Consider the following 56,488-nt stretch of genomic DNA (forward strand, 5'->3'; position numbering starts at 1 on the left):
CTGCCCTCCGGCGGCATGGCGGCGCGGGTGATCACCTTCTTCGGGCTGGACGGCACCACCACCCCGCCGCCGGACCCGGCTCCCGGGGCGTGCCGCGTGGCCTACACGACCAGCTCCTGGAACACCGGCCTCACCGCCACCGTCGCCCTCACCAACACCGGGAGCGCGCCGCTCACCTCCTGGTCGCTCGTCTTCACCCTGCCCGCCGGCCAGACCATCACCTCCGGCTGGGGCGCGACCTACAGCCCGGCCGGTGGCACCGTGACCGCGACGAACGCCCCCTACAACGCCACGATCCCGGCCGGGGCGAGCGTCCAGCTCGGCTTCCAGGCCCGCCACACCGGCGACACCGGCCGGCCGGCCGCCTTCGCACTGAACGGCGCCACCTGCTCCACCGCCTGACCGGTCCCCGGGCTGTCCGAGCCGTCCGGGCCGACGACAAGAGGCCGTAGCGGATCTCTCCGCTACGGCCTCCGGCTCGCGTTTCCGCAAGTCGGGACGACAGGATTTGAACCTGCGACCCCTTGACCCCCAGTCAAGTGCGCTACCAAGCTGCGCCACGTCCCGATGCGCGGGCGCCTCGGCTGCCGCCGGGGTGAACGCGCAGGGAAAAGATTACCTCACTCCGGGGCGGGGTCCGTGTCGCGGGTGAGGCGGGCCCGGTCGGCGAGGGCGCGGGCTGCGAGGGCGTCGGCGCCGCAGGCGGCGGCCAGGCCGGAGGCGCGGGTGAGGTCCTCGGGGCGGCCAACGGCCAGGGCGTACTGGTGCAGGGCCTGTGCGTGTTCGTACGCGGAAGGGGAGGCCGCCAGGTGGCGGACCGCCTGGGCGAGGAGCGGGACGGCCTCCTCGGGGCGGGCGAACAGGGCGGCGCAGCGGAGGGCTTCGCCGATGGCCGTGTCGGTGCCGAGGCGCTCGGCCCGGACCCTGGCGCGGGTGGCGAGCCGGGCCGCGCGGGCGGGGTCGTCCTCGGCCAGGGCGCGTGCGAGGTCGAAGGCCCAGGGCGCCCACAGGCCGTTGTGCCGGTCGCGGGCCTCGAAGGCCCGGCCGGCGTCCTCCAGCTCGGCGACCGCCTCCCCCGTACGGCCTTCGGCGAGAAGCAGGCGGGCGTGGACGCAGCGGGCGTCCGGCAGGATCATGGCGCTCGGCCACGGCGGACCGAAACGGTGGCGGGTGGCGACGTCGCGCGCCTCGGCGACCCGGCCCCGGGCGAGCAGGGTGTCGACGAGCAGGCAGACGGCGTCCCACTGGACCGGGAGGCCGCTGCCGACGCGGCCGGCGAGGCGGAGGCCCTCGCGCAGGAAGCCCTCGGCCTCGACGAGCGCGCCGCGGCGGCGGTGGGCCAGGCCGACGAGGGTGTGCGCGAAGGCGAGGTGGGCGCCCCTCCAGCCGGAGATCTCGTAGGCGCGTACGGCTTCCTCGAACAGGTCCAGGGCCCGGTCGGGGCGGTCGGTGAAGGCGTAGGCGACGCCGACCACGGCGGGGGTCTCGAATCCCCACTCGGTGTCGGTCCAGCCCAGACCGCGCGCCGGGCGGCCGCCGACGAGGGCGCGGTCGCACAGCCGGAGGACGTGTTCCGCGTCCTCGCCGCGCAGCATGGCGTCGAAGGCCCGCAGGGACAGCAGGGCTCGCTCGGCGTTGTCGGCGCCGGGCAGGTGGTCGGCGAGCTCGGCGAGCCGGCGGGAGCGGCCGGCTCCGTCCTCCTCGGTGGCCCGGAAAGCCTCGTACATGAAGTGGGCCGCCCGCAGGCGCGTGCGCGCGGGTCCCTCGGGGGCGCGGGCGGCCTCGGCGGCGACGGAGTGGGCGGCCTCGCGCAGCTGGTCGTTGTGGGCGAGGGCCTGGGCGAGGCGACAGGTGGCGTCGGTGCGCAGCTCGCCGTCGAGGCCGGGGAGGGCGAGCGCGGAGCGGAGGTGGCGCACGGTGGCGGCCGGCGAGGTCAGGAGGGCGGCGCAGCCGAGTTCGTACAGCACCCGCGCGTACAGGTGGGGCGGCGGGGGCTCCTGGAGGGCGCGTTCCAGGCAGCGGCGGGCGGCCTCCGGGGCGCCGACGGCGAGGTGCTCGCGGGCGGCCTCGCGCAGTTGGGCGACGACTTCCTCGTCGTCGTCCGGGTGGACCTCCAGCAGGTGGCGGGAGGCGGCCGCGGCTCCGAGGCCCGCGCCGGCGACGGCCCAGGCGGCCCGGCCGTGCAGGGCGGTGCGGGTGGCGGGCGGGATGGAGCGGTATACGGCGGAGGCGATGAGCGGGTGGGCGAACTCCAGCGGTTCGGAGCCGGTGACGATACGGGCCCGGCGCAGCCGTTCGGCGCAGTCGGCGGCCTCGGCGGTGGTCATCCCGGCCAGGGAGGCGGCCAGGCCGGGCGTGATGCCGGTGCCCAGCACGGCGGCTGCCCAGGCGAGCCGGGTGGGGCCGGTGCCGAGGCGCTCCAGCCGGCTGACGAGGCCGCTGCCGCGGGAGGAGGTGCCGAGGTCGCGCAGCAGGCCCGCCGACCGCTCGACGGGGTCGAGCATGCGGTCCTGGACCCTGGCGAGCAGCTCGACCGTTTCGTACGGGTTGCCGCCGGTCACCGCCCACACCTCGCGGCAGAACGGGTCGTCCGCCCGGTCGCCGAGCGTGGCGCGGGCCAGTTCGGCGGTCGCTCCGGGGCTGAGGGGGTGCAGGGTCACCCGCAGCCGGGCGGCTTCACCGAGCCGGTCGAGCAGGCGGGCGGAGGCGGGCGGCGGATCGGCGCGGTGAGCGAGGACGACGAGCAGCGGCAGGCCGGGCAGGCTCACCGCCAGCGAGGCGAGCCACCCCAGAGACTCTCTGTCCGCCCAGTGCGCGTCGTCGACGAGCAGGACGAGGGGCCGGGTCCGGTGGCGTTCGGCGAGCCGCGCGGCGAACCGGTCCAGTCCGTCGCGCACGCCCTGGGGGTCGGCCGCCCGCGCTCCGGGGGCGGTGAGGCCGAGGGCGGGCGCGGCGACCTCGTACCAGTCGCCGAGCAGGCGCCGCACCCGGTCGTCGGTGAGGCCGGCCAGCACGGGGCGCAGCAGTTGCCGTACGAGGTGGAAGGGCACGGAGGTGACGGTCTCCCCGCCGCACCCTCCGCTGACCGTGCACCGGTCCCCGGCGATCCGGCGGACCGCCGCGAGCAGGGCCGTGCGTCCGATGCCGGCCTCGCCCCGGTAGACCAGCAGGCCGCCGGTGGCGGCCGGGCCGCACAGCGCCTCCACGGCACGGGCGGCCGCGGCGAGCTCGGGCTCACGCTCCAACAGCGTTACGGCGAACCGGTGTTCCGGCCGGGACGGCGGCATCGCCTTCCCTCCCCACGCGTACCCGTCGAGTCCCCACACTCCGTGTCAAGCCGAGGGTAGCCCGGTCCCCCGGTCGGCGGACACGGTGAGGACGCCACCCGCCGGACGGGTGACAATCGGGGCGTGGACAGCACACGGAGGGACCGGGACGAGGAGGGGCGGGCGCGCAACGCGCGCCCCCGGGACGGGCTGGGGCGCCCCCTGCCGTACGGCGCGGAGGGGGTGGAGCGGCAGCCCGAGGGCGTGGTGCGCACGCCGGACGAATCCGTACGGGAGGCGCAGCGGTTGCTGGACTCCGGGATGCCCTTCCACGCCCACGAGGTCCTGGAGGACGCCTGGAAGTCCGCCCCCGGGGAGGAGCGGGAGTTGTGGCGGGGCCTGGCCCAGTTGGCGGTCGGCCTGACGCACGCGGCCCGGGGCAACACGGCCGGCGGGGCCCGGCTGCTGCTCCGGGGCGCGGACCGGATCGCGGCGTACGCCCACCGGCCGCACGGCATCGACGTGGCGGGCCTGGTGGCCTGGGCGCGGTCGCTGGCCGAGGGGCTGGACGGGCCGGTGGACCCGTCGGCGCGGGCGCCGAGGCTCCTCGGCTGAGAGCCGGGCGTGGCGGTGGCGGTGGCGGTGGCCGTGCGGCAGGGGGCGGGGCGGGCAGGTGCGGTGACGGTGGCGGCCCCTGCCGCCCTGGTGGCGCTGTACTCGGGCATTCACCGCCCGGACGGCCGACGAGGCCGGTGTCGCGCTCGGCAAGCGGGTCGCCGCGCACACGCTCCGCCGCGCGGAGCGGCTGGTCGGCGCGCTCCGAGCCGTCAGGGGTCCCGTTGCCCGTGCGGCGGGGCCGGAAGGCCGCTCACGCCGGTGCGTCCCAGGTGACGTGGAGGGTCTCGGGCGAGCGGTGTATCAGGGTGGGGCGCATCACCACGTCGTACCCCTCGGCGAGCCGCAGGCCCGGCAGGCGCCGGCGGAACAGCTCGATGGTGAGCCGGAGTTGGGCGCGGGCGAGCTGGGAGCCCGGGCAGCCGTGCGTGCCGTGGCCGAAGGCGACGTGACGGAGGTGGGGGTGGGTGAGCGGCCGGGTGATGTCGAAGGTGCCGGCGCGTTCGTAGCGGGTCTCGTCGCGGTTGGCGGAGCCGTACGCGACGAACAGCGCGGCCCCGGCGGGCAGCCGGGTGCCGGCGAGGGTGACGGGGCGGGTGGTGGTGCGGCGGAAGCCCTGCACGGGGGTGTCGTAGCGGGCCGCCTCCTCCACGGCGGCCGGTATCAGGTCCGGCCGGGTGCGGACGAGGTCCCACTGGCCGGGGTGGTCGAGGAGGTGGAGGAGGGTGGTGCCGATGAGCGCGGTGGTGGTCAGGTGCCCGGCGATGAGGAAGTTCTGCATCGTGGCGACCAGTTCGTGGCGCTGGTCGGGGGTGAGCGGGGCGGTGCCGGGGGCGAGCGCGGCGACGAGCGCGGAGCAGAGGTCGTCGCGGGGCCGGGCGCGGCGGTCGCGTACGAGGTCGTCCAGGAGGTGCTGGAGGGCGACCACGTCCTCGGCGGCGGCGACCTGTTCGTCCTCGGTCAGGGGCCGGAACAGGAGCTGCTCGGCGCGGCGTCCGCCGTGCACGGCGGCCGGGACGTCGGCGGGGTCGAGGCCGAGCAGCCGCCCCACGACCGCGCCGGGGAGCTTCTTCGCGTAGGCCGCCATCAGCTCGGTCCGGCCGTCGGCGGCGAAGCCGTCGACCAGTTCGCCGGCGACCCGGGCCGCGTACGGCAGGAGCGCGGCGACGCGGGGCGCCGACAGGCCGCTGTTGAGGGGGGCGCGGTGGCGCCGGTGGGCGGCCCCGTCGGTGGTGACGACGGTGGGGCGGTTGCCGAGGCCGCGGGCGAGGACGGCGAGCGCGGCGGGACCGGGCCGGACGTCGGGGCGCAGGGACCCGGCGGAGGAGAAGTCCCCGGGGCGCAGCAGCACCTCGCGGACGCCCGCGTCGCGGGCCACGAGCCAGGCGTCGAGTTCGGGTACGTGGACGAGGCCCGCGGTGCGCCGGGCCCGCGCGTACAGCGGGTACGGGTCGCGCTGGAGCGCCTCGAGCGCGCCGACCGGCGCGGACGGGACGGCGGCTGCACCGGAAGCGGTGGGAGCCGGTGGCCGGGCCCCCGGGGCGGCGGGGACCACGGGGGCGGGTGGCCGGGGGGTGGGGCCCGCGGGGGTGGTGGGGTCCATGCGGCGCCTCCTGACGGAAGGGGTGCGGGCACGGTGCGGTCCGCCCATGGTGCCCGAGGGGCGCGGCGCCGGGAAGACGGCGCGGTGGCCGTCAGGTGTCCGAAGGGCCGATGCCGAGCGCCGGGAGGATCACCGCGTCGACGTACGCCGGCAGGGCGTCCTCCTGGCCGAAGCGGTCCTCGAAGAGCCGCTCGACACGCAGCAGGCCCAGGAGGCCGGGCGCGACGAAGGTGATGGCCGGGTTGTCGGCGGCGACCTCGCCGCGTTCGACACCGCGCCGGAGCATCGCGTCGAGAGCGGCGACCTCGGGGTTGATGACCGTCTCGCGCAGCGCCCGGCGCAGGTCAGGGTGCTGGAGGTAGGCCTGACCGACGGCTTCCATCAGTTCGGTGTCGTGGCCCCGGCGTCCCGCGGCGGCGAGGGCGGCCGCACGCAGGTCTCCCGCCAGGGAGCCGGTGTCGATGCCGGTGAACAGACTGCACCGGCTCTTGGCGAGGGCGGCGGTCACCAGCTGGGACTTGGTCTTCCACTGGCGGTAGAGGGTGGCTTTACCGCACTTCGTGCGGGCGGCGACACCCTCCATGGTCACGGCGTCGTAGCCCCGCTCCCGCAGCAGGTCGAGCACGGCCCCGTACAGCTCCAGCTCGCGCTCCGGGCCGATCTTGCTGCGGCGCGTGCCGGTCCGGGCGGCCGTGGCGGCCTGCGTGGACATCGGTTCCTCCACGGAAGGGGCGAGGGTGCCTGCTTGCACGTACGAGATTACGGGGTGCCCAATCGAGACGCAAACGTATCGATACGCTTGCGTCTCGATAAAATCGGATCTACGCTTTCACTCGTTTGCTTCCGTTTTGATCTGCGAATGAGGCCGGGAAATGGCTGCCGGGACCGCCGGGACACGTCATGCCGAGCCGGAGACGACCGACGCCCCACGGCCGCCCCTGGTACGCGAACTGGTGCTGGTGACAGCGCTGTTCCTCGTCTACAAACTGGGCCGGTCGCTGGCGAACGGCCACGAGGCCCGGGCCTTCGGCAACGCGGACCGCGTCTGGGACCTGGAGCGGGCCGTCCACCTGCCGGGCGAGGGCTGGGCGCAGGACCTGATCATGAACGGCGGCACCCTCGTGCACGCCGCCAACGCGTACTACGCCTGGGTCCACTTCCCCGCCACCATCGCCTTCCTGGGCTGGCTCTACTGGCGCCGCCCCGGCCACTACGTGTGGGCGCGGCGCGCGCTGGCGCTGCTGACCGCCGCCGGTCTCGCACTCCACCTGCTGATGCCCCTGGCCCCGCCGCGGATGCTGGCCGAGGCGGGGCTCGTCGACACCGCGCGGGTCTACGGACCGTCGGTGTACGGCGCCACGCCGGCGACGGACGGCATGGCCAACCAGTTCGCGGCGATGCCGTCGCTCCACTTCGGGTGGGCGCTGATGGTCGCGATCGGGCTGATCGCCGCCACGCGCGGCCGGTGGCGGGCCCTGTGGCTGCTCCACCCGCTGGTCACCCTGCTGGTGATCGTCGGCACCGCCAACCACTACTGGCTGGACGCCCTGGTGGCCGGCCTGCTGCTGGGTGCCGCCCTCGCGCTGGTGCGGCTGCCGGAGGCCGTCCGGCGCCCGACGCCGGCCCGGATGTGGGCGGTGCCGCGATGAGGGCCACGCTGTTCGCCCTGCTGCTCTCACTGGCCTCCGCGGCCGGGTACGCCCTGGCGGCGGTCGCCCAGTCGCGGCTGGCCTCGGGGGGCGAGGGCACCCGCACGCTGCTCACCCGGCCGCTGTGGTGGTGGGCGGTCGGGCTGAACGCGGCGGGTGCGCTCACCCATGTCGCGGCGCTGCACTACGGGCCGCTCACCCTGGTCCAGCCGCTGGGCGCGCTGACTCTGGTGGCCGCGCTGCCGGTCGGGGCGTACTACGAGCGGCGGCGGGTGACCCGGGTGGAGTGGCGCGGCGCGCTGTGGACGCTGGGCGGGCTGGTGGGGCTGGTCGCGGTGGTGGGCCCGGCGACGCCGGGTGACGCGCTGTCGCTGCCCGAGGCCCTGGCGGTGGCCGCGGTGACGGCGGCGGGCATCTCCGTGCTGGTACGGCGCGCGGGCCGCGGCCTGGGTCTGGCGACCGCCTCCGGGGCGGCGTCGGGCGTGGCGTCGGCGCTGACGCAGACGGTCACCGCGTCGCTGGCGCGGGAGCTGCCGGGGGGGCCGATGACCTGGTGGCAGACGGCGCTGCTGGCGGTGCTGGTGTCGGTGTTCGCCACGGGCGGGCTGCTGCTGTCGCAGGCGGCGTTCCGCGGCGGGCTGGCGGCGCCGCTCGCGGTGGTGAACCTCGCGAACCCGGCGGTGGCGGCCGTCATCGGCGTGGCGCTGCTGGGCGAGACGTTCCGGGCCGGCCCGGTCGGGTGGCTGGTGGCGGCGGCCTCGGGGGCGGTGGCGGCGCGCGGGGTGCTCCTGCTGACGGCCGGCCACCCGGCGCCGGTGCCCGCGCCCCGGGCCGCGGAGGCCGAGCCTCGTCCGGTCACCCCGTGAGCAGTTCCAGGAGCACGGCCGCGTGGCTGCGGTCGGGCTCCTTGGAGGCGGTGAGCAGCGTGAGCCGCCCCTCGCGGGCGCGTTCGCGCAGCCGGGCGAGCGCCTCGGCGGCCTCGGGCCCGGCGAGTTCGGCCTCGTAACGCCGCCGGAACTCCTCGTACGCGTCGCCCTCCGCGGCGTGGTACCAGCGCCGCAGCCCGGTGGACGGGGTGAGGGACTTGGGCCATTCGTCGATGTGCGCGTCCGCCTTGGACAGGCCGCGCGGCCACAGGCGGTCGACGAGGACCCGTAGCCCGTCGCCGGGTCCGGGCGGGTCGTAGACGCGGCGGACCCGCGGGCGGGAAGCGGCTCGTGTCATGGCTCCAGGCCGGCTCTCGTGGTCGGGGTGGGTTCGGGACCGGCTCCGGGCGGGCTCGGGACCGGTTCGCGGCTGTTTCCCCGTGCGCGGACGCGGGCTCGGGCGCGGATGCCTGCCGGGATACGGGCGCGGGAGGGTGCGGGCGCGGGTGCCCGGCCGCCGGTGGCGGACCGCCGGGGCCCGCCGGCGAGGTCCGGCGCGCGGTGGGGCGCCGGGGTGGCGCGGGGCGGGGGCCCGGTCCGTACGGCCGGACCGCGCCCCCGCCCGCCGCCGCTCCGGTCAGACGCGCTGCCACAGCCCGGCGGCGCCCGAGGGGTGCCGGCCCGGCTGGGCCTGGTGCGGCTGGAGGCACCGGTAGGAGACTCCGTCGTACGTGACCTGGTCGCCCACGCGGTAGACCTTGCCGGCCGCCCAGGTGGCGACCGTCTTGCCGGCGTCGCCCGGGTCGGCGGCGCCGGTCTTCAGCGTCAGCCCGTAATCCTGGAGCAGCTGGTTGATCGGCTGGTAGAAGGTGGTCCCGCCGTCCTTGCAGTTGCCCGAGCCGCCGGAGGTGACGCCCTGGGCCTGCGTGCCGGAGATGTACGGACCGCCCGAGTCGCCCGGCTCGGCGCAGACCGTGGTGCGGGTCAGGCCCTTCACGGTGCCCTGGAGGTACGACACGCTGGTGTCGTGCTGCTCGACGGTGCCGCAGTGCCAGCCGGTGGTGGAGCCGGACCGGCAGATCGAGGCGCCGACCAGGGCCTCGGTGGAGCCGGCGACCTCCACGTTCTGGTCGCCCTGGCCCTTGATCTGGGCGGTCGCCGTCCACTCGGCGTTGGCGGCCACCCAGGCCATGTCCTTGCCGGGGAAGGTCGACGCCTTGAAGACGCCCTGGGCGACCTTGTTGTGCCCGAGGGTCGCGGCGCCGGCCTGGCCGCAGTGCCCGGCCGTCGCGAAGCCCTCCTGGGTGCCGGAGACCACCGCGAACCCCACGGAGCAGCGGCTGGTGCCGATGTAGTAGGCGTCACCGCCCCGGATGTCGTGCGCCAGCGGGCGCGGCCGTTCGGTCGTCGCCTTGACGTGTACGAGGGAGCGGTCGACTCCGGTGGCGGTGAGGAACACGTCGGCGGCGGCGTTCTCGGCGGCCTCCAGGGTCACGCTGTTGGTGCGGAGGTCGACGTACCAGACGGGGGCGTCGGTGGTCTTGGTCCGCAACGAGCCCTTGTCCAGCTTGGCCTTGGCGGCCTCCAGCCGCTTCAGTCCGTGCCGGACCACCTTGGCCTCGGCCCCGCCCGCCTTGATGGCGGCGGTGTCGGCGGTGTCGGTGGTGGCGACGGTCAGGGTGGCGGAGACCGGCCCGCTGACCCACGCCCCCGCGAACCGGTCGCCCAGGGTGTTGCGCAGGAGACCGGCCCGGGCGCCCGCCTCCGCCTCGTTCCTCAGCCGGGTCTCGGCCTGTTCCCGGGTCAGGCCGAGGTCGCGCTGCATGGCGTCGAGGAGGGCCGGGGAAGGCTTGTCGACGCCGGGCGAGCCGGTCACCGAGGGGGTCGACGGCGGCGCGGGCGCCTCGCCGGCGACCGCGCCGGGCGAGCCGGCCAGCACGAGCGCGCCGACGGCGGTGAGGGTGGCGCACGCGGCTGTGGCGTGTCTGTGGAGCATCGGGTGTCACCTCTGTTCGGGGGGTCTCTTCCGGGGAAGACGTGCCGAACCACAGGTGTTTCCGAAAGGGCGTCCGACGATGTCGAATTAACGTTTCTTCGGCTTTACGGGAGACAGCGGCGCCCGCCATGCGGAGTAACGCCCGCCCAGGTCACCGTTTCCGCGCCGGCTCCCTCAGCTGGTGCCACAGCGCCAGCTCCGCGTCGCTCGGCGGGAGGTCCGGCCGCACCCGCTCGGGGTGCCCGTGCGGCGGGGGCCGCAGCTCCGGCCGGGGTTCCGGCGGTGGCGGCATCGGCAGGCCGAGCCAGAGCCACCCGGCGGCGGCCAGGGCGTCGTAGCAGCCGCGCAGGAACCGTACCGCCACCCTCATGAGCGAAGGGCGGGCGCCGGTTCGCGCCGCCCCGCCGCCCCGGCCCCCGCGGACGGGGCGGCGTCCTCCTCGTCGCTCCACGTCCACAGCCGTGACACGGCGTCCATGTCGAGGTCGTGGCCCTCGGTCCAGATCCGCGCCGCGGCGGACAGCACCGACTGGCGGTCGGCCTCCGCCGTGCCGCCGCGGGCGGGCAGCAGCGGACAGACCGCGCTCGCGCCGAGCCGGACCGCCCGGTGCCTGCGGGCGAACGCGGTGAGCGTCTGGCGCGGCCCCGCCTCGACGAGCAGGACGTCCTCGATGGCGACCAACTCCTCCAGCGCCGGGCGGAAGTGGACGGTGTCGGTGATCTGGCGGGCCCAGAACCGGGGGCTCAGCGCCTCCTCGGGCCGCATCAGCGCGCCGGTGTAGCCGGAGTACAGGGGCAGGGCGGGCTCCCGGAACGCGATGCCCCGGTAGTCGGCCTCCACCGCGTCGGACGCGGGGGCCATGGCCGGTGAGTGGAAGGGGCTCGTCGCGGGCACCGTGACCACCGTGAAGCCGTCGGCCCGCAGCCGCGCCTCGGTGGCGGCCAGCGGCCCGGCCGATCCGGCGAGCATCACCTGCTGGGCGGCGTTGACGGCGGCGACGGCCACGTCCGCGTTCACGTACGGCCGCATCTGCGTCTCGCTCGCGGCGACGGCCAGCATCCCGCCGGCCGGGATGCGCACCGCCTCCCGGACCCGGGTCATCACCATGGCGACCGCGTCGGGCAGCGACACGACACCGGCGATGACCGCCGCGACCAGCTCCCCGGCGCTGTGCCCGAGGAGGGCGGCGGGGCGTACGCCCCATCCGATGACCATCCGGCCGAGCGCGTAGTCGACCGCGAACAGCAGCGGCTGGGCACGGCGCACGTCGTCGACCGGGACGCGCGGCTCACCGGTCGTGAGCCAGTCCTCCCGGATCCGCGCGCCCTCCTCCCCCATGTGGGAGAGGACCGCGTCGACGGCCGCGGTGAACACCGGCTCGCGGCGGTACAGCCCGCGGGCCATGCCGGTGTGCTGGGAGCCCTGTCCCGGGAAGAGCAGGGCGACCGGCCGGGGCCGGTCGGCGCGCACCGCCTTGGCCTTGTGGACGGTGCCGGCGGCGAGCGCGGCGACGGCGACGGCCGCCCCGCGCACCGGCCCGGGCGGCGTGCCGCAGGGCACGGCGGTGGGGAGGGCGGGGAACGCCTCGCTGTGCAGGCCGCTCAGCAGCGGCAGCAGTTCGCCGCGCACCCGGGCCTCGTCGTCCTCGTCCCGGCCCGACCAGAGCAGCAGCCGGTGGCGCTCGGGCGCGGTGGCGCGGTGGCCGTGGTACAGCGGGCGCAGCGGCGGGACGGCGTCCTCGTCGGCGCCGGTGACGTCCAGTACCCCGAGGACACGGTCGGCGTCGGCGACCGCCTCGGCGGCACGCTTGAGCGCGTACACGGTGATGGTGTGCGGGTCCGGTTCGCCGAACCCGGCGACCATGGCGAAGTCGGCGCGCCCTTCGGCGAGTTCGCGGTGCGCCTGGCGCAGCGCGCGGCCGGGGGTGAGCGCGGTGCGGACGGTGAACCCCTCGTGCTCGGGCCCGAGGTCCGGGTCGAGTGCCGCCGCTCCGATGTGGACGACCGTGCGCACCGGGAGGTCCCCGGGTGGCCGGCCGAAGGCGCGGAGCACGGCGGAGACGGCGGCGGCGGAGGCCACGGACTGGGCCCGCTGCTCGTGCGCGGGGCCGGGGCTGACGACGAGTCGCCGGACGACCGCGCTGTACGACGTGAGAGACATGCTTCCTCCTCGTGGGGCCGCGGCTCCGGCCGCTGACGGAGTGCTGGTGGGAGGCGGCCGCCCCGCCACGGGGGATGTCGGCAGGGCGGCCGCGTTCGGGGACCGGGTCAGGCCGCGGTGCCCTGACCGGCGTTGATGAGGGCGAGGAGCGCCCCCGGGGTCTCGGCGTCGACGACGGCGTCGTCGGGGATCGCGATGCCGTACTCGCGCTGGATCTGGCCTATGACCTGGAGCAGGGCGAGGGAGTCGTAGCCGAGGTCCATGAAGGGGGTGTCGATGACGTCGCCGTCCAGGTCGATGCCCTCCTCCTCACCGGCGCTCTCGCGGAGCATGCGGGTCAGGTCGGCCAGGGTGACGGTGGTGGTCGTCGTGGTCATGGTCGGTGCCGTCCTCTCGTAGAACTACTCGGGTGGTGCCTGTCGGACCCCAGCCGGTTCCTGAACGTGCGTCCGGCGGGAGCTGTGCCGTGGGGGGTGTGTCGTGGGGGTGTCTCGGTGGCTCGCGCGAGGCACCGGGGAGGTGCCTCGCGGGCGGTGCCCATGAGGCGCCTCGCGGGCGGTGCCCATCCGCGGGGCCCGCGCGGGCCCCGCGGGAGTTCCGCGGGAGTTCCGCGGGGGTCCCGTTGCGGGTGGCCGCCGGGCCCGTCATCCGGCGGGGCACGCCGGCCCTCCGCGGGGCGTACGACGCCGGAAGCCGGCCGGCCCGGTGTCGTGCGCCCGGTGTCAGGCGGCGCGCCGTACGACGAGCGCCGCGTTGAAGCCGCCGTGCCCGCGGGCGAGGACCAGCGCGTTGCGCAGCCGCGCCTCCCGGGCCTGGCCGGTGACGAGGTCGACGCGGTACTCCGGGGCGGCCTCGGTCACGTGCGCGGTCGGCGGGATCACCCCGTCGCGCAGGGCGAGCAGGGCCGTCGCCACGTCCAGCGCCGCGCCTCCGGCGAGCAGCCGCCCGGTCATGGTCTTGGGCGCGGTCACCGGTACGCCGTGGGCCCCGAAGATCCCGGTGAGGGCCTCGGCCTCGATCCGGTCCGCCGCGGGCGTACCGGCGGCGTCGGCGAAGACGACGTCGATGTCGCCCGGGGTGAGACCGGCGTCCGCGATGGCGTACTCGGCGGCCCGGCGCAGCCCCGGCGGGCGGCCGGAGCCGGGGACCGGGTCGAGGGTCGCCGCGTACCCGGCGACCTCCCCGTACACCTGGGTGGCGCCGCGCTCCCGCGCCGACCGCTCGTCCTCGACGATGAGGATCGCGCCGCCCTCGCCCGGCACGTATCCGCCGGCGTCGGCCGCGAAGGGCAGGTACGCCCGCTCGGGGTCGTTCACCGTGCTCATCAGCCCGGAGGCGATCTGCGGGACCCAGCCCCAGGGGCAGATGGCCGCGTCCACGCCGCCGGAGATGACCGCCGGGAAGCCCTTGCGGACGTGGCGGCGGGCCTGGCCGATGGCGTCGATGCCGCCGGCCTGCTCGGTGAGGAGCACCCCGCTGGGGCCGCGCAGCTTGTGGCGGATGGAGATCTGACCGGTGTTGACGGCGTAGAACCAGGCGAAGGACTGGTACGCGCTGACGTACTCCTTGCCCTTGCTCCAGAGGTTCTCCAGCTCGCGCTGGCCGAACTCGACGGCCCCTCCGGACGCCGAGGTCACCACGCCGATGCCGAACTCGGGCATCTTCTCCGGGTCGATGCCGGCGTCGGCCAGGGCCCAGTCCGCCGCCGTGAGGGCGAGGCGCGTCATGTGGTCGGTCTGCGGCATCAGCCGGCTCGGGATGTGCTCCTCGGCCACGTAGTCGGACACCTCGCCCGCGACGCGCGACGGGTACTGTCCGGCGTCGAAGCGGGTGACCGGGCCCAGGCCGGACTCGCCCGCGAGGGTGGCCTTCCAGAAGTGCTCGGTCCCGAGCCCGTTGGGTGCGGTGACACCGAGGCCGGTCACCACGGTTGCCGTGGTCATGCGGTTCTCCTCTCCGGGCGGGCCAGCACCATGGCGCTCTGGAAACCGCCGAAGCCGCTGCCCACGCTGAGCACCACGTCGGTCTTCTTCTCGCGGGCGGTCAGGGGGATGTAGTCGAGGTCCAGCTCGGGGTCGGGCTCGTGGAGGTTGGCGGTGGGCGGCAGCACACCGTGCTCCATGGCCAGGGCGCAGGCGGCGATCTCCAGGGAGCCGATCGCGCCGAGGGAGTGCCCGATCATCGACTTGATGGAGCTGATCGGGGTCTCGTACGCGTGGGCGCCGAGGCTGCGCTTGAAGGCGCCGGTCTCGTGGCGGTCGTTCATCTTGGTGCCGGAGCCGTGGGCGTTGATGTAGTCCACCGAGTCCGGGGCGAGGGCCGCCTCGCCGAGGGCGACGTCGATGGCCTCGGCCATCTCTCGGCCGTCGGGCTTGAGACCGGTCATGTGGTACGCGTTGCAACGGGAGGCGAATCCCGCGATCTCCGCGTAGATGTGGGCGCCCCGGCGGCGGGCGCTCTCCAGCTCCTCCAGGACGAGGATCGCCGCGCCCTCTCCGAGCACGAGGCCGCTGCGGGTCCGGTCGAAGGGCCGGCAGGCGCTCTCGGGGGTGTCGTTGCGGGGGGTGGTGGCGTGGATCGCGTCGAAGCAGGCCGAGGTGATCGGGGAGATCGGGGCCTCGGTGGCGCCGGCGATCATGACGTCGGCGGTGCCCTCCCGGATCAGGTCCACGGCGTGACCGAGCGAGTCCAGGCCCGAGGTGCAGCCGGTGGAGACGACGGCGGCCGGTCCCTCGGCGCCCGCCGCGCGGCCCACTTCGGCCGCCATCGAGCTGGGCACGAAGTGCCGGTACAGCTCGGGGACGGCGTACTCGTGGTCGACGTTCCACTTGCGGCCGCCGTCGCTGACCACCACGTACTCGCGCTCCAGGCTGGTGGTGCAGCCGACCGCGCTGCCCAGCGAGGTGCCGACGCGGCCCGGGTCGAGGGCGGCGATGTCGAGGCCGCTGTCGGTGAGGGCCTCGCGGGTGGAGACGACCGCGAACTGCGCGGCCCGGTCGAGCCTGCGGATCTCCTGAGGGGTGAGCCCCGCGGCCGCCGGGTCGAAGTCGCACTCGGCGGCGACCTGCGAGCGGAACGGGGAGGGGTCGTAGAAGGAGATGCGGCGGGTGGCGGTACGCCCCGCCGTGAGGAGGTTCCAGTACTCCTTCACCCCGACCCCGCCGGGGGCCACGACGCCCAGTCCGGTGATGGCGACTCTGCGCATGCCGCTACCTCGCCTTCGACGGGGCCGAATGCCCCCACGGGCACCTGCCGGATGGAACTGTGCGGGCCACTGTCGATCCCTTCGTCCGTGTCACTGCTGAAGCCGTTTCGGTGCGGGACGGCGCCGGCGCGGAGGCCGGGCCACTACGGCGGCCGGGGCTGTTCGGGGTGGGAACGCCCCGGCCGGCCGGACCGGACGGGCGCCCGCTCGTGACGTGCCGCCGTTTCCGGTGACGCCATGGAACGTCCGTCGGCTCGATCGGCGCTCGCGCCCCCATGGACCAGCCGCGCCGGGCCGTCATGTGGGGACGTTGCCGTGCTTGCGAGCAGGCACTTCCGCCTTCTTGGCCCGCAGCATGGCGAGCGAGCGGATCAGTGTGCGGCGGGTCTCGGCCGGCTCGATGACGTCGTCGACGAGCCCGCGCTCGGCCGCGTAGTAGGGGTGCATCAGCTCGGACTTGTACTCCTGGATGCGCTGTGCCCGCAGCGCCTCGGGGTCGTCCGAGGCGGCGATCTCCCGGCGGAAGATGACGTTCGCCGCGCCCTCGGCGCCCATGACGGCGATCTCGTTGGTGGGCCAGGCGAACGACAGGTCGGCCCCGATGGAGCGGGAGTCCATGACGATGTACGCGCCGCCGTACGCCTTGCGCAGCACCAGGGAGATGCGGGGCACGGTGGCGTTGCAGTACGCGTACAGCAGCTTCGCCCCGTGCCGGATGATGCCGTTGTGTTCCTGGTCGACGCCCGGGAGGAAGCCGGGGACGTCGACGAGGGTCACCAGCGGGATGTTGAAGGCGTCGCAGGTCGACACGAACCGGGCGGCCTTCTCGCTGGCGTGGATGTCCAGGACTCCCGCGAGGGAGGCCGGCTGGTTGGCGACGATGCCGACCGTGTGCCCGTCGAGGCGGGCGAGCGCGCACACCACGTTGCGCGCCCAGCCCTCGTGGACCTCGAAGATCTCGCCGTCGTCGACGATCTCCTCGATCACGCCCCGGATGTCGTAGCTGCGTCCGGGATCGGCCGGCACCAGGTCGGCGAGGGCCTCGGTGCGGCGGTCCGGCGAGTCGTCGCCCCGTGCCGGTGGCGGCAGTTCGCGGTTGTTCGAGGGCAGCAGCGACAGGAGGAACCGTACGTCCTCCAGGCATTCGGCCTCGTCGTCGTACGCGAAGTGGCAGACGCCGGAGGCGGTGGCGTGGACGTCGGCGCCGCCCAGGCCGTTGTGGGTGATCTTCTCGCCGGTCACCGCCTGCACCACGTCGGGTCCGGTGATGAACATCTGGGCCGTCTCCCGCACCATGAACACGAAGTCGGTGAGGGCCGGGGAGTACGCGGCGCCGCCGGCGCAGGGCCCGAGCATCACGCTGATCTGCGGGATGACCCCGGACGCCGCGACGTTGCGCCGGAAGATGCCGCCGTAGCCGGCCAGCGCGGTGACGCCCTCCTGAATGCGGGCGCCGGCCCCGTCGTTGAGGCTGACCAGCGGGGCCCCGGCGGCCTCGGCCAGGTCCATGACCTTGTGCACCTTGGCGGCGTGGGCCTCTCCGAGCGCTCCCGCGAAGACGCGGAAGTCGTGCGCGTAGGCGAAGACGGTACGGCCGTGGACCAGCCCCCAGCCGATCACGACGCCGTCCCCGTGCGGTTTCCTGTCCTCCAGGCCGAAGCCGACGGCCCGGTGCCGCCGGAGCGGCTCGATCTCGGTGAACGTGTCCGGGTCGAAGAGCAGCTCGAGGCGTTCGTGGGCGGTGAGCTTGTTCTTGGCGTGCTGCCGCCGGGTGGCCTCGGGGTCGGGCCCGCGGCTCACCTCCTCCTTGAGGCGGCGCAGCTCATCGGCGGCTCGTCGCAGGTCAGGGGCAGCCTGGGTGACCGTCAGGTCGTCGAGGATCGTCATCGGCCGAACGTAGGCAGCTCGGCTCGAGACGTACTGGAGCAGATGTCAGCCCGTAGTCGACAGCGGCAGCTCCAGCGCCGGGTCGGCGGAGAGCACCGCGTGGTGCAGCCGCTGCAACCGGGGCGAGGGCTCCAGGCCGAGCTCGTCGATGAGCGTGCCGCGCAGCCGCTGGTACGCCTCCAGGGCCCGCCAGGCCGCGCCGGCGCGGTGCAGCGCGGTCATCAGCTGGGCGCAGAAGTTCTCGTGCATGGGGTGCTTGGCGACCAGGACGCGCAGTTCGGGAACGATCTCCGTGTGGCGGCCGAGCCACAGGTCGGCGTCGATCCGCCGTTCGAGGGCGGCCATCCGGTCCTCCTCCAGCCGCAGCACCTCCAGTTCCAGGACGGGGCCGACGCGGACGTCCACCAGGGCGGGTCCCTGCCACATCCGCAGGGCGCCGCCGAGCAGTTCGGAGGCGGCGTAGTGGTCGCCCGCCTCGTGCGCGGCGCGTCCCGACGCGGCCAGCCGGCCGAACTCCTGCACGTCGATCTGGCCGGGCTGGACCTGGAGGAGGTAGCCCCCGTGCTGGGTGACCAGGACGTCCTTGGCCTGGCGGGTGGGGTCGCCGTCCAGCGCGGCGGTGAGCTTGCGGCGCAGCTGGAGGATGTACGTCTGCAGGGTGGTGGCCGCGCTGCGGGGGATGTCCTCGCCCCAGATCTCCGCCATCAGCGTCGGGACGGTCACCACGCGGTCGGCCTGCAGGGCGAGCAGGGACAGTATCTGTCGCGGCTTGGCGGCGGTCGGCACGATGGACACCCCGTTCTCACGGGCTGCCAGCGGTCCGAGGACCTTGATCTCCATGTGTATGCCCTCCTCTTCCCGTTTCCGCGGCCGTTCCCGGTACGGGACGGCCGCCGGCCCCGGAGCCCAGCTCTGGAGCCTGGAGCGAGCCTGGCATCAGCGGTGTTGGAGCCCCAGTGAGAGGGTCACGAGGGCGGGCATGAAAATGTCATACCGCGGTGGTGACTCCCACACTGTGCCGCCGGACTCACCGGGCAGCAGAATCCGTGGCCTCGGCACGTCGAACACACCACGTTCGTTCGACCGACTCATGAGGGGGATTCTCGTGAACACCACCATGACCACCGCCCGTACGGAGGCGGACAGACCCAGCGCGGCGACCATCCCTGGCGGATCCACCGGCGTCCTTCCTGCCGATCACCGATCCGCCCTGCTCACGGCCCTCGCGGGGCTGGAGCCGAAGATGGCGCAGCGGTACATGACGGACCCGGCCTCGGTGCTCGCGGAGTTCGGGCCGGCGGCGGAGCCGGTGTACGGGGGCGGGGACTTCGTCCGGGAACTGGTGATCGAGGACCTGGACCGGCCGGGGGTCGCGGACGGCCTCGCGGGCTGCCGCTGCTACGTTCCGCTGGCGCGGGAAGCCGGGATGGTGCGTGCATGACGACTCCGGGCCTTGCCGGCACGGAGTTGCCGGTCGGTTTCAAGAGGCACCTGCGAGTCGAGGCGATCGCCGGCGACGCCGTCTACCTGTTGTCCGAGCAGGGCACCACCGCTCTGCAGGGGCAGGACGTGCAGACTCTGGTGACGCTGCTCGACGGGACCCGGACCCTGCCGGACGTGCTGCGCGAGGCGTCGGCCGTGCTGGGTCCCGCCAAAGCGGCCCGGATGATCGCGGAACTGGTGAAGGCCGACCTCATCGGCTACCGCGACCCGGCGGCGGACGCGTCGACCGACGCCTACTGGGAGTTCGCCGGCCTCAGTGGGCCCGACGCCTCCGCGTCGCTCCAGCGCACGCAGGTCGAGCTGCTGACGCTGGGGCGGGTGGACAGCGACCTCGCCCGCGCCGAGTGCCTGGCGGCCGGGCTGCGGGTCGCCGATCCGGGCCAGGGGGGCCCGGCGGCGCTCACCCTCGTCCTGTGCGACGACTACCTCGACCCCCGGCTGGCCGGGGTCGGCACACGCCACCGGGCCGCCGGCCGGCCGTGGCTGCTGGCCAAGCCCTGCGGCGCGGAGACCTGGGTGGGTCCGGTGTTCGGCGGGGCGGCCGAGGGGCCCTGCTGGGAGTGCCTGGCACACCGGCTGCGTGGGCACCGGGCCTCCCGCACCCCGGTTCTGCACGCCCTCGGGCTCGCGGGAACGGTCCCGGTGCCCGAGGCGTCGCTGGCCACCGTGCGGGCGCTGGGACTGCACACCGCGGTGCTGGAGGCGGCCAAGTGGGCGGCGGGGATGCGCTACGAGGGCCAGAACGCCGTCCGTACCCTGGACACCCGTACGCTGCGCACCCGCCAGCACCCGGTGACACGGCGGCCACAGTGCGCCACCTGCGGTGATCCCGGCCTGGTGGCGGCCCGGGTACGACGTCCCCTCGTGCCGGTGTCGCGGCCGAAGGCGGAGGCCGAGGGCAGCAACGACCGGGCGTACGACGCCCGGACCGTGCTGGCGCGCTACCGGCACCTGGCCGATCCCGTCACCGGCGTCGTCGCCGAGGTGCGGCCGGCGCCCGACGCTCCGGAGGGGCTCAACCGGTACGTGGCCGGCCGCAACCTGGCGTTCACCGGGGGCCGTTCGCTGGCGGGGCTCCGCGGGGGCCTGCGCGGGCAGAGCGGGGGGAAGGGAACGACCCCGCTGGAGGCCGAGGTGGGGGCGTTGTGCGAGGCGGTGGAACGTTACTGCGGGACCCGTCAGGGCGACGAGCCCACCGTGCGGGACACCCTGCGGGGGCTCGGGGACGCCGCCCTGCACCCCAACGACTGCCAGCTGTACGACGAACGGCAGTTCGCCCACCGCGAGCGGTGGAACGCGGTGCACTCGCCCTTCCAGTACGTACCGCGGCGCTTCGACCCGCTCGCGCCCACGGACTGGACCCCGGTGTGGTCCCTCACCGCCGGCACGCACCGGTTCCTGCCCACGTCGATGCTCTACTTCGACGCGCACACCGACGCCGTCTCCGGCGGTCCGTTCGCCGACTCCAACGGCAACGCGGCGGGCAGCAGCCTGGAGGACGCCGTCGTGCAGGGCTTCCTGGAGCTGGTCGAGCGGGACGCCGTGGCCCTGTGGTGGTACAACCGCACCCGCCATCCCGAGGTGGACCTCGACGCCTTCGACGAACCGTGGCTCGCCGGAACGCGCGCGGCGTACGGACGGCTGCGCCGGGAGATGTGGGTGCTCGACCTGACCGCCGACTTCGGGATACCGGTGATGGCGGCCGTCTCCCGGCGCGGGGACACGGCCGCCGAACACATCGCCCTGGGTTTCGGGGCCCATTTCGACCCGCGACTGGCCCTGCGCCGTGCGGTCACCGAGATGACTCAACTGCTGCCGCCCGCTCCGGACACGCGCAACTTCCACACGCTCGACGGCGACACGCGCACCTGGCTGCTCAAAGCGACCGTCAGGAATCAGCCATACCTGATACCGGATCACGCCGAGACGCCCCGAGTGCCGGGTGATTACACCTATCTCCGGCGGGGCGACCTGAGGGACGACATCACGGCCGCCGAGGCTCTGGTGCACGCCCGGGGCATGGAACTGCTGGTGCTCGATCAGACCCGCCCTGACGTGGGGCTTCCGGTGGCGAAAGTGGTGATCCCGGGGATGCGGCACTTCTGGGCCAGATTCGCCCCGGGCCGGCTGTTCGACGTACCGGTCGGTCTCGGACGGCTCACCAGCCCCACCAAGTACGCCGATCTCAACCCCATTCCGCTGTTCGTCTGATTTCGGATGCGGGTCGCTAGCAGTGGCCCGGGGGCAACGGAAAGTCATAGCATGCGGCTCGCCATCACAGTCCGGGGCGAGGAGGGGCGATGCCGGAGTGGAGCGAGCGCGTGGAACGGCCCTGGTCATGGCACACCGCGAGGCGAACACGCGGGGACCGCGGCCCGCATCCGGAGGAGATCGGTACGGAACAGCCCCCGCCCGTCCTGCGACCGCACGTCCCCGCACCACGGCTGGCACGGGCGATCATCACCGCGGCTCTCCTGTGCTACAGCACGATCACCGTGCTCAACGTCATCAGGATGAGGCCCGGAACCAGCCAACTGGTGCTGTGCCTGGCCCTCGTGGTCGTGGTGTTCTCGGTCCAGTTCGTCATCTCCGCCCCCAAGGCGCGCCGCTGGCCGGTGCGCAGGAAACTGACCGTCCTGTCCCTGCAGGCACTGCTGACGTTCCTGCCGCTCGTCTGGTTCGGCAACAACTGGGGCAGCATGGAGGGGCCGCTCGCCGCCTCGCTGCTCCTGTTGTTGCCGCCCAGGTTCGGCTGGGTCTGCTACGGGTTGCTCATCTGCTACATCCCGGTCTACAACTGGCTGGTCGGCGCGTCGGTCGACCTGATCCTGTACTTCACCCTCGCCGGCATCCTGTCCGGTCTGGTCATCTACGGTCTGACCCGGCTCGCCGACCTCGTCCACGAGGTGCACGCCACCCGTGAGCAGATGGCCAGGATGGCCGTCACGCAGGAGCGGCTGCGGTTCGCGCGGGACCTGCACGACCTGCTCGGGTACAGCCTTTCGGCCATCGCGCTGAAGGGGGAGCTGATCCAGCGGCTGGTGCCCGTCCGGCCGGAGCAGGCCGCCGAGGAGACCGCCGACCTGCTGCGGGTGGCCCGTCAGGCGCTCTCCGACGTACGCCTGGTGTCCAGCGGGTACCGCGACATGTCCCTGTGCGACGAGGCGGAATCGGCGGGGGCCGTGCTCGCGGCGGCCGACGTGCGGGCGGAGGTCCAGGTCGAGTGCGGGCGCCTCCACCCGGCCGTCGACACCGTCCTCGCCACCGCGCTGCGCGAGGGCGTGACGAACATTCTCCGCCACAGTGGCGTACAAGTATGTAGCATCAAGGCACTTGTCGAAGGGGAAACGGTCCGGCTGACGCTGGTCAACGACCGCCCGCACGAGGAACCGGACCATGTCTCGCCGATCGTCCGGCGCGGCGGAAGCGGCCTGGACAACCTCCGGACGCGCTTCGCCTCCATCGGCGGCGGCCTGAGCGCGGGCGTGCGGGAGGACGGACGTTTCCACCTCGAAGCCTGGGCACCGCTCCGCCCGCGGACCGACGGAGCGGGAGCCCCGGACGCGGTCCGGGAGAGAGCCGCGGCCTGAAACGGACGCCGATGACGGGGGTTTTTGATGCTGTCCGTGAAAATCCTCCTCGCCGAGGACGTGCACATGGTCCGGGGGGCGCTGATCGCGCTGCTGGAACTCGAACCGGACCTCCAGGTGGTCGCGGCCGTCGACCGCGGTGACACCATCGTGCAGGCCGCCCTGCGGTCCCGGCCCGACGTGGCCGTGATCGACGTCGACCTGCCGGGGATCGACGGACTGACGGCGGCGGCCGAGCTGCACGAGCAACTGCCCAGCTGCCGCACCCTCATCCTCACCAGCCTGGGCCGCCCGGGAACCCTGCGGCGCGCCCTGTCGGCGCACGTGTCCGGCTTCCTCCTCAAGGACTCGCCGTCGGACCAGCTGGCGCTCGCCGTCCGGTCCGTGGCGGCCGGCCGGCGGGTGGTCGACCCGCAACTGGCCCTGGCCGCCTGGGACTCACCGGAGAACCCCCTGTCACCGAGGGAGCTGGAGGTGCTACGCCTGGCCGCCCGCGGGGCCGACGCCGCCGAGATCGCCGGATGCCTCTACCTGTCCAAGGGAACGGTCCGCAACTACCTGACGGCCATCGTCAGCAAGCTGGGCGCCCGCAACCGGATCGACGCCATCCGCCTCGCCGAGGAGGCCGGCTGGATCCCCTGACCCGGGGCGGGGCGCCGCCAGCAGCGCGTCGAACAGCCCCTCGTCCAGGGTGGTGTCCACGGCGACGTCCACCGGCTCGCCGAACCCCGCGTCGAACACCGCGGCGCTCACCACGTACCGGCCACCCGCCGGGAACGTGCCGAACGTCCACGAACCGCCCGCCGGTGTGCCGTCCGGCCGCACCAGCCAGGCGCCCGTGTCGTCCAGCGCGAAGCCGAACTCGGTGAACCGGAACCGCAGCCCCTGGCCGAGGGCCTTGCTGTAGGCCTCCTTGAGGGTCCACAGCCGCACCATGGTGTCGTTGCGTCTCTCCTCGCCGCCCGCGTCGAGCCGCCGCTTCTCGTAGGGGGTGCACGCCTGGGTCTCCGACCCGGTGTGCGCCAGGCGGCGGTCGGCGCGCTCCACGTCGACCCCGACGCGTCCCATGCGGGTGATCCCGACGACCATCATCTCCTCGGTGTGGCTGAGGCTGACGTCGATCTGGTCGCAACCGCGCACGTAGGGGCGGCCGCCCGGCTGGTACGACAGGTCCACCAGGTGCGGCGCGGTCCGCAGGATCGCCGCGGCCGCGTGCCGCAGCAGCAGTCGGGAGGCGGTGAACCGTTCGCGCAGCCGGGGCTGGGTGAACGTCTGGTAGCGGTGCCAGTCCCGGCCCAGCAGCCTCGGCAGCTCGGCCTCGGTGCCCTCGGGGGGCAGCCAGTCCGGCATCGTCCCGTACACCAGCACGGTGCCCGCGTGGGCCAGCTCGTCGCGCACCGGCTGCCAGGGTCCCCGCGGTCCCCGCACGGACAGGGGCCGTCCGATCCGTACCGTCACCTCACGCCCCGGCCAGTGCGGCGGCCAGCGGTCCGGCGTCGAGTACGGAGATCACACCGGCCAGGTCCACGGCGTCGCTCTCCGGACCCTGGCACACGGGCAGGCAGACGGGGCCCCGGGCACCGCCCAGCCGGCGCAGGTACGGGGTGAGCACCGCCCGGGGGCCGATCTCCACGACATGGGTCGGCGCCTGCTGGGCCAGCAGGGCGCGCGCGGCGTCGGCGAACCGGACGGGCGCGGTCAGCTGCTCGGTCCAGTACGAGGCGTAGAGCGGTTCGGTGGTGAGTCTGCCGTACACCGTGGAGTAGAAGGGCACCGAGGCCGCGCCGCCGGGGACCCTGCGGACCACCGCCTCGAACTTGGGGACCACGGGCGCCATCAGCGGTGAGTGGAAGGCGTGCGTGACCGTGAGGTGGCGGCACCGCACCCCCCGCTCGGCGAGCTTGCTCTCGATCCGCTCCAGGCCGCCGCGGTCGCCGGACAGGACCGTCGACTTGGCGGCGTTGATGGCGCTGATGCCGACGCCCGGCTCGCACGCGATCAGCTCGGTGGCCTCGTACGGCGTGATGCACGCGGCCATCATGCCGCCGCCGGAGGGCAGGTACTGCATGAAGGCGCCGCGCAGGGCGACCAGCTTGGCGGCGTCCGGCAGGGTGAGGGCGCCCGCGACGGCGGCGGCGGCGAACTCGCCGATGCCGTGGCCCAGGACCGACACCGGGCGGACACCGGCCTCCTCCAGGGTCTTGGCCAGGGCGTACTCGACCGCGAACAGCGCGGGCTGGGTGAAGGCCGTCTGGTGGATGCGCGGGTCCTTGCCCAGGATCATCTCCACCACCGACAGCCCGGTGTAGGGCTGGAGCACCGTCCCGGCCTCGTCCAGGAAGCGGCGGTAGACGGTGGAGTTCCGGTAGAGCCCCGCGGTCATGCCGGGGTGCTGCGAGCCCTGGCCGGTGAAGACGAAGGCCGCCCGGATCCGGCTGCCGCCGGATCCCGCGCCCCGCTCGGCCATGTGGCGGGCGAGTTCGCGCACGGTGGGGTACGCCCAGATGTCGGCGGGCTCGACCAGCGGACCGAACTCCTCCTCGATGTCGCCGTACAGGCTCAGCCCCGCCACCGAGTCGAGGTACTCATGCACGGAGTCGGTCTCCCGCACCGGCCGGCCCAGGTAGTGGGCGAGCCGGTCCAGCAGCCATTCACGGTAGGCCGTCTCGAAGTCGTCGTCCCGCTGCTGTTCTCGCATGATGTGCTCCTTCTCGGCGGTCGTCAGGCAAGGGGTGAGTCGTACAGGTCGTAGCTGCGCCGGCCGTGCAGCCGGGCCAGCACCTCGGCGAGCACCCTCCGCTCACAGGCGGTGGGGCGGTCCGGCAGCGGCAGGCCCAGCCGGCGGCACAGCCGGTACAGCGCGGCGGTGGGCCAGGCGGCGTCGGCGAGGAAGGTGCCGGCCGCGCCCGCGGCGGTGCGCCGGCCCCGCCACACGCCCAGGCACGCGGCGGCGGCCAGCACCAGCGTGTACCGGTCCGCGAGCCCGAAGTTGTGCGGGCTGGCCAGCGCGGAGCGGTCGCTCAGCGGCACCTCGGCGAACGCCTTGCGCAGGTCGCCCAGCTCGGTGGTGAGGGAGCGGGCGAGGAAGCGCAGGACGGCCCGGCCCTCCTCCTCCAGCCCGTCGGGCGGCGCGGTGTCCTCCAGCAGGTCGGTGGAGGACACCAGGGTCGCGGCCAGCGGGTCGCCGTCGCCCAGCAGCGCGGGCCGGGTCAGGTCCAGCGGCGGCAGGTCGTCGTCCGGCGCGAACAGCGCGGCGGGCGCCTCGGGGTCGGCGAACCAGGCGTGCCGGGCGAAGTACGGCAGCTGCGGCAGCAGGCTGACCTGCCGGCCGGCGCTGCCCGCGTGGCCGAGCGAGGTGACCGGCAGGTCGCGCAGCTGCTTCTGGAACATGCCGTACATGCCGTCCTCGGCGAACGTCGCCTCGCCGAGGACCGCCGACATCTCGTCCATGCTCTCCGAGACCAGCTTGGGCGCCAGGTAGGCCGCGGCGGCGGCGTAGGCGCTCATCTGCTTGGGCAGCAGGTGCAGTCCCCGGGTGGCGACCAGGGCCAGGCAGTCGATCAGCAGCAGGTCGAGGAAGCCCCCGGTGAGGACGTCCCGCACGTGCTGGACGTCGAGCGACGAGCGGCCGTCGTCACGCCGGCGGGCGGCGAACCGGGCCGTGGTGCGCAGCGCGGTGTCGGCGCCGGCCAGCACGATGGACGGGATGAGGCCGCGGATGACGAGCGAGGAGCGCAGCGACAGCTCGTAGCCGTCGCCCGGTTCGCCGAGCACGGCGCTCTCCGGGACGGGGCACCGCGTGATGCGCAGCCCGCCGAACTCCGCGCTGCGCATCCCCGTGGTGGTCCGCCGTGCCAGGTTCTCCACCCGGTCCGGGGGCAGTTCGCGGCGGTCCAGCAGCAGGACCGAGCGGCTCCGGCTGCCGGTGACGCCCGGGGTCCGGGCGAAGATGACCAGGCCGTCGGCGCGGGAGGCGTTGGCGATCGCCGACTTGCTGCCGTCGAGCACCAGTGCGCCGTCGGCGGGCCGCACGGTGAACTCGTCGCTGACGAAGTCGTTCCCGTGGGCCACCTCGTGGCGTGCGACGGCCATCCGGCGGCCCTCCAGCAGGATCCGGGCGGCGAGCCGTCGCTGGGCGGCGTCCCCGGCGGTCCACACGGGGGTGGCGGCGAAGAAGCAGTTGAGCCCGTACCCGAACCCGAGGGAGGCGTCACGGCGGAACACGGGCCGCAGCAGCCGGCCGAGGACGTCCATCCGCTCCAGCCTGCCCCCGAGCGCGGCGGGCACGAACTCGGCGTTCAGCCCGTACGCGTCGAGGACCCGCTCGGCCTCGGGCAGGACCGCGCCCGCCGCGTCGGCGGCGAGCAGCGCGGCGCCGCCGAGCGGGTTGGCCGGGTCGTCGAGCGGCCCGAAGGCCCGCTCCAGGGCGTCGATGCGCTCCGCCGCCCCGGCACGGCCCAGCCCGTCCGCGCCCGCGCCGGCGTCGTCCACGGCCGCCGGGCGGGCCTGGGGGCCGGGGGTGCCGGGCGTCGCGGTCACCGCCGCCTCCCCGAGGCGACGAGGCGCTGGACCTCGGGGTCGACGCGCTGGTGCAGGGCGGTGACCTCGCCGCGCAGGAACAACCGGCGCATGGCCGCCCGTTCGACCTTGCCGCTGGTGGTCCGGCGCACGGTTCCCGGGCGGACGAGGAGCACTCCCCCGGTCGTCACCTCGTACTCCTCCCGCAGCTGCTGCTGGACGGCGGTGACCAGTCCGGCGAGGTCCGTGTCGTACCGGCTGCCCGCCCGCAGCTCCTGGAGGATCACGATGCGCTCGCGCGCGCCGGGGACGGCGAACGCGGTGGCCGGTCCGAACAGCGCGCTGACGCGCTGCGCGGTGCGCTCCAGGTCCTGCGGGTACAGGTTCCGCCCGGCGACCACGATGGTGTCCTTGAGGCGCCCGTTGACGTGCAGGAGGCCGTCGGCGAGGGCGCCGAGGTCCCCGGTGCGCAGGTAGGGCTCGGAATCCTCGCCGATCCGGCCGTCGAACACCGCCGCGGTCTCGGCGGGGCGCGCCCAGTAGCCGGGGCCGACGCCGTCCGCCCGGACCCAGATCTCGCCCGTGCGGCCGTCCGGCAGTTCCTCGTGGGTCTCCGGGTCGACGATGCGTATGTCGGCGGAGGCGGGCGGGCCGCAGTGGGTGGTTCTCCCGGTTCCGGTGAGGTCCGCCGGGGCGGTGGCGGCGCCGGACACCAGCAGCGTCGCCTCGGCCAGCCCGTAGCACGGGATGAGTGCCTCGGGGCGCAGGCCGGCCGGGGCGAACCGCTCCGCGAAGGCGCGCAGGGTCGCCGGGTCGACCGGCTCGCCGCCGGAGACGGCGATGTCCCAGCCGGAGAGGTCGAGCCCGGCGATCTGGGCGTCGTTGACCCGGCGTACGCACAGGTCGTACGCGAAGTCGGGCGCGCCGCTGGCGGACAGCCCGTACCGGGAGATGGTCTCCAGCCAGTGCGCGGGCCGCTTGACGAAGGCGGTCGGGGACAGCAGAACGGCGGTGCCGCCCAGCCACAGGGCGTGCAGCAGCTGGCCGACGAGCCCCATGTCGTGGTGGAGGGGCAGCCAGCCGCCGATCCGCGCTCCGCGGCGGGTGCCCAGCGCCCGGCCGATGGCCTCCTGGTTGGCGAGGAGGCTGCGGTGGGTGACCACCACCCCGCGCGGGTCCCGGGTGGAGCCGGAGGTGTACTGGAGGAAGGCGACCGCGTCCGGGTCGGAGGGGGCCGGTACGGGCTCCGGAGCCCCGGCACCCGGCCGGACGCCGGCCGCGGGGCCGGCCCCGGTGCCGCCGGTCTCCGTGCCCGCGGTGCCGTCGGCCGGGGCGCCGGGCGCGGTGGGCGGGGCGTCGGTCAGGACGCAGGTGACGTGTCCGTAGCCGGTGCGGGCGAGCAGCTGGGAGACGTCGGCGGCCTCGGTGGAGGCGGTGAGCGCGCAGGAGGCCGAGGCGTCCTTGACGATCCCGGCGATGCGTTCGTCGTGGTGCGGGCGGCCACCGGGCGGGGCCACCGGGACGGCGACGGCGCCCGCGTACAGGCAGGCCAGCAGGCCGGTGGCGAACAGCTCCCGGGAGCTGTGGGTGAGCAGCACCCGGTCGCCGGGGGCGATGTGCCGCCGCAGGCGGGCGGCGAGCCTGCGGGCCGCCCGGTCGAGCTCCCCGTAGGTGATGGTGCGGGGCTCCAGGATTCCGGACCTCTCGGTCAGGATGATGAGGGCCTCCCGTTCGGGCGACTCCGCGGCCTGGGCCTGGATGAGTTCGGTGAAGGTCCGGTGACCGGTCACGCCCTCCCCCTTGCTTGTCGTGCGGCCGTACCTCCCGGTGCGGTCGCGGCTGTCCCTGGCGATCGTGTGGTGGGTGCGGTCACGGACCGGGCCGGGCCATCGGCGGCCGGTAGTCGCCCGTCTTGACGGTCCATCCCGCGTACGCGGCCTTCTCCGCCTCGCCCGGCTCGCCCCCGCGGCGCGCCAGGGCCAGCAGCACGGCGGTCACCGCGGCGAGTTCGGCCGCGTCGGGCTGACCGCGGAGCACAGTGATGCGCGTTGGTTTCACCATGGGAACAGCCTGCGCCCGGCCGCTCGAAGCGGGCTCGCGCGGCGAACGCGCCAAGAGCCGAGGACCCGTGGTCCTCGGCTCTTGGGCCGGTGGAGCCGTCCGGGCCTCAGCCGATCACGCGCTCGTACGCCACGTGCCGGGTCCGGTCCACCTCGATGTCCGCGCGCCGGCCGAGGGCGTGCCGCAGGGCGCGGTACTCCGCGCTGCCCAGGGCACGGTCGCAGTCCGCCGTGTTCCGCCACCACTGGAGACCGGTGTACCTGCCGGGGACCAGGGTCGAGCGGAGCAGGTCGCTCCCCCCGAAGCCGCCGAGCGTGGCGAAGTGCTCGTTCATCTCGGCGTAGCCCCGCTCGAAGGCGTACGGGTCCTCGCGGACCGTGACCCGGGTGAGCACCACGTTCTCCGCCCCGACGACGGCGTTCTCCCGCAGCACCCGGGCGACGCTGACGGCCTGGTCGGCCTCGGCGTCGACCAGCGGGCCGAGCTCCTTGACGTGGAGCTGGAACGTCTCGTCGTTGACGGTGTCCAGGAAGCCCCGCAGGGTGCTCCAGTGGCCGATGTGCGCGTACACGTCGGGCCGCTCGACGAGCCTCACGGTGACGAGGAAGTCGAAGTCGTCGCGGCGGCGCAGGAACTGGGAGTGCTCCCTGAAGAGCCTCTCGAAGGTCGCTGCGTCGCCCTTGACCTCGAAGCGGTTGATCACCGCAACCGGCTTGTGCAGACTACGATCCGGCACGCGCTTCCTCCGCGAACTGCTTGGCATGGCGCAGGGTGGTGGAGCTGTTGGTACCGAGCGCCTTGCGGACCAGTGCGCGGGCCTCGGCGAGCGTCGCCTCGGGGCCGAGTGCCGCGCGGACCCCTTCGGGGTCGAGCGTGACGGTGTGCCACGAGGTGGCTCTGACTGTACCGTCACCCAGCGATTCGATCACCCATCTGCCGGTGTGCCCGCTCATGGCGACCGGTACGCGCAGCTGCTTGTAGACGATCATGTTGCGGTCCTCGAAGCACACCCGCACCGAGGTGGTGTTGTGGGTGGAGCCGTCGGGGCTGCGGGTGTCCATGTCCATCTGCTGGACGCCGGGCTCGTCCTCGGTGAGGTCGAGGCGGGCGACGTGGGGCAGCCGCTCCGGCCAGAGGTCGGCGCGGTCGAGGAAGGCGTAGACGTCGCCCGCCGCGCCGGCGACGACCTCGGAGTCGCTGAAGGTGAAGTGGAGCTCTTCGCGGGCGTCGCCGAGTTCGGCGGCGTTCTTCAGGGCGGCCAGCTCGGCGCGGCTGTTGCGGTCGACGGCCTGCTCGATCAGTTCCTCGGCGGCCGGGTCGTCGCCGGTGGCCCGGTAGTCGTGGAGCAGGACGACGCGGGTGCGGCCGTCCTCCAGCGGTTCGACGCGCCACTCGCCGCCCATCGAGGCGACGGGCGCGGCCGAGACCACCTGGCGGAAGGTGATGGTGCGCGACGCCGGGTCGAGGGTGCGCCGGGAGGTCCAGGTGCGGACCTTCTCGTTGGCGATGGCCCAGATGCGCAGCAGTTGCTCGCCGCCGGCCTCCGGTGCCTCTTCGAGGAGCTCGACGTGCACGGTCGGTCCGAACACCTGGGGCCACGCGGAGACGTCCGCCACGAGGTCGTAGATGACGGCGGGCGAGGCCGCCACGGTGATGGAGTGCTCCGTGACGTGGGGAGCTCTGGTCTCGGACGTAGCGGTCGGTGCCACGGCAACTTCCCTTCGACAGCCGCGAGGAACGGCGGTTCACAGATTGACATGGGGTGCTCAAGAGCGGGTGGAGCCGGGGTGGAGTCAGGGCGCCGGGTGCCCGGCGGCCCAGTCGGGGCGGTGCAGGATCTCCAGGACGGCGCAGCCCCAGCTGTAGCCGGCGCCGACGCTGACGAGCACGCAGCGGTCGCCGGGGCGGGCCTTGCCCGAGACGAGCAGGTGGTCCAGGCCGGCGAACTGGTCGCCCGCGCCGAGGTGGCCGACGGTGCGGCTGAAGTCCCAGGTGGTCCGCTCGGGGTCGATGCCGAACGGCTGGTAGAAGATGGACTGGAGGCGCCGCCGTCCGAAGTGGGGCAGGACGACCCATTCGGCGTCGGCCAGTTCCAGCCCCGCGTCGGCGAGGGCCTCCTTCAGCACGGTCTGCTGGCCGTTGTGGGCGCGGGTGATGGCGTACGACATGCCGACCCGGCCGATGAAGGCGCGCTTGGCCTCCTCGAAGTCGACCGGGATGCGCTGGCTGAAGGGGGCCGGCCCGAAGGGTTCGTCCCCCCGGTGCAGGGGTTCGAGTTCGGGGTCGGCGTAGGTCGCCAGGGAGACCAGCCGGGCGAAGCCGCCGCGGCGCGAGAGCACCAGCGCGCTGGCGCCGTCGGCGTACGGGGTGCCCGGGTCGGTCCGCCAGCGGTCGATGCCCGGTTCGCAGAACCGGTCGGCGGTGGTCAGCAGGGCGTCGCCGCGTCCGTGGCCGGCGGTGAGGTAGGCGGTGGCGAGGTCCAGGGCGGCGAGGCCGCCGTTGGACATCTGCCGGATCTCGACGGCCTGGCAGGTGTTGCCGAGCGTCTCGCGCTGGATGTACGAGGCGACCGGCCACAGGTCCTGGCCCTGGTGGTAGGTGTCGGCGTGGAGCAGCAGGTCGACGTCGCCGCCGCCGCTGCCGGCCCGGTCCAGGGCCGTGCGGGCGGCCGCCGCGCCCATCTCGGCGGCCGACTCGCCGGGCGAGTACGCCACGGACACCAGGCCGGTCGACGAGGCCACCCGGGGCGGGCAGGCCCCGGAGGCGACGGCGTCGGCGACCGTGACGACGGAGGGGAGCCGCACGGAGGTCCCCCGTATATAGATGTCTTCCACACGCACAGTGGCTCCCGGGAGATCGAGGGCTCAGCCCGCCGTGGCCGCCGCGGCCAGGCTGGGTGAACCGTGGGCCTCGGCGGGCCCGTCGAGCAGGACGTAGTGGACCGCGTCGAGCAGCGCGGCCCAGCTGGCGGTCACCGTGTTCTCGTCCACGCCCACGGTGCCCCACCGCTGTTCGCCGTCCCGGTAGGAGATCAGCACCCGGGCGGCGGCGCCGCTGCCGACCTGGCCGTTGAGGACGCGCACCTGGTAGTCCACCAGTTCGAGGCGCGTCAGGGCCGGGAAGTACGGGTCGAGCGCCGAGTGGAGGGCGGTGTCCAGGGCGTTGACGGGGCCGTTGCCATGACCGGTGGCGGTGACGCTCTCGCCGTCGACGCGCAGCCGTACGGACGCCTCCGTACGGACTTCGCCGTCGCGGCGCCGCGAGACGCCCACGGCCCACGAGTCGACCTCGAACGGCGGCGCGCCCGGGCCGCCGGCGAGTTCCTCGCGCAGCAGCAGGACGAAGGAGGCGTCGGCGGACTCGAAGCTGTAGCCGCGGTTCTCCAGTTCCTTGACGCGGGCCGCGGCGCGCGCGACCTCCTCGGATCCGGCCGCGACGTCGTAGCCCAGTTCGCGGGCCTTCAGTTCGATGGAGGAGCGTCCGCCCATGTCGGAGACGAGGGTGCGCATCCGGTTGCCGACCCGGGCCGGGTCGGTGTGCTGGTACAGGTCGGGGTCGACGCGCAGGGCGGAGGCGTGCAGGCCCGCCTTGTGGGTGAAGGCGGACAGGCCCGTGTAGGGGGCCGCGGGGTCGCTCCGTACGCCGGTGAGTTCGGTGATCGCCCGGCCCGTGCGGGACAGGTCCCGCAGCCTCTCGAGCGGGACGACCTCCCGGCCGCGCTTGAGCACGAGGTTGGCGATGACGGTGAAGAGGTTCGCGTTGCCGCACCGTTCGCCGTAGCCGTGGGCGGTGCCCTGGGCGTGGACGGCGCCGGCGTCGACCGCCGCCATGGTGTTGGCGACCGCGCAGCCGGTGTCGTCGTGGCAGTGGATGCCGATGGGGGCGCCCGTCATGGCGATGGTGTCGGCCACCACCGCCCGTACCTCGTCCGGGAGCGAGCCGCCGTTGGTGTCGCACAGCACGACGGTCTCGGCGCCGGCCTCGGCGGCCGTGCGGACGACCGCCAGGGCGTACTCGCGGTTGACGTGGTAGCCGTCGAAGTAGTGCTCGGCGTCGAGGAAGACACGGCGCCCGGCGTGCACCAGGTGCCGCACGGTGCTGCCGATCATGGCGAGGTTCTCCGCCAGGGTGGTGCGCAGGGCGTGCTGCACATGGCCCGTGTGGCTCTTGGCCACAAGGGTCACCACGGGTGTCTCGGCGTCCAGCAGGGCCCGCACCTGCGCGTCGACGGACACCGGGATGCCGGGCCGGCGGGTGGCGCCGAAGGCGGCCAGGACGGCGTTCTTCAGGTCGAGCTCGCCGCGCGCGCGGCGGAAGAACTCCGTGTCCTTGGGCACGGCTCCGGGCCAGCCCCCCTCGATGAAGCCCACGCCGAGGGCATCGAGCCGACGCGCGACGGCGAGCTTGTCCTCCACCGTCAGCACCAGGCCCTCCTGCTGGGTGCCGTCGCGCAGGGTCGTGTCGTAGAGCTGGAAGCTCTGCTCGGCCATCGGCCCCTCCCTTGTCCGGTGTGATGTCCGGCGGTTGCGGCACGCCGGTTGGATTCCCCACGGTCGGGCGACGGGCCGGAGAACGGCTCGAACGGCACTGGACCGGGAAACGGCACGACGGCGCGGCGGGACCGGACGGCGGGTCGCCGTCCGGTCCCGCCGCGCCGGAGCGGGGGGTCGAGGGTCAGGAGACCGTGGCCTGTCCGGCCTCGGGCGCTCCCTCGCCCTCGTGGCGCAGCCTGCGCGGGATGGCGAACATCAGCAGGAACACCACCGCGGTGATGCCGATGAACACCCACAGCAGGGTCTGGAAGCTGGCGGCGAAGGAGGTGCCGGTGGCGTCCTCCTGGTAGCCGGCCAGGACCGAGGTGACCTTCTGGTCCCGCAGCGGTGCCACCGTGCAGCTCTCCGGGACCGTGGCGAGGTCCTTCTCGCCCGCGCGGTCCACGGAGCAGGTGCGGTAGGCGGCGATGACGGTGTCCGCCTCACCGGGGGTGACCCCGGCGGTGGCGACCAGGTCCTGGCGCAACTGCGGGATCTGCTGGTCGACGCCGGCGCCGGTGTTGCCGGCGAGGCCGCCGAAGAAGACCACGCTCACCAGGGCGCCGCCGATGGCGAAGCCCAGCTGGGTGTTGGTGTTGACCAGGCCCGACGCGGAGCCCGCGTCCTTGTGCGGTACCTCGGAGGTCACGATCAGCGGCAGCGGGGTGGCGACCGTGCCGAAGCCCAGACCGATGAGGAACAGCGGGACGACCAGGTGCCAGGAGGTGACGTCGCTGCCGTACTCGCCGGCCACCCAGATGTACGAGCCGAGGCCCGCGACCAGGACGACCGCGCCCAGCTGCATCGCCTTGCGGCCGAACTTGGGCACCAGCACCATCACGGACGTGGTGGCGGTGAGGAAGGCGCCGATGCAGAAGGGCAGGCTGGTGAGACCGGCACGCATCGGGGACCAGCCCTGGCCGATCTGCATGTACAGCGTCCAGCCGATGGTGAACATGCCCATGCCGACGTAGAAGATCAGGTTGACGGCGAGGCCGGAGGAGAAGCTGCGGGTGCGGAACAGGCCGAGCTCCACGAGCGGCGAGCCGTCCTTGCGGGACTTGCGGCGCTGCCAGGCGACGAACCCGAGGAGCACCGGCAGCGAAGCGATCATGGAGGCGTAGCCCCATGCCGGCCAGCCCAGTTCGCGGCCCTGGAGCAGCGGGTAGACCAGCATGACCAGACCGCCGGTGGCCAGGACGAGACCCAGCAGGTCGAGCCTGAGGGCCTGCGGCGCCTTGGACTCGGTGATCACCTTGGAGCCGTACAGCAGGCCCACGAGACCGATCGGCACGTTGACCAGGAAGATCAGCCGCCAGCTGAGGCCGAAGAGGTCCCACTCGACCATCAGGCCGCCCAGGGCGAGGCCCAGGGTGGCGGCGAGACCGCCGACCAGGCCGTGCAGGGCGAACGCCGTACCGCGCTCCTTGTCGGAGAACGTCACGTGGATGATCGACAGCACCTGCGGCACCATGATGCCGGAGAACGCCCCCTGGAGGACGCGGGAGATCACCAGCTGCCAGGGCTCCTGGGCCAGCCCCGCCGTCAGGGAGGTCAGCGTGAAGCCGGCGACGCCGATGAGGAACATCCTCTTGCGTCCGAAGATGTCACCCAGCCGTCCGCCCAGGATCAGGGTCAGGGCGAAGGCGAGCTGGTACCCCACCAGGACCCACTGGATGGCCGAGTAGCCGGCCGCCAGTTCCTGCTGCATGGAAGGCGCCGCCACGTTGGCGATGGTGCCGTCCAGCAGATCCATGAATGCGGACACGAGCAGGACCAGCAGGGCGGCCCAGCGCTTCGGGTCGAGCTTCACCGTGTCGGCCGCCGCATCCGCGCCCGTCGTTAACCTCTCCACCTCCGTCTCCACGGACGGTGCCTGCTCGGACGAAATAGCCATGGTGTACCTCTCTGATACTTGGGGGGGTATCGGTCCCGGGGGGAAACCGGCGGACCGGCCGAAGGCCGTGAGCGTCGATACGCAGGATGACGGCGGTCAGTGGAGTTCCGCTGGAGTGCGGCTGAAGCGGGGGGCGGGTGCGGCGGGACGGCTGCCGCGCGCCCGGTGGTGGGGGTGCCCGGCTGCCTCGGTCACCGTCAGCACGGGCGTCACGCACGCCTCGGTGGCCTCGAACCGGCGGGCCCAGGTGTCCCGGTCGTGGCGCAGGAAGCGGTTGGCGAACAGCCTGCGCAGGGCGGGCCACTCGGTGGGGTCGTCGCGGTCCGGCACCGCGGCCGGGTCGAGGTCCAGCCCGTGCAGCAGGGCCGCGTAGAAGCGGTCCTCCAGCGCGCCGACCGCCACGTACCCGCCGTCGGCGCAGGCGTAGCAGGTGTAGAACGGGGCACCGCCGTCGAGGAGGTTGACCCCGCGCTCCTCCCGCCACGCGTCCGCGCCGGCCATCCCGACGAGCATGCCGAGCAGGGCGTTGGTGCCGTCGACGATCGCCGCGTCCACCACCTGGCCGCGCCCGGACGTCCGCCGCTCGTACAGCGCGGCCAGCACACCCGCGACGAGGAACATCGCGCCGCCGCCGAAGTCGCCCAACAGGTTCAGCGGCGGGACCGGCGGGCCGCCCGCCTCGCCGACGGCCGCCAGGGCCCCGGTGAGCGCGAGGTAGTTGATGTCGTGGCCGGGGGTCCGGGCGAGCGGTCCGTCCTGGCCCCAGCCGGTCATCCGGGCGTAGACCAGACCCGGGTTGCGCGCCAGGCACGCGTCCGGGCCGATCCCGAGCCGCTCCGCCACACCCGGCCGGAAGCCCTCGACGAGCACGTCGGCGCCGGCCACCAGGTCCAGGAGCGCGGTGGCGCCCGCCGGGTCCTTCAGGTCGAGGGCCGTCGAGCGCCTCCCCCGGTCCAGGACCCGGTGCCACTCGGCGAACGACCGGCGGCCGTCCGCGCGGTCCACCCGCAGGACGTCGGCCCCGAGGTCGGCGAACATCATGCAGGCGAACGGCACGGGGCCGATCGCGGCCAGCTCCACGACCTTCAGCCCGTGCAGCGGCCCGGTGGCGTCGGGTTGCGTCATCGAAGGCTCCTCACTCGTCACGGCGACGGCACGGCACCGCGCGGGGCGCGGGACCCGGGGGCGGTGCCGTCCGCGCGGGGCGGGGCACGGCGCACGGCACGTCACGGCGCGGGGCCCACGGCACGTCACGGCGCACGGTGGGGGCGGTCGCTCGCGTTCCGCTCGCGTGCCGGTCGGCCCGCCCGTGACCGGGACCGGGCCTCCCCGGTCCGCGCCGCCGGACAGACGGCTGTTCGACCCCGCCTCGAGCGCGGGTCCCTAGCGTGCGGTGGCACACAGCCTTCGGCAGCACAGGAGGAGCTCACCCATGAGTACCGCGCTCACGCCCTTCAGGGCCGGGATCCCCGACGCGGATCTCGCCGACCTCAGGGACCGTCTCGCGCGCACCCGGTGGCCGGAGGCGGAGACCGTCGACGACTGGTCGCAGGGCGTGCCGCTCGACTACCTCCGCGACCTGGCCGCGTACTGGCGCACCTCCTACGACTGGCGGGCGACCGAGGCGCGGCTGAACGCCCTGCCCCAGTTCCGCACCGAGATCGACGGGCTCGGCATCCACTTCCTGCACGTGCGCTCCCCGCACCCGGACGCGGTGCCCCTCCTGCTCAGCCACGGCTGGCCCGGTTCGGTGATCGAGTTCCTCGACCTGATCGGCCCGCTGACCGACCCGGACGACCCGGCGGACGCCTTCCACGTGGTGTGCCCCTCCCTCCCCGGCTACGCGTTCAGCGACAAACCGGCGGCCACCGGCTGGACGGTGGAGCGCACCGCGGCGGCCTGGGCGGCCCTGATGGCGCGGCTGGGCTACGAGCGGTACGCGGCGCACGGCGTCGACTGGGGCTCCTTCGTCACCGGCGCCCTGGGCGGCCTGGACGCGGAGCACCTGCTCGGCATCCACCTGGCCATGCCGTTCGCGAAGCCGCCGCAGGAGCAGGTGGCGCTCGACGAGCGGGACCTGGCGGGCCTCGCGGCGCTCAAGGAGTTCCAGCAGAACGAGGGGGGCTACTCGGCCCTCCAGTCCACCCGGCCGCAGACCCTCGGCTACGCGCTCACCGACTCCCCGGTCGGCCAGCTGGCCTGGATCGTCGAGAAGTACTGGGCCTGGAGCGACCACGACGGCGATCTGGAGAAGGTCGTGTCCCGCGACCGGCTGCTGGACGTGGTGACGCTCGCGTGGCTGGCCGGAACGGCCGCGTCGTCGGCGCGGATCTACTGGGAGAGCCACAACAAGATGGCGCTCGGGCCGGTGGACGTCCCCACGGCGTGCTCGGTGTTCCCCAAGGACGCGCGGATGCCCCGCGCCTGGTGCGAGCACCGGTTCACCGACCTCCGCCGGTGGACCGACCACGAGACCGGCGGCCACTTCCCCGCGCTGGAGCAGCCCGGGCTGCTCGTGGACGAGCTGCGTTCGTTCTTCCGCCCGCTCGCCCGGTCCGGGAGGGCCTGACGATGAGCCTCCGTACGGCCGGGCGGGCCGAGGACCTCCAGCTGCCCGAGTTCCCCTTCCCCGGATCCAGCCACCTGGGTCCCGCGCCGCTGTTCGCCCGCCTGCGCGCCGAGCGGCCGGTGGTCCGGGTGGCGTGGCGGGGCGGCGGCCACGCGTGGCTGGTCACCCGCCACGAGGACGTGATCCGGGTGCTGGACGACCCGCGCTTCAGCCGGGCCGCGTCGTACGCGCCGGACGCCCCGCGGTTCAGCGGGCTGTTCCAGGCGCCGCCCGGCATGATCGTCTCGCTGGACCCGCCGGACCACACCCGGCTGCGGGCGCTGGCCGAGCAGGCCTTCTCGCCGGACCGCGTCGAGGGGATGCGCCCCCGGGTGCGGGAGGTCGCGGGCCGGCTGCTGGACGAGCTGGAGAGGTCCGGCCCGGGGCCGGTCGATCTGGTGGCCGGGTTCGCGGCCCCGCTCGCCATGACGGTGATCTGCGAGCTCCTCGGGGTGCCCGAGGCCGACCGGGACCGGTTCCACGCCTGGGTACGGCGGTTCGCCGACGTGTCCGCGCCCCCGGAGCAGGCGGCGGAGGGCGGCGAGAAGCTGGGCGCCTACATCGCCGGGCTGGTGGCGGCGAAGCAGGCGGAGCCCGCCGACGACGTGCTGTCCGCCCTGATCGCCGCGCGCCTCGGGGCCGGTGTGCCCGAGGACGGTACGCCTGACGGCGGTGCGGCCGACGGCGGTGACCGGCTCGGCTTCGACGAGCTGGTCGGGCTCGGCTTCACCCTGCTGGGCGCCGGGTTCGACTCCTCCGCCGGCCAGATCGGCAACTTCACCGCCACGCTGCTCGCCCGCCACCCGGACGTGTGGCGACGGCTGGGCGAGCACCCGGAGGACATTCCGGCCGCGGTGGAGGAGCTGCTGCGCACGGTGAATCTCAACGGCAACGACACCTCCGGTCTGCCGCGGATCGCCACCGAGGACGTGACGGTCGGCGGGGTGGTGATCCCGGCCGGCGAGGCGGTGTTCGTGGCCTTCCCGTCCGCCAACCGCGACGCCGCCGTCTTCCCCGACCCCGACCGCACCGACTTCGGGCGGGCCGACAACCCCCACCTCGCGTTCGGCCACGGCATTCACCGCTGCCTGGGGGCGCCGCTGGCGCGCCTGGAACTCGCGGTGGCGCTGGAGGAGCTGACCCGCCGCTTCCCCGGCGCGCGGCTCGCGGTCCCCGAGCACGAACTGATCTGGCGGGCCGGGGACGTGAACCACAACCTGCTCGCCCTTCCCGTCGAACTGCCAAGGAGCACCGCATGACCGTCGATCAGCTGCCGGCCACCAGCCGCGAGGTCCGGCTCGCCTCATACCCGCGCGGCGAGGTCACCCTCGCCCACTTCGAGCTCGGCGAGTCGCCCCTCGCCGAGCCGGGCGAGGGCGAGGTCGTCGTACGCAACGACTGGATGACCCTGGGCTCGGTGGCCCGCGACCAGATGAACCCGGACACCCAGCTGCCGATCCCGGTCTTCCAGCCGGGCGTCGCCATGTGGGGCCGGACCGTCGGCACGGTGGTCAGGTCGAACAGCCCGGACCTCGCGGTCGGGGACCTGGTGGAGCACTTCTCCGGATGGCGCGACTACGCCGTCGGCTCCGCCCACGGGTTCTTCCGGCGCGACCGGTCCCTGCTGCCCGGACCGGAGTACTTCCTGTCGCAGGGCCCGACCGCCTGGCACGGCATGGTCGGCACGGCGGACGTGCGCGAGGGCGACGTCGTGTTCGTCTCCGGCGCCACCAACGGCGTCGGCGCCCTGGCGGGGCAGATCGCCAGGCTGAAGGGCGCCAAGCGGGTCATCGGCAGCACCGGCTCCAAGGAGAAGATCGACTTCCTGGTCGACGAGCTGGGCTTCGACGCCGCCTTCGACTACCACGACGGCCCGGTGGCCGACCGGCTCGCCGAGCTGGCGCCCGACGGCCTCGACGTGGTCTTCGACAACGTCGGCGGCGAGCAGTTCGAGGCCGCGGTGCGGGTCGCCTCGCGCGGGGCGCGGTTCGCGCTGTGCGGGGCCCTGGCCGGGCAGCACGGCGGCGGTGAAGGGGGCAGCCCGCGGCTGCCCCTGATGTCGGTCATCACCAAGGACCTGAGCCTGCGGGGCTTCGCCACGCTGCACACCCCGGACCAGATCGAGGACTGGAACGCCCGCTTCGGCCCGTGGCTGCGCGAGGGGCGGATCGTCTTCCCGCACACGGTGGTGGAAGGCGGGGTGCCCGCGCTGCCGGAGGCGTTCGTCGCGCTGATGGAACGCCGTTACAGCGGCACCGTACTGGTCAGGCTGAGCTGAGCCCGCCCGGCCTTACGCTGCGGCGGTGCCCCGTGGAACGACCCGGGGCACCGCCGCTGTCACGCTCCAGGAAAGAGGGACGGTCATGACGGAACACACGGACGTGCTCGGCCGGAGGGACCTGAACCGGGCCCTCCTGGCCCGCCAACTGCTGCTGGAGCGCTCGTCGATGAGCGCCTCGCGGGCGGTGGAGCACCTGGTCGGGATGCAGGCGCAGGCGCCCGACCCGCCGTACGTCGGGCTGTGGACCCGGCTGGCCGGCTTCCGCGTCGAGGACCTGTCCCGGCTGGTGTCGGACCGGGAGGCGGTGCGGCTGGTCCTGATGCGCGGCACCCTGCACCTGGTCACCGCGCGGGACTGCCTGCGGCTGCGGCCGGCGCTGCGCGGGCCGCTGGAGCGCCAGCTGGCCGGCGCCTTCGGCAAGCACCTCACCGGCCTGGACCTCGCGGAGGTCGCCGCGCTCGGCCGCGAGCTGGTCGAGAAGGAGCCGCTCACGCTGGGGGTGCTGGGTGCCCGGCTCGCCGAGCGTTTCCCCGAGCGGGACCCGTTCGCGCTGGCCAACGCCGTACGCAACCTCGAACCCCTGGTGCAGGTCCCGCCGCGCGGCCTGTGGGGCGAGAGCGGGCAGGCCGTGCACACCACCGCCGAGGCGTGGCTGGGCCGGCCCCTCGACGAGGACGACACGCCGGACGACGTCGTCCTGCGGTATCTGGCGGCGTTCGGCCCGGCGTCCGTGAAGGACATGCAGACCTGGTCGGGGCTGACCCGGCTGACCGCGGTGGTACGGCGGCTGGCGCCCCGCCTGCGCGCCTTCCGCGACGAGAACGGGGTGCCGCTGTACGACCTGCCCGACGCGCCGCGCCCGGACCCCGGCACCCCGGCGCCGGTGCGGTACCTGCCGGACTTCGACAACATCCTGCTCTCGCACGCCGACCGGTCGCGCATCCTGACGGAGGAGCAGCGCCGCCGGGTCTTCACCCGTAACGGTCTGATCCGGCCGACTTTCCTGGTCGACGGTTTCGTCCACGGCATGTGGCGGATCGAGCGCGGGCGCGGCTCGGCGGCCCTGGTGCTGTCCCCGTTCTCCCCGCTGACCAGGAAGGTCCGCACCGAACTGGTCGACGAGGGAATGCGGTTGCTCGACTTCGCCGCGGCCGGCTGCCCGGCGCCCGAGGTGCGTTTCGCCGACGTGGAGTGACCGGATCCGGGTCGCTCCCCGTCCGCTCGACCGGCGCCCCAGCCGGAGCCGGTGTACTGACCCGTGGCTGGATCCGTCCGCCCGTCATTCACCGGCCGAGAGAGGAAATCGCCATGCCGGACAAGCCTTTTGCCGACCGGACCGTCGTCGTCACCGGAGGGGGCACCGGCATCGGCCGGGCCACCGCTCTGGCCTTCGCCGGCCTCGGCGCCGGCGCCGTGCTCATCACCGGGCGCCGCAAGGAGCGGCTCGCCGAGGTGGCGGCGCTCCACCCGGCGATCGTGCCCGTCACCGCCGACGTCACCACCGAGGTGGGCGCCGAAGCCGTCTCCGAGGCGGTACGGGAGCACGGCGGCGTACTGGACGTCCTCGTGCACAACGCCGGTATCTTCCGTTTCACCCCGCTGGCGGCGCTCGACGCGGGCACGGCGCGGGAGGTGCTGGAGACCAACGTCCTGGGCCCCGTCCTGCTGACCACCCACCTGCTGCCGCTGCTGCGCGGGCCGGGCGGGCACATCGTCCTCATCTCCAGCCGGGGCGGCCACAACCCGGGCCCCGAGAGCTCGCTGTACTCCGCCAGCAAGGCCGCCGTGCACAGCTTCACCCGGAGCTGGGCGGCGGAGCTGGCCCCGAAGGGCATCCGCGTCAACGCGGTCGCCCCCGGCTTCGTACGCACCGAGGCGTACGCCGCCAACGGGCTGTCGGACGAGCAGGTCGAGGGGCTGTTCGCGGGGGTGACGCACTCCGTCCCGCTCGGCCGGATCGCCGAGGCGGAGGACATCGCGGTCTGGGTCACCCGCCTCGCCGAGCCGTCCGACTCTCTGGTCACCGGGCAGATCATCACCGTCGACGGCGGTATGGACATCGCCGGCCGTTAGCACCACGCTCTCTCGCGCGATCCCTCATGAAACGGAAAGGACTCACCGTGACAACCAGTGCCATGGAGCCGGACGCCCTCGCCGAGGCGGAGACCAAGACGTTCCCCTACGCGCGGCAGTGCCCGTTCACGCCGCCGAAGGAATACGCCGAGATGATCGAGAAGGACGTCTCCCAGGTCACCCTGGACGGGTCCGGCCTGCGCATCTGGACGGTGACCGGCTACCAGACCATACGGGAGCTGCTGACCGATCCGCGGGTCAGCGCCTCCCGCAAGCACGACAACTTCCCCTTCTACTTCGTCGCGCCGCCGGAGTACCGCACCGAGACCTCGTTCATCGGGTACGACGGCAAGGACCACAGCAACACCCGGCGCAAGGCCGCGCTCACCTTCACCAACCGCCAGGTGCAGCGCCTGCGTCCGCGCGTCGAGGAGATCGTCGACGACCACCTGGACAAGCTGCTGGCGATGGAGCCGCCGGTGGACTTCCACCGGGTCTTCTCGCTGGCGGTGCCGATGACGGTGATCTGCGAACTGCTGGGCATCCCGCAGGACCAGCACGACTTCTTCATCAAGCACGGTACGGCGCTGCTCGGCGGCCACAGCTCCACCGAGGAGCGGCAGGCGGCGATCGTCGAGGTCAACGCGTACATCAGCGAGCTGATCCAGCAGAAGAAGGCCGAGCCGGGCGAGGACCTGCTCAGCCGGGCGATGGCCGACTACGAGGCGTCCGGCGAGGAGTACACCGACCGCGACCTGTTCAACATGGTGCGGCTGCTGATGAACGGCGGCCACGAGACCACCGCCAGCCAGATCTCACTGGGCACCGCCTGCCTGCTGGAGAACCCCGACCAGCTGGAACTGCTGCGCAACGATCCGTCGCTGGTGCGGCCGGCGGTGGAGGAGCTGGTCCGCTTCGCGACCATCGGCGACACCGCCGTGCCGCGGGTGGCCCTGGAGGACATCGAGATCGGCGGGCAGGTCATCCGCAAGGGCGACGGCATCCTGTGCCTGGGGCTGGCCGCCAACCGCGACCCCGAGGTCTTCCCGGAGCCGGAGAAGCTCGACATCACCCGCGGCAGCCGCAAACACCTGGGGTTCGGGCACGGGGTGCACCACTGCATCGGCGCCGACCTCGCGCGGCTGGAGCTGGAGATCGTGTGGAGCAAGCTGTTCCAGCGCATCCCGACCCTCCAGCTCGCCAAGCCGTTCCTGGAGATCCCCCGCAAGGAGGGCGCCGTGATCTACGGCCTGTGGGAGCTGCCCGTCCGCTGGTGACGACCGGCGCCCGTACGGCGGGAAGGCCCGGTACCGATCGGTACCGGGCCTTCCCGCCGTACGGGCGCGGGTTCAGGCGGCGTCCGCCGGGACGTCGGGGCGCGGGGTGCGGCCCGGGCAGGACACGCGGGCCGGCGGGAGGACGCCCTCCACCAGGTAGCGGTGCACCACCTCGTCGACGTGCGGGTTGCCGCCGAGGACGTACACCTCGTGCTCCCCGGAGTCCTCGACGGTGAGCAGGTGGTGGCCGAGCCGCTCCGCCATGGCGACGCCGCCCGCGTAGTGGTCCATGGGGTCGCCGTCGGCCTGCACGACCAGTCCGGCCGGGTAGCCGTCGCGGGTCAGTACCGCCGGCGCCTCGGGGGCCTCGAAGGTGCGGAAGGCGCCCACCCACGGCTGGGCGCGGAGCACCCCGTACCCGTAGGGGAACCGCTTCCGGAAGTCGCGCATGTCCTGGTAGTAGACCTCCAGGTCGGCGGGCCAGGCGTGCTCCAGGGTGATCGCCTCCAGTACGCCGCACCGGAGGTCGCCCTCGCTGTCGCCGGGCCGCCAGGTGCCCTGCTGCGACAGCAGGCCCCGGCACGCGTCGCCGGCGCCCTCGCCGCCCGCCCCGGCGGTCTCGCGCAGCCGGCCCACGAGGATGCCCAGCTCGGTCCACTGGCCGCGGTCGGCGGCGCGGTTGCCCACGGCGCCGTCGAAGAGGGTGCGCAGCTGCACGCCGTGCGTGAGCCCTTCGAGGAGCGCGGCCACGTCCTCGACGGTGCCGAGGACACGGTCGGCGGAGGTGCCCAGCCCGAAGTGGCCGTGGCGCTCACCGGTCCAGGCGGCCCACCGGTCGACGTTGCGCTGCACCGCGTCGCCCTGCCACAGGAACTGCTCGCGCCAGGTCCAGTCGGGGCTGACGCACGAGTCGAGGACGCTGCGGTCCAGGTGGCCGGGGAACATGCTGCCGTACACGGCGCCGACGTACGCGCCGTACGCGTACCCGACGAAGTTCAGCTTGTCCTCGCCGAGGACGGCGCGGACGACGTCCATGTCGCGGGCCGTGTTGCGGGTGCTGATGTGCGGACGCAGGTCGCCGCCCGCCCGGGCGCACGCCTCCTCGCGCAGTCGCATGTCCTCGGCGAGGGTGGCGAACGCCGAGTCGGGCGGCCGGGAGTCGAACGGGGCGCGCGGCACGGTCACCTCGGCGTGCAGCGGGGTGGAGGCGCCGGTGCCGCGCGGGTCGAAGCCGATCAGGTCGTACACCTCGTGCAGGGGGGTGCCGGCGTACTTGTCGGGCAGCGCGCGGCCGTGTCCCCAGTCGCCGCCGGGCCCCCCGTTGACCGCCAGCAGGATGCCGCGCCGCCGCTCGGGAGCGGTGGCGCGGCGGCGGCTGAGGGCGAGCGTGAGCCGCTCGCCCCCGGGGTCGGCGTAGTCGCGGGGCACCTCGATCGTGGCGTACTCGAGCGTGTCGTCGTGCGGCGCGGGCGACCACTGGGGTCGCTGTGTGCGGAACTCGTTGACCACCGCAAACCTCCGTTCTCGTCAGGGGGCCAGCCTCTCGGTGTCGCCTCGAGACGCTCTGGACCGCTCCCTGACCGGTACGGCCAGGGCGGCCAGCACCCCCGCGGCGGCGAACAGGGCCGCGCCGGTCAGCGCCGTCCCGTAGCCGGAGGCGAGGGCGTCGGGGGACGCCGTCCCGCCCGCGCCGGTGCCGTCGATGCGGGCGGTGGACAGCGCCGCGAGGGTCACCAGGCCCACGGCGCTGCCCAGTTGGCGGGTGGTGTTGAGCAGGCCGGACGCCAGCCCCGCCTGGTGCGCGGGCAGGCCGGCGGTGGCGGCGTTGGTCGTCGCGTTGAGGACGGCGCCCATGCCGAAGCCGAGGAGCAGCACCGGGCCGAGCACGTCGGCGGCGTACGAGGAGGAGGCGTCCGTCCCGGCCAGCCACAGCAGTCCGGCGCTGGACAGGGCGAGACCGCCGATCAGCACGGGGCGCGGGCCGCTGCGGGGGACCACGGAGGCGATGCCCCAGCCGCCGAGCGCGATGCCGAGGGACAGCGGAAGGTAGCCGAGGCCGGTCTGGAGCGGGCTGTAGCCGAGGACCTGCTGGAGCAGCAGGGTGAAGAAGTAGAAGGTGCTGAAGAGGGCCGCGATGCCGAAGAAGGCCACCAGGTTCGCGGCGGCGACCGCGCGGTTGCGGAAGATCCCGAGCGGGACCAGCGGGTGCTTCGCGACCCGGGCCTGGATGACGACGAACGCGGCGAGCAGGGCCGCGCCGCCCAGCAGCGGCCCGAGGACGCGCGCCGAGCCCCAGCCGTGCACGTGGGCCTCGGACACGCCGTGGACGGCGGCCATCAGGCCGAGGGTCACGGTCACCGCGCCGGGCACGTCGAGGGTGCGCCGCTCCTGCCGGGCGGGGGACTCGGGCACCACCCAGCACACGGCGGCGAACAGCGCGACGCCGATGGGCAGGTTGATCAGCAGGATCCACCGCCAGGAGAAGAACTCGGTGATGACGCCGCCGAGCAGCACCCCGGCCGCGCCGGCGGCCCCGGAGACCGCGCTCCACCAGCCGAACGCCTTGGCGCGGGCGTCCGGCCGGGTGAACGTGGTCCCGAGGACGGTGAGGGTGGCCGGTGCCATGACCGCCGCTCCCAGGCCCTGGAAGGCGCGGGCGAGCACGAGGGTGGCGGGGTCGTCCGCCGCTCCCCCGACGGTACTGGCGAGGGTGAAGAGGGCGACGCCGCACAGGAAGATCCTGCGCTGTCCGAACAGGTCGGCGAGGCGGCCGCCGAGCAGCAGGAACCCGCAGACGACCACGGTGTAGGCGTTGTTGACCAGTTGCAGGTTGTGCCGGTCGAAGCGCAGGTCCTCGGCGATGACCGGCAGGGCGACGTTCACCACCGAGGCGTCCAGCACGTTCATGAACTGGCCCAGGCAGCAGGCGACCAGCACGAGCCGGAGCCGGGTGCCGGTCGTGGCGCGGGAGGCGGACGGGGTGGGCGGGGCGGCCGTGTTCGGCGTCCGGGCAGCAGTCATGGCGGCACGCTGCGCGCGGCCGATCGAACCCCGATAGGGGTCGGGTCGAGCCCTCCGGCCCTTCGAGGACCGCTCCACCGTGCCCCCAGGGGTCGTCGTCACAGTCCTGGCCGTATCTCCGCCAGCCGGTCGACACTCCAGAGGAGAGCGCATGGCCAAGATCACGTACAAGCATCCGAGCGGCACCGTCACCATCGTCGATGTCGAGGCGCCCAACACGGTCATGCGTGGTGCGAAGCTGAACAACATCGAGGGCATCGAGGCCCAGTGCGGCGGGTCCGCCCAGTGCGGCACCTGCCACGTCTACGTGGACGAGGCGAACACGCTGCCGCTGCCGGAGATGGACTCCGTCGAGGACGACGTCCTGTACGGGACGGCCTGCGAGCGCACCGAGCACAGCCGGCTGAGCTGCCAGCTGCCGGTGACGGAGGCGATCGACGGGCTCGTCGTGCACCTGCCGGAGGCGCAGAGCTGATGGGCCCGCGAGGAGTCGTCGTCATCGGCGCGGGCCAGGGCGGGCTGGACACCGCCGCGGCACTGCGCGCCCGCGGGTACCGCGGCCGGATCACGCTGGTGGGTGACGAACCCGTGCTGCCCTACCAGCGGCCGCCCCTGTCGAAGGGGTTCCTCACCGGGGACACGTCCGGCGCGGACCTCGAACTGCGCCCGCGCGCCTTCTTCGCGGCCCAGGACATCGACCTGGTGTCGGGCACCCGGGCGGCGAGGATCGACCGGGAGCGGCGGACCGTCCTCCTGGAGACCGGGGCGACCCTGCCGTACGACAGCCTCGTCCTCGCCACCGGCGCCCGCCCCCGGACGCTGCCCGTGCCCGGCGCGGGCTCGCTGTCCGGGGTGCTGACGCTGCGCGGTCTGGCCGACGCCGAGGGCCTGCGCAAGCGGCTGACCGGCCCGCCGCGCCGCCTGGTGGTGGTCGGGGCGGGGTTCATCGGGCTCGAAGTGGCGGCCACCGCCCGCAAGCTCGGCCATGAGGTGACGGTGGTGGAGGCGCAGTCCCGCGCGCTGGCCCGGGCGCTCACCCCGGCGATGTCGTCGCGCCTGGTCGCCGAGCACCTCGGCGCGGGCGTGCGCGTGCTGCTGGGCCGCGAGGTGACCGCCCTGTGGGGGAGCGCGGCCGGCCGGGTGGAGGTCGTGGAGCTCGACGGCGCCGAACGCGTCGCCGCCGACCTGGTGGTCGTCGGCATCGGCGTGCTGCCGAACACCGAGCTGGCGTCCCTCGCCGAGTTGCAGGTCGGCGACGGCATCGTCGTCGACGCCCACCTGCGCACGGACGACCCCGACGTCTACGCGCTGGGCGACTGCGCCCGCTTCCCCAGCCCGCACGCGGGCCGCCACATCCGGCTGGAGTCGGTCCAGAACGCCTCCGACCAGGCGAAGGTCGTCGCCGCGGGGATCTGCGGCGACCGCGTGCCGTACACGGCCGTCCCCTGGTTCTGGTCGGAGCAGTACGGCCTGCGGCTCCAGATCGCCGGGCTCACCGCAGGCCACGACGAGACCGTCACCACGGGCGACCCGGACGGCGGCCGCTTCTCGGTCTTCTGCTTCCGCCGGGGCCGGCTGACCGGCGTGGAGTCGGTGAACCGGCCGGCCGACCACGGCATCGCCCGGCGCCTGCTCGCCTCCGGTACGGAGCTGACGGCCGACGAGGTCCGGCAACCGGGCTTCGACCTCAAGACCCATGCCCGCAGACCACAGGAAAGGCTCTCCCATGCGTAACGCGACCCTCGTTCCGTCCGCCCGTGCCGGCCGGCGCTCCCTGCGCACGACAGGTGTCTGGCTCGCCATGACGGTGGCCCTGATCGGGGCCGGGACCGCCACGGCGACCGCCACGACCGAGGAGGGGAAGCGGCAGCCGGCCCTGACGGGCACCTGGCAGACGACCGTGACCATAGGCACCGGACCCGGGGCACCGAGAACCGTCTCGCGGTTCACCTTCGCCGCGGACCACACGCTCACCACCGACGGCGCGCCCGGCGAGAACGGCGACCCGGAGTACCCGGGCAGTGGTTACTGGACCACCCGGCCGGACGGTTCCTTCTCGTTCTACATCACGCACGACGGCCCGGAGGAGCCCGCCGAGGGCGTCTATCCGGGCACGGTCCACGCCGTCCACATCGGCCGCGTCAAGGGCGACACGTTCACCACGACGGCCGTCGCGTTCACCAAGAACGAGAAGACCGGTGCCCTGCTGGGACCCGTCACGGTCAGCAGCTCCGCGGACCGGGTGCCCGCCACCGGTTCCTGACGGTTCCCTTCCGCCACCGCCCGCCGGCGTTCCCCTCCCCCACCGCGCGCCCGCGTCCCGCTCCCCGCGAGCGGGACGCGGGCGCCGCTCGTCCGGGGCTCGAGAGGCCGCCGATACCGTCCCAGACGACCGTGACGACCGTGACGACGTGTACCGCGTACGCGACCGAGAGAGGCAGGACATGACCTCGTTCGATGCTGGAACCCCCTGCTGGGTGGACCTGACCGTGGCCGACCTGGAGGCCGGCAAGCGCTTCTACGGCGAGCTGTTCGGCTGGACGTTCGAGGCCGGGGCCGAGGCGTTCGGCCACTACACGCCGGCGCTCAAGGACGGCAAGAACGTGGCGGCGCTCGCGCCGGCGCAGGGCGGCGCGCCCACCGCCTGGAACCTGTACTTCTCCACGCCCGACGTGGCCGACCTGGCGCGCCGCGTCGCGGAGGCGGGCGGCAAGGTGACCGGCGGGCCGTTCCCGATCGCCGACGCGGGCACCGTGCTCCAGGCCGTCGACCCCGGCGGTGCCGCCTTCGGCGCGTGGCAGCCCGGTACGCGCGCCGGCTTCGAGCTCCAGGGCGCGCCCGGCTCGTTCTTCTGGCCGGAGATCTACACCCGCGCCAAGGCCGACGTCGACCCGTTCTACGAGACGGTGTTCGGCTTCAACGGTCAGCAGATCTCGGAGGGCACCGAGTTCGACTTCAAGCTGTGGTTCGCGCCCGGCGCGCAGCAGCCGACCGCCGGCCGCCTCCAGATGGGCGCGTTCATCCCGGCGGAGGTCCCGGCGCACGCCCTCGTCTACTTCTCCGTCGAGGACACGGACGCGACCGTGGCCAAGGTGCGTGAGCTGGGCGGCAGTGTGAGCCGTGAGCCGTCCGACAGCCCCTTCGGACGGTCGGCGCTGGTCTCGGACGACCAGGGCGCGCGGTTCGCCGTCATGGGCCCGGTGAAGAACGCGAGCTGACCCCGCCCGGCGGGAGTGCGTGAGCCGGTCCCGGCCACCGAAGGGTGGCCGGGACCGGCTTTCCCGTCCGCCCGCGACCCGCCCCGACCCCGCCCGCGACGGGCGCGGGGACGGGCGGTCACGGGCCGGCGCGCCACGGGAGGCGGGCATCACGGGCGGCCGTCCGGGGCGGGTACGCGCCCGGGGAGGCCCGGGGCGGACGCGTACGCGCGCGGCCGGAACAGGCGCGGCGGCGTGCGCGCGGCCGGACGGGGGCTCCGCGGCGCGGCGCGACACCTCCAGGGCGGCCTCGCCCGGCAGCCGCGCGGTCCCGGCGTACGCGCGCGGGTACGTGTCCGGCGCGACCCGCGCGGACGCGTCCGGGGCGCCGCGATGCACGCGGCGCCCCGGACGCGGGCCGGGCCGGACGCTCACGCGCCCCAGGTGACCGGGAGGCTGGTGAGGGTGTGGTTGATCTCGCCGTTGTGCCAGGGCAGTTCGCTCTCCGGCACGGCGAGCCGCAGGTCGGGGAAGCGCCGGACCAGGCCGTCGAGGGCGATCTCCATCTCCATCCGCCCCAGGTGCTTGCCGAGGCAGTAGTGGACGCCGTGCCCGAAGGAGATGTGCGGGTTGTGCTCACGGGCGAGGTCGAGCCGGTCGGCGTCCGGGAAGACGGTCTCGTCCCGGTTGGCGGAGGCGAGCGCGAGCAGGACCGCGTCGCCCTTCTCGATGGTCACCCCGCCGACCTCGATGTCCTCCGCCGCGATGCGGGGGAAGCCGGAGGTGTCGGTGGCGAACAGGTTGACGTGGCGCAGGAGTTCCTCGACCGCGGTGGGGATGCGGCCGCGGTCCTCGGCCAGCCACCGCCACTGCTCCTGGCCGTCCGCCAGCAGGGCCAGCACCGAGTTGGCGAGCTGGTTCGCCGTGGTGTCGAAGCCGGCGCCGATGAGGGTGAAGCCGAAGGTGACGAGTTCGGGCTCGCTGAGCCGGTCGTCGTTGTCACGGGCCGCGATCAGCTCGGACAGCATGTCGTCGGTGGGGTTCGCCCGCTTCTCGGCGATCAGCCCCACGATGTACTCGCTCAGCTTCGCCAGGCCGTTCAGGGACTCCTCACCGCCCGCCCGGTCGTCGACCGTGGCGAAGGCGCGCGCCCACTTCTCGAACTTGCGCAGATCCTCCGACGGCACGCCGAGCAGCTCGCCGATGACGGTCAGCGGCAGGGGCAGTGCCAGCTGCTGCACGAGGTCGATGGTGCCGCCCTTGGCCTGCATGTCGTCGAGCAGCTCGTCGGTGACCTTCTGCACGTTGGCCCGCATCCGCTCGACGCGGCGCAGCGTGAAGGCACCGGCGACCAGCTTGCGCAGGCGGGAGTGCTCGGGCGAGTCCAGCGAAATGATCATCTCGGGCGTCGTGTGCATCGTCCCGCCGATACGCGGGGCGCCGGGCCCGCAGGCGAGGGCACGGCTGAGGCGCGGGTCCGCGGACAGCCGGCGCACGTCCTCGTACCGCGTGATCAGCCAGGCGTCCACGCCGCCCGCCGTCGGTACCTTCACCACGGGCTGCTCCGCCCGCAGCTGCGCGTACCGCGGGGCGGGACCACGGTAGGTCGAGCCGGTGAGGGGGAAGACGTCCGTCTCCTGAGGGGCAGTCATGGTGACACCTCCGCTTGGGCCTCTACAGTCACGCAGCACCCTAGGAAGGCCCGATGGAGGCCAAGTCGGTCCTTCCTCGAGCCCGTCGCCCCGCCGGCCGCCGGCCGCCGGCACGGGCCGACGGTGGGCGCCCGCGTGGACGGGGCGCGCCCGTGGGCGCACACGGGGAGGGGGCGCCCGGGACCACGCTGTCCCGGACGCCCCCTCCCCGCCGTACCGCCGCTCAGTCCTCCGGACCGAGCAGCACGGCCGAGTAGTTCTTCCGCGCGGCCGTGTCGTACTGCAGCGCGACGTGGCTGGTCGCCGAGGTGACGTCCCGCCAGAAGCGCTGGAGCGCCTGCCCTTCGCCCAGGCCGCCGGTCCCCGCGGCACCGACCAGCAGGCCCACGGCCTCCTGGAGGAGCTCGGCCGCGAAGGTGGCGTTCCGCTCGTTGCGCGCCATGTGCTCGGGGGTGAAGAGGCGGCCGTCGAGCACACCGGCGTTCTCCAGGACCAGGTGACGGGCCGCGTCGATCCGCCCGGAGGCGCGGACCAGCTTCAGCTCACCGGTCTGGCTGCGCTTGCGGCCCGTGAGGGTGCCCGTGGCGGCCGTGAGCGCGCCGGTGGCGGCTCCGACCACGGGGGCGATGAAGGTCAGCCCGCCGACGGCCTGGAAGGGGACGTTGTGGGCGGGCAGGCCGGAGGTGGCGTTGCGGCCGCTCAGCATGTCCGCGCGGTCGAACGAGAGGTGGTCGGGGACCCGGACGTCGTCGACCACGACGGTGTGGCTGCCCGTGGCCCGCATGCCGACGCTGTCCCACGTCTCGCGCACGGTGTACGTGCCGCGGGGCAGCGCGAAGAACCGCAGCTGCGGCGGGCCCTCGCCGGCGCCCGGCACGACCGCGCAGACCAGCGCCCAGTCGGCGAAGTCGATGCCGCTGACGTACGCCCACTGGCCGGTGAGGTGCCAGCCGTCGTCCGCCCGCCGGGCGCGGCCGACCGGCATCAGGGCGGTGGCCACGACCGTGTCGGGGCTGTCGCCCCACAGCGCGTGGTGGCCCTCCTCGGGCAGGTGGGCGGCGAAGCGCGCGGAGTACGCGGACAGCGAGGCGCACCACGCGGTGGCGGCACAGCCCTCACCGGCCGTCATGACGGCGGACGTCAGCTCGGCGAACGAGCCCTCGGCACCGCCCCACCGGGAGGCCACGAAGTGCCGCGCGAAGCCGGCCTCGCGCAGGGCGTCGACCACCTCGCGGCGCATGGCTCGGTCGGCGTCGGCGTCGGCGGCGTGCTCGGCAGCGAGGATCCGCACCTTCTCGGCGGCCTGGGCGAGGCCGGTATCGGCCGTACCGGCTGCCCCGGCCGTCACGGGCGCACCAGGGACCGCGCCCGGACCCGTACCGGACGTACCGGCGTCACCGGCGGCCGGGGCGGGAACCGGGCCGGCGCTCGCGGCGGCGCGGGCGGGACGCGTCCCGTTCGCCGTGCCGCTCACGACCGCGGACCGTTCGCCACGGCCTTGGCGAACAGCTCCAGGGTCTCGCCGGGGCTCGGCCCGTCCAGCGCCCTGAAGATCCGCTCGGCTCCCTCGCCGTGCTTGTCCAGCTTGACGTGCGCCAGCGTCACGCGTGTGTGCTCCGCGTCCACGGCCTCGAAGTCGACCTCGATCTCGCTGGCGCGCTCGTCGTCCGTTATGGACTGCCAGTTGGGGTCGATACGCCACGTCATGGCGAGCCGGCGGCCCGGCTCCCATTCGAGGACCCGGCCCCACGCGATCTCGTTGCCGTCGACGTCCCACTCGTAGTAGCGGCCGCCGACGCCCGGCTCGAAGGCGAGACCGACCCGCTCCTTCTTGACCAGGATGTGGGTGGGCGGCCACCAGTCCTTGGGCCGCTCGGTGAAGACGGCGAAGCAGTGCTCGGGCGTGGCCGCCACGGTCACCGACTTCCGTACATCGGGAAGGGTCTGCTGCTGTTCGGGCACGGGGCCTCCTCGCTCGATCTCGCCGGGTGTCACCTGCTGCCGCCCGGAGTCCCGGGCATGTGGCGGGCCGGTCACGGTCACCGGTCGCCGCACGGAACGCCCCCACGCTCGCGCCGGCCGCTAGGCCCCATGTCGAGTACCGCTCGAAGGCGTCGCTCCGGCCCTCCTCCACCCGACGTCGAGAGCCGCCCGAGGCTGCCCGGTCACGGTCGTCCCCACCCAGAGCAGCACCACACGACCTAGGGGAACGGGAGAGCACCATGACACAGGCGGGACGACGGGTGGCGTTCGTCACCGGCGCGACCAGCGGGATCGGCCTCGCCGTCACCGAGCTGCTGGCCCGGCAGGGCATGGCGGTGTTCGGGGTGGCCCGCGGTGAGGAGAGCGTGCGCACCATGGTCAAGCGGCTGCGGGAGGAGGGCCTGGAGGTCGACGGCACGGTGTGCGACGTGACCTCCCTCGACCAGATCCGCGCCGCCGTCCGCTCCGCCGTGGAGGCGTACGGGCGCATCGACGTCCTCGTCAACAACGCCGGCCGGGGCGGCGGCGGCGTCACGGCCGAGCTGGCGGACTCCGTGTGGGACGACGTCATCGAGACGAACCTCAACGGCACCTTCCGGGTCACCCGCGAGGTGCTCAGCACCGGCCGGATGCGGGACGGCGACTGGGGCCGGATCATCAACATCGCCTCCACCGGAGGGAAGCAGGGCGTGGAGCTCGCCGCGCCGTACTCGGCCTCGAAGCACGGGGTGGTGGGCTTCACCAAGGCGGTGGGCAAGGAGCTCGCCAAGAGCGGCATCACCGTCAACGCCGTCTGCCCGGGATACGTCGAGACGCCGATGGCGCAGCGCGTCCGTCAGGGCTACGCGGGCCACTACGGCGTGAGCGAGGACGCGATCCAGGAGAAGTTCAACGCGAAGATCCCGCTCGGCCGCTACTCCACACCCGAGGAGGTCGCGGGGCTGGTCGGCTACCTCGCCTCCGACCTCGCCGCCTCGATCACCGCCCAGGCGCTGAACGTCTGCGGCGGACTCGGCAACTACTGACCGCCCGTCCCCCACCCATGCCGCGCCGACAGAGACGGAGTCCCGAACATGACAGCTGCAGGCGCAATGCTCGCAGAGCCCGATCTGGCCGTATTCCGGTCCGTGATGGGCCGGTTTCCCACCGGTGTCACGCTGCTCACCCAGGGCAGCGCCGACGACACGGCCGTGATCACCCTCAATAGCCTCACCTCGGTGTCGCTCGACCCGCTGCTGATCCTCGTGTCGGTCAAGGCCGACGGCCGGATGCGCCCCCGGGTGGTGCGGGCGGGAAGCTTCGCGGTGAACGTGCTCACCGAGGCGCAGCGCGACCTCGCCCAGGAGTTCTGCCGCCCCGACCGGTCGGAGGGCCAGGCCGCGATGCTGCGGCTGGCCGCCGTCGAGGGGGTCACCGGCAACGCCGTGATCCCCTCCGCCGAGGCGTACTTCGAATGCGTGCTGGACACCCAGTACCAGGCCGGTGACCACACGCTGCTGCTCGGCCGGGTGGTGGCGCTGGCCGGCGGGCCGGGTGAGCCCGACCCGCTGGTGTTCCACCGGGGCCGCTTCACCCGGCTGCCGGAGGCGACCCGGGCGGAGGCCGCGTGAGCGCCGCGGCGGGGGCCCCGACCGGCGGGGAGGGCTCGCTGCGGGAGGTGGCGGACGGGGTGTACGCGTTCGTCCAGCCGGACGGCGGGTGGTGCCTGAACAACGCCGGGCTGGTCGTCGGTGAGGGCCGGACGGTCCTGGTCGACACCGCCGCGACCGAGGCGCGTGCCCGGCGGCTGCGCGCGGAGGTCGAGCGGGTGGCGCCGGGCGGGGCCGACTTCGTCGTCAACACCCACTTCCACGGCGACCACACCTTCGGCAACGGGCAGTTCACCCCGCGCGCCGTGGTGGTCGCCCACGAGGGGACGCGCGCCGACTCGGCGGAGGCGGGGCTGGGCCTGCGGCAGCTGTGGCCCGGCGTGGAGTGGGGCGAGACGCCCCTGGTGCTGCCCACGCTGACGTTCCGCGGCTCTCTCACCCTGTACGCGGGCGACCTGCGCACCGAGCTGCTGCACGTCGGGCCGGCGCACACGGCCAACGACGTGGTGGCGTGGGTGCCGGAGCGGTCGGTGCTGTTCACCGGGGACGTGGTCTGGTCGGGCGTCACGCCGTTCGTGCTCTTCGGCTCCATCGGCGGGTCGCTGCGGGCCCTGGACCGGATGCGCGCCCTGGGCGCCCGTACGGTCGTGCCGGGCCACGGGCCCGTGGGTGGGCCGGAGTTGCTGGACGAGACGGAGGACTACCTGCGCTGGCTCCAGTCGCTCGCGGAGGAGGGGGTGCGCGACGGGCTGACCCCGCTCCAGGCGGCGCACCGGGCCGACCTCGGGCGGTTCAAGGAGCTGGTCGACTCCGAGCGGCTGGTGGGGAACCTGCACCGGGCGTACGCCGAGCTGGACGGCCTGCCGCCGGGCGCGCGGATCGACGTGCTCACCTCGTTCCAGGAGATGGTCGCCTTCCACGGAGCGCTGCCCGCGTGCCACGCCTGACACACCCGAGAGGAGACGGACATGGTCACGAGCCTGTTGGAGCGCCGGGAGAGGACACCGTACGAGCCGGTCCCCGATGACGCCTTCCTGGTACCCCTGCTGTTGCTGGCGGGCGAGGCGGACGACGACGTGGAGCCGCACATCTGCCGGGGCATCGACTGACCGCCCGGTTCCATGGGAATGGGGCCCCTTCCCGGGGGCCCCATTCCCATGCGCGCGTTCAGGCGGCGGGCGGTGCCGCCGGGGTGTCGCGGTGGATGACGCGCGACCGGGTCAGGAGCCGGCCGTCGCGCCGGACGAGCTCGTCCTCGACGGTGAAGGTGGGCTGGAAGTTCACCTTGCCCTCGCGGTCGGTCTGGGTGACGAGGGTGTAGTACGACACGCGCAGCAGGTCGGCGTCCGCATCGTCGGTCTCGATGATCAGGTGGCCGAACCAGTGCCGTACGGCGATGTCCTGGTAGCGGGGCAGGCTGGCCCGCATGCCCGCGATCATCTCCGCCCGGCCGCGCTGC

The 56,488-nt window shown here is 74.0% G+C and carries 50 protein-coding genes, 1 tRNA gene and 1 pseudogene (2 of these 52 only partly in view); 22 read left to right on the forward strand and 30 right to left on the reverse strand.

Features of this window, described 5'->3' with window-relative positions:
* A protein-coding gene (locus IE109_RS27125) for an extracellular catalytic domain type 1 short-chain-length polyhydroxyalkanoate depolymerase (protein WP_189553989.1) crosses the window boundary here: on the forward strand, positions 1-402 show its final stretch. Its footprint begins 912 nt before the window's first position; 402 of the gene's 1,314 nt are visible here — the last part of the coding sequence; its start codon lies beyond the left edge, outside the window; its stop codon occupies positions 400-402.
* 91 nt (positions 403-493) lie between these two features.
* Here the strand turns inward: IE109_RS27125 and IE109_RS27130 are convergent.
* A tRNA-Pro gene (locus IE109_RS27130) sits at positions 494-567 on the reverse strand.
* Positions 568-620: 53 nt separating this feature from the next.
* A complete protein-coding gene (locus IE109_RS27135) occupies positions 621-3,287 on the reverse strand; it encodes an ATP-binding protein (RefSeq protein ID WP_189553990.1) in 2,667 nt (888 codons plus the stop codon).
* 123 nt (positions 3,288-3,410) lie between these two features.
* Between IE109_RS27135 and IE109_RS27140 the strand changes: the two genes are divergently transcribed.
* Positions 3,411-3,881, forward strand: coding sequence for a DUF309 domain-containing protein (locus tag IE109_RS27140; protein WP_189553991.1), 471 nt, complete (start codon positions 3,411-3,413; stop codon positions 3,879-3,881).
* Between the two features lie 253 nt (positions 3,882-4,134).
* Here the strand turns inward: IE109_RS27140 and IE109_RS27145 are convergent, their stop codons facing one another.
* Both IE109_RS27145 and IE109_RS27150 read right to left on the reverse strand, forming a co-directional pair.
* Complete coding sequence (locus IE109_RS27145) at positions 4,135-5,484, reverse strand: cytochrome P450 (protein WP_189553992.1); 1,350 nt, start codon at positions 5,482-5,484, stop codon at positions 4,135-4,137.
* Between the two features lie 91 nt (positions 5,485-5,575).
* Positions 5,576-6,196, reverse strand: coding sequence for a TetR/AcrR family transcriptional regulator (locus IE109_RS27150; RefSeq protein ID WP_189553993.1), 621 nt, complete (start codon positions 6,194-6,196; stop codon positions 5,576-5,578).
* 160 nt (positions 6,197-6,356) lie between these two features.
* Between IE109_RS27150 and IE109_RS27155 the strand changes: the two genes are divergently transcribed.
* Positions 6,357-7,133 carry a phosphatase PAP2 family protein gene (locus tag IE109_RS27155; RefSeq protein WP_189553994.1) on the forward strand — a complete coding sequence of 259 codons (777 nt, stop codon included), beginning with the start codon at positions 6,357-6,359 and terminating at the stop codon, positions 7,131-7,133.
* Complete coding sequence (locus tag IE109_RS27160; RefSeq protein ID WP_189553995.1) at positions 7,130-7,999, forward strand: DMT family transporter; 870 nt, start codon at positions 7,130-7,132, stop codon at positions 7,997-7,999. Before IE109_RS27155 ends, IE109_RS27160 begins: the two co-directional genes overlap by 4 nt.
* On the opposite strand, the gene IE109_RS27165 is transcribed toward IE109_RS27160, so the two are convergent.
* The 9 genes from IE109_RS27165 to IE109_RS27205 form a co-directional block, all read right to left on the reverse strand.
* Positions 7,989-8,357, reverse strand: a complete 369-nt coding sequence (locus tag IE109_RS27165; RefSeq protein ID WP_189553996.1) for a DUF488 domain-containing protein — start codon at positions 8,355-8,357, stop codon at positions 7,989-7,991. The genes IE109_RS27160 and IE109_RS27165 overlap by 11 nt on opposite strands.
* Before the next feature lie 279 nt (positions 8,358-8,636).
* Positions 8,637-9,995, reverse strand: a complete 1,359-nt coding sequence (locus tag IE109_RS27170; protein WP_189553997.1) for a trypsin-like serine protease — start codon at positions 9,993-9,995, stop codon at positions 8,637-8,639.
* Between the two features lie 151 nt (positions 9,996-10,146).
* A complete protein-coding gene (locus IE109_RS27175; RefSeq protein WP_229891593.1) occupies positions 10,147-10,359 on the reverse strand; it encodes a DUF6059 family protein in 213 nt (70 codons plus the stop codon).
* 2 nt (positions 10,360-10,361) lie between these two features.
* Positions 10,362-12,155, reverse strand: coding sequence for an acyltransferase domain-containing protein (locus IE109_RS27180; RefSeq protein WP_229891596.1), 1,794 nt, complete (start codon positions 12,153-12,155; stop codon positions 10,362-10,364).
* A gap of 107 nt (positions 12,156-12,262) precedes the next feature.
* Positions 12,263-12,532, reverse strand: a complete 270-nt coding sequence (locus IE109_RS27185) for an acyl carrier protein (RefSeq protein ID WP_189553999.1) — start codon at positions 12,530-12,532, stop codon at positions 12,263-12,265.
* Positions 12,533-12,877: 345 nt separating this feature from the next.
* On the reverse strand, positions 12,878-14,098 hold the full coding sequence (locus IE109_RS27190; RefSeq protein ID WP_189554000.1) for a ketosynthase chain-length factor: 1,221 nt from the start codon (positions 14,096-14,098) through the stop codon (positions 12,878-12,880).
* Entirely contained in the window at positions 14,095-15,360 is a 1,266-nt protein-coding gene (locus tag IE109_RS27195; protein WP_189554001.1) for a beta-ketoacyl-[acyl-carrier-protein] synthase family protein, read from the reverse strand. Before IE109_RS27195 ends, IE109_RS27190 begins: the two co-directional genes overlap by 4 nt.
* A 297-nt stretch (positions 15,361-15,657) precedes the next feature.
* On the reverse strand, positions 15,658-17,247 hold the full coding sequence (locus tag IE109_RS27200) for an acyl-CoA carboxylase subunit beta (protein ID WP_189554002.1): 1,590 nt from the start codon (positions 17,245-17,247) through the stop codon (positions 15,658-15,660).
* A gap of 45 nt (positions 17,248-17,292) precedes the next feature.
* Positions 17,293-18,087: an AfsR/SARP family transcriptional regulator gene (locus tag IE109_RS27205; RefSeq protein WP_189554003.1), complete on the reverse strand. Its 795-nt coding sequence runs from the start codon at positions 18,085-18,087 to the stop codon at positions 17,293-17,295.
* 265 nt (positions 18,088-18,352) lie between these two features.
* Between IE109_RS27205 and IE109_RS27210 the strand changes: the two genes are divergently transcribed.
* From IE109_RS27210 to IE109_RS27225, 4 genes and pseudogenes are all read left to right on the forward strand, one after another.
* Positions 18,353-18,688, forward strand: a complete 336-nt coding sequence (locus tag IE109_RS27210) for a hypothetical protein (RefSeq protein WP_189554004.1) — start codon at positions 18,353-18,355, stop codon at positions 18,686-18,688.
* Positions 18,685-20,961, forward strand: coding sequence for a TOMM precursor leader peptide-binding protein (locus IE109_RS27215; protein ID WP_189554005.1), 2,277 nt, complete (start codon positions 18,685-18,687; stop codon positions 20,959-20,961). The genes IE109_RS27210 and IE109_RS27215 overlap by 4 nt, the downstream gene beginning before the upstream one ends.
* 89 nt (positions 20,962-21,050) lie before the next feature.
* Complete coding sequence (locus IE109_RS27220; RefSeq protein WP_189554006.1) at positions 21,051-22,340, forward strand: sensor histidine kinase; 1,290 nt, start codon at positions 21,051-21,053, stop codon at positions 22,338-22,340.
* A 27-nt stretch (positions 22,341-22,367) separates the two neighbouring features.
* A pseudogene (locus IE109_RS27225) lies at positions 22,368-22,898 on the forward strand (response regulator transcription factor); the annotation flags it as partial.
* On the opposite strand, the gene IE109_RS34230 reads toward IE109_RS27225, so the two are convergent.
* From IE109_RS34230 to IE109_RS27280, 11 genes are all read right to left on the reverse strand, one after another.
* Positions 22,818-23,738, reverse strand: a complete 921-nt coding sequence (locus IE109_RS34230) for a 4'-phosphopantetheinyl transferase family protein (RefSeq protein ID WP_506417185.1) — start codon at positions 23,736-23,738, stop codon at positions 22,818-22,820. The pseudogene IE109_RS27225 and the gene IE109_RS34230 overlap by 81 nt on opposite strands.
* 61 nt (positions 23,739-23,799) lie before the next feature.
* On the reverse strand, positions 23,800-25,038 hold the full coding sequence (locus IE109_RS27235; protein ID WP_189554008.1) for an acyltransferase domain-containing protein: 1,239 nt from the start codon (positions 25,036-25,038) through the stop codon (positions 23,800-23,802).
* Between the two features lie 23 nt (positions 25,039-25,061).
* Positions 25,062-26,879 carry an acyl-CoA dehydrogenase family protein gene (locus IE109_RS27240; protein ID WP_189554009.1) on the reverse strand — a complete coding sequence of 606 codons (1,818 nt, stop codon included), beginning with the start codon at positions 26,877-26,879 and terminating at the stop codon, positions 25,062-25,064.
* Complete coding sequence (locus tag IE109_RS27245; protein WP_189554010.1) at positions 26,876-28,648, reverse strand: fatty acyl-AMP ligase; 1,773 nt, start codon at positions 28,646-28,648, stop codon at positions 26,876-26,878. The genes IE109_RS27240 and IE109_RS27245 overlap by 4 nt, the downstream gene beginning before the upstream one ends.
* Positions 28,649-28,727: 79 nt before the next feature.
* Complete coding sequence (locus tag IE109_RS27250; protein WP_189554011.1) at positions 28,728-28,919, reverse strand: acyl-CoA carboxylase subunit epsilon; 192 nt, start codon at positions 28,917-28,919, stop codon at positions 28,728-28,730.
* 106 nt (positions 28,920-29,025) lie between these two features.
* Positions 29,026-29,655, reverse strand: a complete 630-nt coding sequence (locus tag IE109_RS27255; RefSeq protein ID WP_189554012.1) for an antibiotic biosynthesis monooxygenase family protein — start codon at positions 29,653-29,655, stop codon at positions 29,026-29,028.
* Positions 29,642-30,628, reverse strand: a complete 987-nt coding sequence (locus IE109_RS27260; RefSeq protein WP_189554013.1) for an aromatase/cyclase — start codon at positions 30,626-30,628, stop codon at positions 29,642-29,644. Before IE109_RS27260 ends, IE109_RS27255 begins: the two co-directional genes overlap by 14 nt.
* Positions 30,629-30,712: 84 nt before the next feature.
* Complete coding sequence (locus IE109_RS27265) at positions 30,713-31,759, reverse strand: ketoacyl-ACP synthase III family protein (RefSeq protein ID WP_189554014.1); 1,047 nt, start codon at positions 31,757-31,759, stop codon at positions 30,713-30,715.
* Between the two features lie 24 nt (positions 31,760-31,783).
* On the reverse strand, positions 31,784-33,409 hold the full coding sequence (gene cimA / locus IE109_RS27270) for a citramalate synthase (RefSeq protein WP_189554015.1): 1,626 nt from the start codon (positions 33,407-33,409) through the stop codon (positions 31,784-31,786).
* A 184-nt stretch (positions 33,410-33,593) separates the two neighbouring features.
* Positions 33,594-35,348, reverse strand: coding sequence for an MFS transporter (locus tag IE109_RS27275; protein WP_189554016.1), 1,755 nt, complete (start codon positions 35,346-35,348; stop codon positions 33,594-33,596).
* Between the two features lie 96 nt (positions 35,349-35,444).
* Positions 35,445-36,473, reverse strand: a complete 1,029-nt coding sequence (locus tag IE109_RS27280; protein ID WP_189554017.1) for a CaiB/BaiF CoA transferase family protein — start codon at positions 36,471-36,473, stop codon at positions 35,445-35,447.
* A 307-nt stretch (positions 36,474-36,780) separates the two neighbouring features.
* Between IE109_RS27280 and IE109_RS27285 the strand changes: the two genes are divergently transcribed.
* The 6 genes from IE109_RS27285 to IE109_RS27310 all read left to right on the forward strand — a co-directional run bounded on the left by IE109_RS27285 (position 36,781) and on the right by IE109_RS27310 (position 43,587).
* The gene (locus IE109_RS27285; RefSeq protein ID WP_189554018.1) at positions 36,781-37,917 is read left to right on the forward strand and encodes an epoxide hydrolase family protein; all 1,137 of its coding nucleotides are present in this window, start codon (positions 36,781-36,783) and stop codon (positions 37,915-37,917) included.
* Positions 37,918-37,919: 2 nt separating this feature from the next.
* A complete protein-coding gene (locus IE109_RS27290; RefSeq protein ID WP_189554019.1) occupies positions 37,920-39,215 on the forward strand; it encodes a cytochrome P450 in 1,296 nt (431 codons plus the stop codon).
* Positions 39,212-40,234, forward strand: a complete 1,023-nt coding sequence (locus IE109_RS27295; protein WP_189554020.1) for an MDR family NADP-dependent oxidoreductase — start codon at positions 39,212-39,214, stop codon at positions 40,232-40,234. The genes IE109_RS27290 and IE109_RS27295 overlap by 4 nt, the downstream gene beginning before the upstream one ends.
* A gap of 85 nt (positions 40,235-40,319) precedes the next feature.
* Positions 40,320-41,432, forward strand: a complete 1,113-nt coding sequence (locus tag IE109_RS27300) for a winged helix DNA-binding domain-containing protein (RefSeq protein ID WP_189554021.1) — start codon at positions 40,320-40,322, stop codon at positions 41,430-41,432.
* Positions 41,433-41,545: 113 nt separating this feature from the next.
* Positions 41,546-42,310 (forward strand): SDR family NAD(P)-dependent oxidoreductase, encoded by a 765-nt coding sequence (locus tag IE109_RS27305; RefSeq protein WP_189554022.1) that lies wholly within the window; start codon positions 41,546-41,548, stop codon positions 42,308-42,310.
* A 47-nt stretch (positions 42,311-42,357) separates the two neighbouring features.
* Positions 42,358-43,587, forward strand: a complete 1,230-nt coding sequence (locus IE109_RS27310; RefSeq protein ID WP_229891598.1) for a cytochrome P450 — start codon at positions 42,358-42,360, stop codon at positions 43,585-43,587.
* Between the two features lie 72 nt (positions 43,588-43,659).
* Here the strand turns inward: IE109_RS27310 and IE109_RS27315 are convergent, their stop codons facing one another.
* Positions 43,660-45,096 carry an alpha/beta fold hydrolase gene (locus IE109_RS27315; protein ID WP_189554023.1) on the reverse strand — a complete coding sequence of 479 codons (1,437 nt, stop codon included), beginning with the start codon at positions 45,094-45,096 and terminating at the stop codon, positions 43,660-43,662.
* Between the two features lie 18 nt (positions 45,097-45,114).
* Entirely contained in the window at positions 45,115-46,608 is a 1,494-nt protein-coding gene (locus IE109_RS27320) for an MFS transporter (protein WP_189554024.1), read from the reverse strand.
* A 151-nt stretch (positions 46,609-46,759) separates the two neighbouring features.
* On the opposite strand from IE109_RS27320, the gene IE109_RS27325 reads away from it, so the two are divergent.
* From IE109_RS27325 to IE109_RS27340, 4 genes are all read left to right on the forward strand, one after another.
* On the forward strand, positions 46,760-47,083 hold the full coding sequence (locus IE109_RS27325) for a 2Fe-2S iron-sulfur cluster-binding protein (RefSeq protein WP_189554025.1): 324 nt from the start codon (positions 46,760-46,762) through the stop codon (positions 47,081-47,083).
* Entirely contained in the window at positions 47,083-48,342 is a 1,260-nt protein-coding gene (locus tag IE109_RS27330; protein ID WP_189554026.1) for an NAD(P)/FAD-dependent oxidoreductase, read from the forward strand. The genes IE109_RS27325 and IE109_RS27330 overlap by 1 nt, the downstream gene beginning before the upstream one ends.
* Positions 48,335-48,871, forward strand: a complete 537-nt coding sequence (locus IE109_RS27335) for a hypothetical protein (RefSeq protein ID WP_189554027.1) — start codon at positions 48,335-48,337, stop codon at positions 48,869-48,871. The genes IE109_RS27330 and IE109_RS27335 overlap by 8 nt, the downstream gene beginning before the upstream one ends.
* A gap of 181 nt (positions 48,872-49,052) precedes the next feature.
* The gene (locus IE109_RS27340) at positions 49,053-49,826 is read left to right on the forward strand and encodes a VOC family protein (RefSeq protein WP_189554028.1); all 774 of its coding nucleotides are present in this window, start codon (positions 49,053-49,055) and stop codon (positions 49,824-49,826) included.
* Positions 49,827-50,236: 410 nt separating this feature from the next.
* Here the strand turns inward: IE109_RS27340 and IE109_RS27345 are convergent, their stop codons facing one another.
* The 3 genes from IE109_RS27345 to IE109_RS27355 form a co-directional block, all read right to left on the reverse strand.
* The gene (locus tag IE109_RS27345; protein WP_189554029.1) at positions 50,237-51,457 is read right to left on the reverse strand and encodes a cytochrome P450; all 1,221 of its coding nucleotides are present in this window, start codon (positions 51,455-51,457) and stop codon (positions 50,237-50,239) included.
* Between the two features lie 223 nt (positions 51,458-51,680).
* A complete protein-coding gene (locus IE109_RS27350; RefSeq protein WP_229891600.1) occupies positions 51,681-52,805 on the reverse strand; it encodes an acyl-CoA dehydrogenase family protein in 1,125 nt (374 codons plus the stop codon).
* A gap of 122 nt (positions 52,806-52,927) precedes the next feature.
* Positions 52,928-53,419 (reverse strand): SRPBCC family protein, encoded by a 492-nt coding sequence (locus tag IE109_RS27355; protein ID WP_189554030.1) that lies wholly within the window; start codon positions 53,417-53,419, stop codon positions 52,928-52,930.
* Positions 53,420-53,679: 260 nt separating this feature from the next.
* On the opposite strand from IE109_RS27355, the gene IE109_RS27360 reads away from it, so the two are divergent.
* Genes IE109_RS27360 through IE109_RS27375 form a run of 4 tightly spaced genes read left to right on the forward strand, consistent with a single transcriptional unit; the run spans position 53,680 to position 56,138 of the window.
* Positions 53,680-54,465 carry an SDR family NAD(P)-dependent oxidoreductase gene (locus tag IE109_RS27360; protein WP_189554031.1) on the forward strand — a complete coding sequence of 262 codons (786 nt, stop codon included), beginning with the start codon at positions 53,680-53,682 and terminating at the stop codon, positions 54,463-54,465.
* Between the two features lie 48 nt (positions 54,466-54,513).
* Positions 54,514-55,050 (forward strand): flavin reductase family protein, encoded by a 537-nt coding sequence (locus IE109_RS27365; RefSeq protein ID WP_189554032.1) that lies wholly within the window; start codon positions 54,514-54,516, stop codon positions 55,048-55,050.
* A complete protein-coding gene (locus IE109_RS27370) occupies positions 55,047-55,976 on the forward strand; it encodes an MBL fold metallo-hydrolase (RefSeq protein WP_229891602.1) in 930 nt (309 codons plus the stop codon). Before IE109_RS27365 ends, IE109_RS27370 begins: the two co-directional genes overlap by 4 nt.
* A 21-nt stretch (positions 55,977-55,997) precedes the next feature.
* Positions 55,998-56,138: a hypothetical protein gene (locus IE109_RS27375; RefSeq protein ID WP_189554060.1), complete on the forward strand. Its 141-nt coding sequence runs from the start codon at positions 55,998-56,000 to the stop codon at positions 56,136-56,138.
* A gap of 58 nt (positions 56,139-56,196) precedes the next feature.
* Here the strand turns inward: IE109_RS27375 and IE109_RS27380 are convergent, their stop codons facing one another.
* Positions 56,197-56,488: the 3' portion of a nuclear transport factor 2 family protein gene (locus IE109_RS27380; protein WP_189554033.1), read on the reverse strand. The gene runs 167 nt beyond the window's last position; only the last 292 of its 459 coding nucleotides appear in the window; its start codon lies beyond the right edge, outside the window; the stop codon is at positions 56,197-56,199.

The organism is Streptomyces lavendofoliae (assembly GCF_014649735.1).
GTDB lineage: Bacteria > Actinomycetota > Actinomycetes > Streptomycetales > Streptomycetaceae > Streptomyces > Streptomyces lavendofoliae.

Excerpts from the sequence above, each read along its gene's own strand:
- IE109_RS27220 (WP_189554006.1), top strand. The coding sequence starts at position 21,051 with ATGCCGGAGTGGAGCGAGCGCGTGGAACGGCCCTGGTCATGGCACACC.
- cimA (WP_189554015.1), bottom strand. The coding sequence starts at position 33,409 with ATGGCCGAGCAGAGCTTCCAGCTCTACGACACGACCCTGCGCGACGGC.
- IE109_RS27335 (WP_189554027.1), top strand. The coding sequence starts at position 48,335 with ATGCGTAACGCGACCCTCGTTCCGTCCGCCCGTGCCGGCCGGCGCTCC.
- IE109_RS27170 (WP_189553997.1), bottom strand. The coding sequence starts at position 9,995 with ATGCTCCACAGACACGCCACAGCCGCGTGCGCCACCCTCACCGCCGTC.
- IE109_RS27275 (WP_189554016.1), bottom strand. The coding sequence starts at position 35,348 with ATGGCTATTTCGTCCGAGCAGGCACCGTCCGTGGAGACGGAGGTGGAG.
- IE109_RS27180 (WP_229891596.1), bottom strand. The coding sequence starts at position 12,155 with ATGTCTCTCACGTCGTACAGCGCGGTCGTCCGGCGACTCGTCGTCAGC.
- IE109_RS27195 (WP_189554001.1), bottom strand. The coding sequence starts at position 15,360 with ATGCGCAGAGTCGCCATCACCGGACTGGGCGTCGTGGCCCCCGGCGGG.
- IE109_RS27160 (WP_189553995.1), top strand. The coding sequence starts at position 7,130 with ATGAGGGCCACGCTGTTCGCCCTGCTGCTCTCACTGGCCTCCGCGGCC.
- IE109_RS27345 (WP_189554029.1), bottom strand. The coding sequence starts at position 51,457 with ATGACTGCCCCTCAGGAGACGGACGTCTTCCCCCTCACCGGCTCGACC.
- IE109_RS27330 (WP_189554026.1), top strand. The coding sequence starts at position 47,083 with ATGGGCCCGCGAGGAGTCGTCGTCATCGGCGCGGGCCAGGGCGGGCTG.
- IE109_RS27290 (WP_189554019.1), top strand. The coding sequence starts at position 37,920 with ATGAGCCTCCGTACGGCCGGGCGGGCCGAGGACCTCCAGCTGCCCGAG.
- IE109_RS27200 (WP_189554002.1), bottom strand. The coding sequence starts at position 17,247 with ATGACGATCCTCGACGACCTGACGGTCACCCAGGCTGCCCCTGACCTG.
- IE109_RS27205 (WP_189554003.1), bottom strand. The coding sequence starts at position 18,087 with ATGGAGATCAAGGTCCTCGGACCGCTGGCAGCCCGTGAGAACGGGGTG.
- IE109_RS27215 (WP_189554005.1), top strand. The coding sequence starts at position 18,685 with ATGACGACTCCGGGCCTTGCCGGCACGGAGTTGCCGGTCGGTTTCAAG.
- IE109_RS27150 (WP_189553993.1), bottom strand. The coding sequence starts at position 6,196 with ATGTCCACGCAGGCCGCCACGGCCGCCCGGACCGGCACGCGCCGCAGC.
- IE109_RS27300 (WP_189554021.1), top strand. The coding sequence starts at position 40,320 with ATGACGGAACACACGGACGTGCTCGGCCGGAGGGACCTGAACCGGGCC.
- IE109_RS27325 (WP_189554025.1), top strand. The coding sequence starts at position 46,760 with ATGGCCAAGATCACGTACAAGCATCCGAGCGGCACCGTCACCATCGTC.
- IE109_RS27235 (WP_189554008.1), bottom strand. The coding sequence starts at position 25,038 with ATGCGAGAACAGCAGCGGGACGACGACTTCGAGACGGCCTACCGTGAA.
- IE109_RS27375 (WP_189554060.1), top strand. The coding sequence starts at position 55,998 with ATGGTCACGAGCCTGTTGGAGCGCCGGGAGAGGACACCGTACGAGCCG.
- IE109_RS27135 (WP_189553990.1), bottom strand. The coding sequence starts at position 3,287 with ATGCCGCCGTCCCGGCCGGAACACCGGTTCGCCGTAACGCTGTTGGAG.
- IE109_RS27365 (WP_189554032.1), top strand. The coding sequence starts at position 54,514 with ATGACAGCTGCAGGCGCAATGCTCGCAGAGCCCGATCTGGCCGTATTC.
- IE109_RS27250 (WP_189554011.1), bottom strand. The coding sequence starts at position 28,919 with ATGGTGAAACCAACGCGCATCACTGTGCTCCGCGGTCAGCCCGACGCG.
- IE109_RS27295 (WP_189554020.1), top strand. The coding sequence starts at position 39,212 with ATGACCGTCGATCAGCTGCCGGCCACCAGCCGCGAGGTCCGGCTCGCC.
- IE109_RS27280 (WP_189554017.1), bottom strand. The coding sequence starts at position 36,473 with ATGACGCAACCCGACGCCACCGGGCCGCTGCACGGGCTGAAGGTCGTG.
- IE109_RS27360 (WP_189554031.1), top strand. The coding sequence starts at position 53,680 with ATGACACAGGCGGGACGACGGGTGGCGTTCGTCACCGGCGCGACCAGC.
- IE109_RS27165 (WP_189553996.1), bottom strand. The coding sequence starts at position 8,357 with ATGACACGAGCCGCTTCCCGCCCGCGGGTCCGCCGCGTCTACGACCCG.
- IE109_RS27320 (WP_189554024.1), bottom strand. The coding sequence starts at position 46,608 with ATGACTGCTGCCCGGACGCCGAACACGGCCGCCCCGCCCACCCCGTCC.
- IE109_RS27145 (WP_189553992.1), bottom strand. The coding sequence starts at position 5,484 with ATGGACCCCACCACCCCCGCGGGCCCCACCCCCCGGCCACCCGCCCCC.
- IE109_RS27305 (WP_189554022.1), top strand. The coding sequence starts at position 41,546 with ATGCCGGACAAGCCTTTTGCCGACCGGACCGTCGTCGTCACCGGAGGG.
- IE109_RS27340 (WP_189554028.1), top strand. The coding sequence starts at position 49,053 with ATGACCTCGTTCGATGCTGGAACCCCCTGCTGGGTGGACCTGACCGTG.
- IE109_RS27190 (WP_189554000.1), bottom strand. The coding sequence starts at position 14,098 with ATGACCACGGCAACCGTGGTGACCGGCCTCGGTGTCACCGCACCCAAC.
- IE109_RS27185 (WP_189553999.1), bottom strand. The coding sequence starts at position 12,532 with ATGACCACGACGACCACCACCGTCACCCTGGCCGACCTGACCCGCATG.
- IE109_RS27285 (WP_189554018.1), top strand. The coding sequence starts at position 36,781 with ATGAGTACCGCGCTCACGCCCTTCAGGGCCGGGATCCCCGACGCGGAT.
- IE109_RS27155 (WP_189553994.1), top strand. The coding sequence starts at position 6,357 with ATGGCTGCCGGGACCGCCGGGACACGTCATGCCGAGCCGGAGACGACC.